The 56,632-nt window shown below is 63.8% G+C and carries 52 protein-coding genes, 2 tRNA genes and 6 pseudogenes (2 of these 60 cut by a window edge); 24 read left to right on the top strand and 36 right to left on the bottom strand.

What is annotated here, in order from left to right; all coding sequences use genetic code 11:
* A protein-coding gene (locus tag H5J25_RS08435; RefSeq protein ID WP_202095632.1) for a coniferyl aldehyde dehydrogenase crosses the window boundary here: on the bottom strand, positions 1 to 929 show its 5' portion. The gene continues 487 nt to the left of window position 1, outside the view; 929 of the gene's 1,416 nt are visible here — the first part of the coding sequence; the start codon lies at positions 927 to 929; its stop codon lies off the left edge, out of view.
* A 213-nt stretch (positions 930 to 1,142) separates the two neighbouring features.
* Here H5J25_RS08435 and H5J25_RS08430 point away from each other — a divergent pair, with 213 nt between their 5' ends.
* Positions 1,143 to 1,952, top strand: coding sequence for a DUF3800 domain-containing protein (locus H5J25_RS08430; protein ID WP_202095631.1), 810 nt, complete (start codon positions 1,143 to 1,145; stop codon positions 1,950 to 1,952).
* Between the two features lie 309 nt (positions 1,953 to 2,261).
* Here the strand turns inward: H5J25_RS08430 and H5J25_RS08425 are convergent, their stop codons facing one another.
* Positions 2,262 to 2,687, bottom strand: coding sequence for a hypothetical protein (locus H5J25_RS08425; RefSeq protein ID WP_225883450.1), 426 nt, complete (start codon positions 2,685 to 2,687; stop codon positions 2,262 to 2,264).
* Positions 2,684 to 3,466, bottom strand: a complete 783-nt coding sequence (locus H5J25_RS08420; protein WP_225883449.1) for a prepilin peptidase — start codon at positions 3,464 to 3,466, stop codon at positions 2,684 to 2,686. The genes H5J25_RS08425 and H5J25_RS08420 overlap by 4 nt, the downstream gene beginning before the upstream one ends.
* Before the next feature lie 134 nt (positions 3,467 to 3,600).
* Between H5J25_RS08420 and H5J25_RS08415 the strand changes: the two genes are divergently transcribed.
* A complete protein-coding gene (locus H5J25_RS08415; RefSeq protein WP_202095629.1) occupies positions 3,601 to 4,794 on the top strand; it encodes an acetyl-CoA C-acyltransferase in 1,194 nt (397 codons plus the stop codon).
* 80 nt (positions 4,795 to 4,874) lie between these two features.
* Here H5J25_RS08415 and H5J25_RS08410 read toward each other — a convergent pair.
* Positions 4,875 to 5,204: pseudogene (locus H5J25_RS08410) on the bottom strand (SH3 domain-containing protein); the annotation flags it as partial.
* A 267-nt stretch (positions 5,205 to 5,471) separates the two neighbouring features.
* Between H5J25_RS08410 and H5J25_RS08405 the strand changes: the two are divergent.
* Positions 5,472 to 6,497: a 2-hydroxyacid dehydrogenase gene (locus H5J25_RS08405; RefSeq protein WP_202095627.1), complete on the top strand. Its 1,026-nt coding sequence runs from the start codon at positions 5,472 to 5,474 to the stop codon at positions 6,495 to 6,497.
* 36 nt (positions 6,498 to 6,533) lie between these two features.
* On the opposite strand, the gene H5J25_RS08400 is transcribed toward H5J25_RS08405, so the two are convergent.
* The 5 genes and pseudogenes from H5J25_RS08400 to H5J25_RS08390 form a co-directional block, all read right to left on the bottom strand.
* Positions 6,534 to 7,298, bottom strand: a complete 765-nt coding sequence (locus H5J25_RS08400; protein WP_202095625.1) for a hypothetical protein — start codon at positions 7,296 to 7,298, stop codon at positions 6,534 to 6,536.
* A 193-nt stretch (positions 7,299 to 7,491) separates the two neighbouring features.
* Positions 7,492 to 7,599: pseudogene (locus H5J25_RS21615) on the bottom strand (PEPxxWA-CTERM sorting domain-containing protein); the annotation flags it as partial.
* Positions 7,600 to 7,677: 78 nt separating this feature from the next.
* Positions 7,678 to 8,685 (bottom strand): annotated as a pseudogene (locus H5J25_RS08395) (NF038122 family metalloprotease); the annotation flags it as partial.
* A 412-nt stretch (positions 8,686 to 9,097) separates the two neighbouring features.
* Positions 9,098 to 9,205, bottom strand: a pseudogene (locus H5J25_RS21610) (PEPxxWA-CTERM sorting domain-containing protein); the annotation flags it as partial.
* Positions 9,206 to 9,286: 81 nt separating this feature from the next.
* Positions 9,287 to 10,276, bottom strand: a pseudogene (locus H5J25_RS08390) (NF038122 family metalloprotease); the annotation flags it as partial.
* A 420-nt stretch (positions 10,277 to 10,696) separates the two neighbouring features.
* On the opposite strand from H5J25_RS08390, the gene acnA reads away from it, so the two are divergent.
* The gene (gene acnA, locus H5J25_RS08385) at positions 10,697 to 13,381 is read left to right on the top strand and encodes an aconitate hydratase AcnA (RefSeq protein WP_202095623.1); all 2,685 of its coding nucleotides are present in this window, start codon (positions 10,697 to 10,699) and stop codon (positions 13,379 to 13,381) included.
* 35 nt (positions 13,382 to 13,416) lie between these two features.
* Complete coding sequence (locus H5J25_RS08380; RefSeq protein WP_202095621.1) at positions 13,417 to 13,791, top strand: DUF2147 domain-containing protein; 375 nt, start codon at positions 13,417 to 13,419, stop codon at positions 13,789 to 13,791.
* Between the two features lie 347 nt (positions 13,792 to 14,138).
* Here H5J25_RS08380 and H5J25_RS08375 read toward each other — a convergent pair whose 3' ends face one another.
* Both H5J25_RS08375 and H5J25_RS08370 read right to left on the bottom strand, forming a co-directional pair.
* On the bottom strand, positions 14,139 to 15,545 hold the full coding sequence (locus tag H5J25_RS08375) for an amino acid permease (protein ID WP_202095619.1): 1,407 nt from the start codon (positions 15,543 to 15,545) through the stop codon (positions 14,139 to 14,141).
* Between the two features lie 67 nt (positions 15,546 to 15,612).
* Positions 15,613 to 15,921: a hypothetical protein gene (locus H5J25_RS08370; RefSeq protein WP_202095617.1), complete on the bottom strand. Its 309-nt coding sequence runs from the start codon at positions 15,919 to 15,921 to the stop codon at positions 15,613 to 15,615.
* A 4-nt stretch (positions 15,922 to 15,925) separates the two neighbouring features.
* Between H5J25_RS08370 and H5J25_RS08365 the strand changes: the two genes are divergently transcribed.
* From H5J25_RS08365 to H5J25_RS08355, 3 genes are all read left to right on the top strand, one after another.
* On the top strand, positions 15,926 to 16,351 hold the full coding sequence (locus H5J25_RS08365; RefSeq protein ID WP_202095615.1) for a hypothetical protein: 426 nt from the start codon (positions 15,926 to 15,928) through the stop codon (positions 16,349 to 16,351).
* Positions 16,352 to 16,620: 269 nt separating this feature from the next.
* Positions 16,621 to 17,556 (top strand): endonuclease/exonuclease/phosphatase family protein, encoded by a 936-nt coding sequence (locus H5J25_RS08360; RefSeq protein ID WP_225883446.1) that lies wholly within the window; start codon positions 16,621 to 16,623, stop codon positions 17,554 to 17,556.
* A gap of 31 nt (positions 17,557 to 17,587) precedes the next feature.
* Positions 17,588 to 19,030 (top strand): glycosyltransferase family 39 protein, encoded by a 1,443-nt coding sequence (locus H5J25_RS08355; protein WP_202095608.1) that lies wholly within the window; start codon positions 17,588 to 17,590, stop codon positions 19,028 to 19,030.
* Here the strand turns inward: H5J25_RS08355 and H5J25_RS08350 are convergent.
* From H5J25_RS08350 to H5J25_RS08325, 6 genes are all read right to left on the bottom strand, one after another.
* The gene (locus H5J25_RS08350) at positions 19,020 to 21,347 is read right to left on the bottom strand and encodes a TonB-dependent receptor domain-containing protein (RefSeq protein WP_202095607.1); all 2,328 of its coding nucleotides are present in this window, start codon (positions 21,345 to 21,347) and stop codon (positions 19,020 to 19,022) included. The genes H5J25_RS08355 and H5J25_RS08350 overlap by 11 nt on opposite strands.
* Before the next feature lie 34 nt (positions 21,348 to 21,381).
* The gene (locus tag H5J25_RS08345; RefSeq protein ID WP_225883445.1) at positions 21,382 to 22,377 is read right to left on the bottom strand and encodes a FecR family protein; all 996 of its coding nucleotides are present in this window, start codon (positions 22,375 to 22,377) and stop codon (positions 21,382 to 21,384) included.
* Positions 22,367 to 22,930, bottom strand: a complete 564-nt coding sequence (locus tag H5J25_RS08340; protein WP_202095605.1) for an RNA polymerase sigma factor — start codon at positions 22,928 to 22,930, stop codon at positions 22,367 to 22,369. The genes H5J25_RS08345 and H5J25_RS08340 overlap by 11 nt, the downstream gene beginning before the upstream one ends.
* A gap of 32 nt (positions 22,931 to 22,962) precedes the next feature.
* Positions 22,963 to 23,766 (bottom strand): ChbG/HpnK family deacetylase, encoded by an 804-nt coding sequence (locus H5J25_RS08335; RefSeq protein WP_202095604.1) that lies wholly within the window; start codon positions 23,764 to 23,766, stop codon positions 22,963 to 22,965.
* On the bottom strand, positions 23,738 to 24,628 hold the full coding sequence (locus H5J25_RS08330) for a glycosyltransferase family 2 protein (protein ID WP_225883444.1): 891 nt from the start codon (positions 24,626 to 24,628) through the stop codon (positions 23,738 to 23,740). The genes H5J25_RS08335 and H5J25_RS08330 overlap by 29 nt, the downstream gene beginning before the upstream one ends.
* A 175-nt stretch (positions 24,629 to 24,803) precedes the next feature.
* A complete protein-coding gene (locus H5J25_RS08325; protein ID WP_202095602.1) occupies positions 24,804 to 25,757 on the bottom strand; it encodes a hypothetical protein in 954 nt (317 codons plus the stop codon).
* A 171-nt stretch (positions 25,758 to 25,928) separates the two neighbouring features.
* On the opposite strand from H5J25_RS08325, the gene H5J25_RS08320 reads away from it, so the two are divergent.
* Positions 25,929 to 27,416 carry a hypothetical protein gene (locus tag H5J25_RS08320; RefSeq protein ID WP_202095600.1) on the top strand — a complete coding sequence of 496 codons (1,488 nt, stop codon included), beginning with the start codon at positions 25,929 to 25,931 and terminating at the stop codon, positions 27,414 to 27,416.
* Between the two features lie 152 nt (positions 27,417 to 27,568).
* Here H5J25_RS08320 and H5J25_RS08315 read toward each other — a convergent pair.
* Positions 27,569 to 27,643: transfer RNA gene (locus tag H5J25_RS08315), tRNA-Gln, on the bottom strand.
* 122 nt (positions 27,644 to 27,765) lie between these two features.
* Positions 27,766 to 28,870 (bottom strand): annotated as a pseudogene (locus H5J25_RS08310) (branched-chain amino acid aminotransferase).
* Positions 28,871 to 28,958: 88 nt separating this feature from the next.
* Here H5J25_RS08310 and H5J25_RS08305 point away from each other — a divergent pair.
* Complete coding sequence (locus H5J25_RS08305) at positions 28,959 to 29,447, top strand: MarR family transcriptional regulator (RefSeq protein ID WP_202095598.1); 489 nt, start codon at positions 28,959 to 28,961, stop codon at positions 29,445 to 29,447.
* Between the two features lie 60 nt (positions 29,448 to 29,507).
* On the opposite strand, the gene proC is transcribed toward H5J25_RS08305, so the two are convergent.
* The 4 genes from proC to H5J25_RS08285 all read right to left on the bottom strand — a co-directional run bounded on the left by proC (position 29,508) and on the right by H5J25_RS08285 (position 32,066).
* Positions 29,508 to 30,308, bottom strand: coding sequence for a pyrroline-5-carboxylate reductase (gene proC, locus H5J25_RS08300; protein WP_202095596.1), 801 nt, complete (start codon positions 30,306 to 30,308; stop codon positions 29,508 to 29,510).
* Positions 30,305 to 30,802 carry a type III secretion system chaperone family protein gene (locus H5J25_RS08295; RefSeq protein ID WP_202096178.1) on the bottom strand — a complete coding sequence of 166 codons (498 nt, stop codon included), beginning with the start codon at positions 30,800 to 30,802 and terminating at the stop codon, positions 30,305 to 30,307. Before H5J25_RS08295 ends, proC begins: the two co-directional genes overlap by 4 nt.
* Before the next feature lie 84 nt (positions 30,803 to 30,886).
* Positions 30,887 to 31,162, bottom strand: coding sequence for an accessory factor UbiK family protein (locus H5J25_RS08290; RefSeq protein WP_202096176.1), 276 nt, complete (start codon positions 31,160 to 31,162; stop codon positions 30,887 to 30,889).
* Positions 31,163 to 31,328: 166 nt separating this feature from the next.
* On the bottom strand, positions 31,329 to 32,066 hold the full coding sequence (locus tag H5J25_RS08285; RefSeq protein WP_202095595.1) for a TlyA family RNA methyltransferase: 738 nt from the start codon (positions 32,064 to 32,066) through the stop codon (positions 31,329 to 31,331).
* A gap of 209 nt (positions 32,067 to 32,275) precedes the next feature.
* Between H5J25_RS08285 and H5J25_RS08280 the strand changes: the two genes are divergently transcribed.
* Entirely contained in the window at positions 32,276 to 32,947 is a 672-nt protein-coding gene (locus H5J25_RS08280) for an RBBP9/YdeN family alpha/beta hydrolase (protein WP_202095594.1), read from the top strand.
* Positions 32,948 to 33,102: 155 nt separating this feature from the next.
* On the opposite strand, the gene dxs is transcribed toward H5J25_RS08280, so the two are convergent.
* From dxs to H5J25_RS08265, 3 genes are all read right to left on the bottom strand, one after another.
* Positions 33,103 to 35,028: a 1-deoxy-D-xylulose-5-phosphate synthase gene (dxs, locus tag H5J25_RS08275; RefSeq protein ID WP_202095593.1), complete on the bottom strand. Its 1,926-nt coding sequence runs from the start codon at positions 35,026 to 35,028 to the stop codon at positions 33,103 to 33,105.
* A 412-nt stretch (positions 35,029 to 35,440) separates the two neighbouring features.
* The gene (locus H5J25_RS08270) at positions 35,441 to 35,911 is read right to left on the bottom strand and encodes a Fur family transcriptional regulator (RefSeq protein WP_202095592.1); all 471 of its coding nucleotides are present in this window, start codon (positions 35,909 to 35,911) and stop codon (positions 35,441 to 35,443) included.
* 58 nt (positions 35,912 to 35,969) lie between these two features.
* Positions 35,970 to 36,362 carry a MerC domain-containing protein gene (locus tag H5J25_RS08265; protein ID WP_202095591.1) on the bottom strand — a complete coding sequence of 131 codons (393 nt, stop codon included), beginning with the start codon at positions 36,360 to 36,362 and terminating at the stop codon, positions 35,970 to 35,972.
* A 136-nt stretch (positions 36,363 to 36,498) separates the two neighbouring features.
* Between H5J25_RS08265 and H5J25_RS08260 the strand changes: the two genes are divergently transcribed.
* From H5J25_RS08260 to H5J25_RS08245, 4 genes are all read left to right on the top strand, one after another.
* Positions 36,499 to 37,578, top strand: a complete 1,080-nt coding sequence (locus tag H5J25_RS08260) for a COX15/CtaA family protein (RefSeq protein ID WP_202096174.1) — start codon at positions 36,499 to 36,501, stop codon at positions 37,576 to 37,578.
* Positions 37,579 to 37,700: 122 nt separating this feature from the next.
* Positions 37,701 to 38,180: a 50S ribosomal protein L13 gene (gene rplM / locus H5J25_RS08255; protein ID WP_202095589.1), complete on the top strand. Its 480-nt coding sequence runs from the start codon at positions 37,701 to 37,703 to the stop codon at positions 38,178 to 38,180.
* A complete protein-coding gene (gene rpsI, locus H5J25_RS08250; protein ID WP_202095587.1) occupies positions 38,180 to 38,737 on the top strand; it encodes a 30S ribosomal protein S9 in 558 nt (185 codons plus the stop codon). Before rplM ends, rpsI begins: the two co-directional genes overlap by 1 nt.
* 143 nt (positions 38,738 to 38,880) lie before the next feature.
* Positions 38,881 to 39,339 (top strand): hypothetical protein, encoded by a 459-nt coding sequence (locus H5J25_RS08245; protein WP_202095586.1) that lies wholly within the window; start codon positions 38,881 to 38,883, stop codon positions 39,337 to 39,339.
* Between the two features lie 227 nt (positions 39,340 to 39,566).
* Here the strand turns inward: H5J25_RS08245 and H5J25_RS08240 are convergent, their stop codons facing one another.
* The 4 genes from H5J25_RS08240 to H5J25_RS08225 all read right to left on the bottom strand — a co-directional run bounded on the left by H5J25_RS08240 (position 39,567) and on the right by H5J25_RS08225 (position 44,144).
* Positions 39,567 to 40,334: a metallophosphoesterase family protein gene (locus H5J25_RS08240; protein ID WP_202095585.1), complete on the bottom strand. Its 768-nt coding sequence runs from the start codon at positions 40,332 to 40,334 to the stop codon at positions 39,567 to 39,569.
* 91 nt (positions 40,335 to 40,425) lie between these two features.
* Complete coding sequence (locus tag H5J25_RS08235; protein ID WP_202095584.1) at positions 40,426 to 40,974, bottom strand: DUF922 domain-containing protein; 549 nt, start codon at positions 40,972 to 40,974, stop codon at positions 40,426 to 40,428.
* Positions 40,971 to 41,654, bottom strand: coding sequence for a Fe2+-dependent dioxygenase (locus tag H5J25_RS08230; protein ID WP_202095583.1), 684 nt, complete (start codon positions 41,652 to 41,654; stop codon positions 40,971 to 40,973). The genes H5J25_RS08235 and H5J25_RS08230 overlap by 4 nt, the downstream gene beginning before the upstream one ends.
* Positions 41,655 to 41,726: 72 nt before the next feature.
* Entirely contained in the window at positions 41,727 to 44,144 is a 2,418-nt protein-coding gene (locus H5J25_RS08225) for a TonB-dependent receptor (RefSeq protein ID WP_202095582.1), read from the bottom strand.
* A 205-nt stretch (positions 44,145 to 44,349) separates the two neighbouring features.
* On the opposite strand from H5J25_RS08225, the gene H5J25_RS08220 reads away from it, so the two are divergent.
* From H5J25_RS08220 to H5J25_RS08200, 5 genes are all read left to right on the top strand, one after another.
* Positions 44,350 to 44,817 (top strand): MarR family winged helix-turn-helix transcriptional regulator, encoded by a 468-nt coding sequence (locus H5J25_RS08220; protein ID WP_318781358.1) that lies wholly within the window; start codon positions 44,350 to 44,352, stop codon positions 44,815 to 44,817.
* Entirely contained in the window at positions 44,810 to 45,910 is a 1,101-nt protein-coding gene (locus tag H5J25_RS08215; RefSeq protein WP_202095581.1) for an HlyD family secretion protein, read from the top strand. Before H5J25_RS08220 ends, H5J25_RS08215 begins: the two co-directional genes overlap by 8 nt.
* Positions 45,897 to 47,519, top strand: a complete 1,623-nt coding sequence (locus H5J25_RS08210) for a DHA2 family efflux MFS transporter permease subunit (RefSeq protein WP_202095580.1) — start codon at positions 45,897 to 45,899, stop codon at positions 47,517 to 47,519. The genes H5J25_RS08215 and H5J25_RS08210 overlap by 14 nt, the downstream gene beginning before the upstream one ends.
* Before the next feature lie 52 nt (positions 47,520 to 47,571).
* On the top strand, positions 47,572 to 47,832 hold the full coding sequence (locus tag H5J25_RS08205; RefSeq protein ID WP_202095578.1) for a hypothetical protein: 261 nt from the start codon (positions 47,572 to 47,574) through the stop codon (positions 47,830 to 47,832).
* Between the two features lie 52 nt (positions 47,833 to 47,884).
* Positions 47,885 to 47,958 (top strand) — tRNA-Gly (locus H5J25_RS08200).
* A 56-nt stretch (positions 47,959 to 48,014) separates the two neighbouring features.
* Here the strand turns inward: H5J25_RS08200 and H5J25_RS08195 are convergent.
* The 5 genes from H5J25_RS08195 to H5J25_RS08175 form a co-directional block, all read right to left on the bottom strand.
* A complete protein-coding gene (locus tag H5J25_RS08195; protein ID WP_225883443.1) occupies positions 48,015 to 49,343 on the bottom strand; it encodes an NtaA/DmoA family FMN-dependent monooxygenase in 1,329 nt (442 codons plus the stop codon).
* A gap of 90 nt (positions 49,344 to 49,433) precedes the next feature.
* Positions 49,434 to 50,180 carry an NADPH-dependent F420 reductase gene (locus H5J25_RS08190; protein ID WP_202095572.1) on the bottom strand — a complete coding sequence of 249 codons (747 nt, stop codon included), beginning with the start codon at positions 50,178 to 50,180 and terminating at the stop codon, positions 49,434 to 49,436.
* A 74-nt stretch (positions 50,181 to 50,254) separates the two neighbouring features.
* On the bottom strand, positions 50,255 to 50,734 hold the full coding sequence (locus tag H5J25_RS08185) for a MarR family winged helix-turn-helix transcriptional regulator (protein WP_225883442.1): 480 nt from the start codon (positions 50,732 to 50,734) through the stop codon (positions 50,255 to 50,257).
* A gap of 102 nt (positions 50,735 to 50,836) precedes the next feature.
* The gene (locus H5J25_RS08180; RefSeq protein WP_225883441.1) at positions 50,837 to 51,181 is read right to left on the bottom strand and encodes a hypothetical protein; all 345 of its coding nucleotides are present in this window, start codon (positions 51,179 to 51,181) and stop codon (positions 50,837 to 50,839) included.
* A gap of 17 nt (positions 51,182 to 51,198) precedes the next feature.
* Positions 51,199 to 51,975: a competence/damage-inducible protein A gene (locus tag H5J25_RS08175; protein ID WP_202095571.1), complete on the bottom strand. Its 777-nt coding sequence runs from the start codon at positions 51,973 to 51,975 to the stop codon at positions 51,199 to 51,201.
* Positions 51,976 to 52,039: 64 nt separating this feature from the next.
* Between H5J25_RS08175 and map the strand changes: the two genes are divergently transcribed.
* The 4 genes from map (at position 52,040) to H5J25_RS08155 (ending at position 55,944) form a co-directional block, all read left to right on the top strand.
* Positions 52,040 to 52,864 carry a type I methionyl aminopeptidase gene (gene map, locus H5J25_RS08170; RefSeq protein ID WP_202095569.1) on the top strand — a complete coding sequence of 275 codons (825 nt, stop codon included), beginning with the start codon at positions 52,040 to 52,042 and terminating at the stop codon, positions 52,862 to 52,864.
* 202 nt (positions 52,865 to 53,066) lie between these two features.
* A complete protein-coding gene (locus H5J25_RS08165) occupies positions 53,067 to 53,405 on the top strand; it encodes a P-II family nitrogen regulator (RefSeq protein ID WP_055780924.1) in 339 nt (112 codons plus the stop codon).
* Positions 53,406 to 53,538: 133 nt separating this feature from the next.
* The gene (glnA, locus tag H5J25_RS08160; RefSeq protein ID WP_202095568.1) at positions 53,539 to 54,951 is read left to right on the top strand and encodes a type I glutamate--ammonia ligase; all 1,413 of its coding nucleotides are present in this window, start codon (positions 53,539 to 53,541) and stop codon (positions 54,949 to 54,951) included.
* 27 nt (positions 54,952 to 54,978) lie between these two features.
* Positions 54,979 to 55,944: a hypothetical protein gene (locus H5J25_RS08155; RefSeq protein ID WP_202095567.1), complete on the top strand. Its 966-nt coding sequence runs from the start codon at positions 54,979 to 54,981 to the stop codon at positions 55,942 to 55,944.
* 50 nt (positions 55,945 to 55,994) lie between these two features.
* On the opposite strand, the gene H5J25_RS08150 is transcribed toward H5J25_RS08155, so the two are convergent.
* Positions 55,995 to 56,632 carry the 3' portion of a quinone oxidoreductase family protein gene (locus tag H5J25_RS08150; protein WP_202095566.1) on the bottom strand. The gene runs 337 nt beyond the window's last position, so the window shows 638 of its 975 coding nt (coding positions 338-975); its start codon lies off the right edge, out of view; it ends in the stop codon at positions 55,995 to 55,997.

The following is a 56,632-nucleotide window of genomic DNA, read 5'->3' as shown; positions in this document are numbered from 1 at the left end:
ACCGTCGCCCCCTTGGCGCGCGCGTCGTCGATCAGGTCGGTCAGCCGCTGGAAATGCCGGTCGTTGACCACCGACGTGTAATCCGGGTTGGACAATAACGTCGGATACATCGCCGACGCCGCCGCGCGCAGCCCGTCTACCACCGCCGCTTCCTGCGATTCCTCGACCAGCACATAATCCGGCGCGAGGCAGATCTGCCCGGCGTTCAGCATCTTGCCCAAGGCGACCCGCTCCGTCGCCTGCGCGATGTCCGCGCCCTTGCCGACGATCACCGGGGATTTACCACCAAGCTCCAGCGTCACCGGCACCAGATTGTCCGCCGCCGCATGCAGGATATGCTTGCCGACGGAGGTCGCCCCGGTGAAGATCAGATGATCGAACGGCAGCGACGCGAACGCCTTGCCGACCTTCGGCCCACCGGACACGAACGCCAGTTCCTCCGGCGCGAAATATTTGGCGACGACCTGCTCGAACAAAGCGGCGACGGAGGGCGTGAACTCGCTGGTCTTCACCATCGCCCGGTTGCCCGCCGCGAACACCCCGGCCAACGGTGCCATCACCAGTTGCACCGGGAAATTCCACGGCGCGATCACCCCGATGACGCCCTTCGGCTGATACTCGACCCAAGCCCGCGCCCCCAGCAGCCCCAGCGGAAACTGCACCGGTCGCTTGTCGCGCTTCGCCCATCCATCGACCGCCTTGATCGCATGCCTGATCGGCGCGACCGACGCCGCAATGTCGGTCAGCATCGACTGCTCCCGGCTGCGATGCCCGAAATCCTCAGACAAGGCGTCGCAGAACGCCGCCGCATTCTCCGAAACCATCGCCGCCGCCCGCTTCAACCGGTCCTTCCGAACCGCGATCGACACCGGCAACTCCGCCATGAACGCCTCACGCTGGGCCGCCAGAATAGCGTGCAGATCGGTCATGCTCGTCTCTCCCGAAAATGCGGACTCATCCGCTTGCCGGCGACGATACGCGTTTCGCCGGAAATACAGCAGGGGGATTGTGGGTGGTCGTTCGCCGCGTCGATCAAAACAAGCGATGTCATTAGACTTTACGGACAGCATAATTCCTGACAGACAAAACCCCTTTATAGATTACCGCACCTTTTTGGCAACAAGATCAACGGAACCACGCCTGTGTATTATATCTACACCGACGAAGCAGGCACCTCCCGTCCAGAGCCAGTGTGTGTTGTCGCGGCAGTTTTGATTCAGGCCGATCGACATTGGCAGAAAGCTGCCTCTATGCTTGAAGAGGTGCTGGATTTGATGGTTCCTGAAAAGCTCAGACCGGGATTTATATTTCATGCAAAGACCGTTTTAAATGGCTACCGGGAATTTGACGCAGTTTGGCCGAAGGATGAGCGGGTAGGCTTGATCGGAATGGTCGCCTCAATCCCTCAAGCGCTGAAAACTGCGATTGTTATAGGCAAAGTAAGGCGAGACTCCCCGGTACCTCAACAATTCTCAAGTAAGCCTGAAGATTATCACCACTTGCTTGCATTTCACTTGTGCATGGCAAGAGCAAACAAATATATTAAAGATCACGGACAAATTGACGAGATCGCCACTATTGTTGCTGAAGACATACCGAAGAAAAAGAACTTACTGCGTGAAATTATCAAAGTCTCATTAAACGAGATTGATATTAACGAGCACAATGTTATAGTAACAAAAAAAGATAGAATTGCTGGTAGAATATTACAAACGAACGCTACAGTTATCGATCGGGTTATAGATACTATCCATTTTTGTGAAAAGAATCAAGCTCCACTGTTACAGATTGCTGATGCTTGCGCTTATTCTTTTCGCCGTTACCTCGCCCAACAATCGGATGGAGATCTTTTAGTACATAGTATACTTAAATCAGATTTGATATGGAGCGAGTGGCAGGGCCCAGCCTCCTCTTGGGTGTTTAGTTTCGACCCGAAGCATTACGCGCCATGACCAGGAAATTTTGTTCACAGCAAAGAAGATACGTTATCAGAATTGGTAAGAATTCGTTTTTCATTATCGACTAAATTTCTGCCTCGGCTATAACTCGGACGCTTTGCTCGTCCTGATCTTTGCTGGGCCATGAGCCGGCATAGCTCAGGCCTTGCAATAAGCTTACGGCATCGCGGACCCTAGAATTGGTCCGAGCCGAGGACGTAAGGCGTGATGGTCGCCCAGGTTAAAGATGGGTTGTCAATGCAACCGGCCATAAACGGTAAGCCGCCTTTGGAAGTTGGGACGAAGCCTTGACCCACTCCGCCCTCAAACCGCGCATCCGACGATCCCCGCCACCGCCACCACGACGCTGTCCTGCCCCGCCCGGTCGACACGCAACGTCGCATCGCGCACCGCCGCGCCGTCCTTGATGTCGCCGCGCTTCTCGATCTTCATGTCCAGCACCGCGGTGACGTTCGCGCCCGCATATTCTGTGACGCCGGCGAACCCGTAGCTCCCGCCCCCGGTATCCGCCTGCCCCGATTGCCCGGTGCGCGCCACGTCGATCACCGCGCCGCCGATCGACAGCCGCAACTGCGCCGGATCGGCACTCGCCATCGCGACGAATTCCGGCTTGTCGCCCTTGGCGAACAGATAGGCGGCGCACCCGCGCACGGGCATCGCCTGCGGCTTCAGCACGTCGATCGGCAGGCCATCGGCCATCATTGCGAGCAGGAGGGTGATCGTCATCATGCCGGAAATCCTAGCAGGAACAGCCAGGCCGGGTAAGCCGCGATCGCCAGCAGCGCGCCGAACGGCACCCGGTCCGCAAGCGTCGCCGTGCGCCCCATGACCATGCCGACCGCGACCAGCGCCAGCCCCGTCATCGCCGCCAGCAGCAGCACCGCCGGCAGCATCGCCCAGCCCAGCCACAACCCGATCGCGCCCAGCAGTTTCGGATCGCCGCCACCCAGTCCTTCCCGGCCGCGCAGCAGTTTATACCCCGCCCCGATCGCCCATAACGCGCCGAACCCCGCGGCCCCGCCGATCAACCGGTCGCGCAGCATCGGCTCGATCCCCGCCAGCCCGCTCGCAAGACCCGCCAGCGCCAGCGTGCCCGTCAACCGGTCGGGCAACCAGAATTCCGTTACATCCAAAGCCGCCAGCGCGAGCAGCAGCCAGCCGAACACCGCCCCCGCCAGCCCCACCGGCCCCGGCACCGCGATCCCGGCAAGGCATCCGATCCCCGCCGCGGCCAGCTCGATCTGCCAGTGCCGCGCATCGATCCGCGCGCCGCACGTCCTGCACCGCCCCCGCGCAAGCGCCGCGCTCAGCAGCGGCACCAGATCGCGCGGGGTCAGCGCCACGTCGCACGCATCGCAATGCGACCGCCCCGTCATCACCGATCGACCCTGCGGCCAGCGGATCACCAACGTCGCGATGAAACTTCCCAGGATCGCGCCGAGCAAGGCCAGCCCGACCGGCCAGAACAGCATGTCCCAGAACTGCATATCTGAAAGCGGGTCGTCCATCCGCCCCGCCTAGCCGCCCCCCGCGCGGTGTGAAAGCGCACACTCAAACACCGCCCCGGCATCGCCGCATATTTGTAATGCGCCGCCACCACGCCTAAATCCTGCGCAACACATTCTGAACAGGAACGCCTTTCATGACCGAAGCCGCCGATCCCGTCGTCATCCTGTCCTATGCCCGCACCCCGATGGGCAGCTTCCAGGGTGCTTTGGCGGGCGCGACCGCGGTCGATCTGGGCGCGGCGGCGGTCAAGGCGGCGGTCGAGCGCGCCGGGGTCGAGGGCGCGAGCGTGGACCGCATCTATATGGGCTGCGTCCTCCCGGCCGGTCTGGGGCAGGCGCCCGCCCGTCAGGCGGCGCTGAAGGCGGGCCTGCCGATCTCGGTCGAGGCGACCACCGTCAACAAGATGTGCGGTTCGGGCATGCAGGCGACGATCATGGGCGCGGACGCACTCGCCGCCGGGTCGGTCGACCTGCTCGTCGCGGGCGGCATGGAAAGCATGACCAACGCGCCATATCTGCTCGCCAAGCATCGCGGCGGCGCGCGCATGGGGCATGACCGGATCATGGATTCGATGTTCCTAGACGGGCTGGAGGACGCCTACGAACCCGGCCGCGCGATGGGCACCTTCGCCGAGGAAACCGCCGGCGAATACCAGTTCACCCGCGCCGCGCAGGACGATTACGCCATCGCCTCGCTCACCCGCGCGCAGGCCGCGCAGGCGTCCGGCGCCTTCGATCGCGAGATCACGCCCGTAGAGATTACCGGCCGCAAGGGCACCGACACGGTCGTCCAGGACGAACAGCCGCCCAAGGGCAATGCCGACAAGATCCCGACGCTGAAGCCCGCCTTCGCCAAGGACGGCACGATCACCGCCGCCAACGCCTCGTCCATCTCGGACGGCGCCGCCGCGCTCGTGATGACCCGCCAGTCGGTCGCCGACGCGCAGGGGCTGAAGCCCGTCGCGCGCATCGTCGCCCACGCCGCGCACGCGCACGAACCGTCGAAGTTCACCACCGCCCCGGTCAGCGCGATCAACAAGCTGTTCGCCAAGACCGGCTGGTCGGTCGCGGACGTCGACCTGTTCGAGATCAACGAAGCCTTCGCCGTCGTCTCGATGATCGCGATGCGCGACCTCGGCATCCCGCACGACAAGGTCAACGTGAATGGCGGCGCCACCGCGCTCGGCCATCCGATCGGCGCGAGCGGAGCCCGCATCCTCGCCACGCTTATCGCCGCGCTCCAGAACCGTGGCGGGAAGAAGGGCGTCGCCGCACTCTGCATCGGCGGCGGCGAAGCCACGGCGGTGGCTGTCGAACTGATCGACTGAGGCACGACGCGCGGGGGGCGGAGAAAACGCCCCCCGCGTGCCTCTAAAACTGCTCCGTCGCGTCGATCCCCCCATAGGCGCGATATCTCGACGAAGCCGCCGCGCCCCTTCACGTCCAGATGGCACCAGCCGCGTGCGCATTTCGACAGCCGCCCGACCACGCCCGGCGCCGCGCGCCATACGACTTTTGACCCCGGCTCCGGCGATTGCTGCAGCTCCGCCACCTGCCCCACGACGATCGCGGTCCGCGTATCGCTGATCAGTGGCCCGGCGATCCAGCCCTGCACGCCAGCCGGATCCTCTACCTTCAACCAGCCGCCGCGCTCATACACCGCCACCACCTTCACCGGCAGGTCGGCGCGCTGGTACATCCAGCTTGCGGGATAGTTGCGCGCCGGCCCGCTCCGCATCCGCGCCTTCCCGGCGGAAATCGATGCATAATACGGCACTTTCTTTGCCGCCGCCGCCGCCAGCGCACCCGTGGAAACCACCGCCAATGCGACGACTCCCACTCCGGCCCCCATTCTGGCGCCCAATCTGGCGCCCAATCTGGCGAGCGCGATACCCGCAGCCCTACGCATACAAACCCCTTCGAAAACCGGCATCCTCCCTAACGCCTTCGGGCCACGATCATCAACTGGATTGACGCCGCAAGACACGTCCGCCAAGCCGGAACCATGCCCGATACGACACAGCCGAGCAGCCCCGACGCCCCCCGGTCCAAAGCGGCACCGAAGGTGTTCGTCACGCGCGAACTGACCGATGCGGTGATGGACCGGATGGAGATGCTGTTCGACACGACGAACAATCGCACCGACGCGGTGCTCCCGCCGGACGAGATGCGCGCCGCCGTGCAGGATTGCGACGTGCTGGTCCCCACCGTCACCGACGATATCGACGCCGCGTTGATCGAGGCCGCCGGCCCACGCCTGAAACTGATCGCCAATTACGGCGCCGGCGTGAACCATATCGACCTGAAGGCCGCCCGCGCGCGCGGCATCATCGTCACCAACACCCCCGGCGTCCTCACCGAAGACACGGCCGACATGACGATGGCGCTGATCCTGTCCGTCCCGCGTCGCCTGGCGGAGGGCGAGAAGCTCGTCCGCTCGGGCCAGTGGACCGGCTGGAGCCCCGGCGGCATGCTCGGCCACCGCATCGGCGGCAAGGCGCTCGGCATCATCGGCATGGGGCGGATCGGCCAGGCCGTCGCCCTGCGCGCCCGCGCCTTCGGCCTGTCGGTCCATTACCACAACCGCCACCGCCTGCCCGCGGTGCTGGAGGGGCAGCTCGCAGCGACCTGGCATGCCGATCTGGACGAGATGCTCGCCGCGATCGACATCCTGACGATCCACACCCCGCTCAATGCCGACAGCCGCGGCCTGATCGACGCGCGCCGCATCGGCCTGCTCCGCCCGCACGTCTATCTCATCAACGCGGCGCGCGGCGGCATCGTCGACGAAGACGCGATGACCGCGGCGCTGGAAGAGGGCAAGCTTGCCGGCGCCGGGCTGGACGTGTGGAAGCACGAACCGCGGATCGACCCCCGCCTGCTCGCGCTCCCCAACGTCGTCATGCTGCCGCACATGGGATCGGCCACGTTCGAAGGCCGCATGGCGACCGGCGACCGCGTGATCCAGAACATCCGCATGTGGGCGGACGGCCATCGCCCGCAGGATCAGGTGCTGGAAGGCTGGGCCTGACCGCGGCGCCCCCCCAACCCAATTCCGCCCGCCGCCTCACTCCTCGTCCCAAAACTTCTTCGCTTCCTCCACCGTCATCTCGGGCGAATAGCCGCCGCCCTCCAGCCACACCTTGCCGCACTGCTCCACCTTGCTGCGGCGATGCGTCGCAAGATCGTCCAGCCGCTTCATCAGCGCCGCATCGACCTCCGCCTGGCTCATTCCATGTCCCTTTTCCAGGAACGTGCCGCCGGCATGCCTCGCGGCCTTTTCGGCAAAGGCGTTCAACGTCTCGATACTCGCGGTGGCAAGATCCGGCATCGTCATGCCGGCCGCCTCGGCGCGCGTCCGCGCCTGCATCAGCATCCGCAACGACGCATCGGAATAGCGCCGCTTCACGCCCACCTGCACCCCGCCCTGAAAGATCGGCTCGTCCCATCCTTCCACGCCGCGTTCGAACGCCGCCTGTTCCAGGATCGGCGCGACCATCGCCACCGCCTTGTCCCACGCCTCGGCAAATTCCGCCGACCGGTTGCGCAACCGCTGCGCCGACGTCCGCGACAGCCCGACGCGCTTGCACGCATCGGTCACCGATCCCAGTTCCGACAGATAGCGCAGGAACGCCCGCTGCCGGATCGGCGTCCACCCGTCGCTGCGCGGCCGCAACGACACGACGACGTCCGGCACGGCGTCCACCACAATCTCCTCGGACGCCTTCGCAACCGGCTTCCGCCCCGCGCCCGCCCGCGCAGCGCCTGCCTTCCCGTCCACCGCCCGCGGCGCCTTCACCCCGCGCCCACGCTTTGCCCCCCGACTTGCCACCTTCGTCCATCACGCCCTCCTCCGCATCGAGTCGAGCGCACCAGATATTGCAGATGACCACCTGTAGGACAGAGCATTTTAGGAACAAACCCGTGCCAGCCGGGCGACCGCCCCCGCCTCGCAGCTTGCGCCAACAAAAAAGCCGCCGGTCCTTCGACCGGCGGCTCATGCGCTTCACCGAAGCGGATCGCGATCAGGCGATGGCGACCTTGCTGCTGCGACGGCGATAGCGCGAGGATGCGCCGACCATGCCGAAACCCAGGATCATCATGCCCCATGTTGCCGGCTCCGGCACGGCGCTGAAGGTACGATATATACTCGCCGTCGAGAGCCGGTAGTTCGAGTTTGCGAGAACGTTCATATTGACGTCCCATCCGATGGCATCGATCGCCGCCAGATCGAGCGCAGTGATATCCTGCATCTGACCACGGGCCGACGTCGGATCGAGAACGCCGAGCTGTGGCCCACGGCCCGCCGTATCTTTCCAGTGCGACGCCTGACGGCCATCACCGTTATACGCGCCCGTGGCGAAGCGCGAGTCGCCAAACAGCTGCGATACGCCGCCATCAAGCGAAAAATACGGCGTATTCTGTGTCGACCAGTCGAGATTACCGGCCGAACCGTAGCGGAACAGATCGAGTTGGCTCATGTTGATGCTGTTTTCCACATCGTTCAGCCACCACCATTCGGTCTGCCCCGGCGAGGTGCGAAGATCGACGTCATCGACGCCGCTGACAAAGCCCAGCGCGTGGCCGATTTCATGTATCGCCACGCCGATAAAGTCGAATGAGCGCGGTGGGATGCCATCGGTGGAGTTGAAATCGAAAGGATAACCGCTGTTGAAGACGATGGTGCCATCGGAGCCAAAATTGATCTCGTTACCGTCGAAATGTGTGGTTATACCGAGCGCCTTGGCCGATGCCGTGGTGATCTTCAGCGAGGAATTGTTGCGGCTGCCGTCATTGTCCAGTCGCGTCGAGAGATCGGTATAGCCGTTCCACCCGTTAGCGCCGTTGGCGAAGTTGTTGGCAACCGCCTCGATCGCGCCGTTGCTTCCCAGCGGACGAAGGCTGCCGACGGCCTGCGTGTCGAGCGTACTCGTCCGGTCTGCGGTCAAAGCCGCATAGCCTTGGTTCATCGAGATATAGGCGTAGCTGCTTGAGGCTTCGGCCAAAGCTCCGGAATCGAGCTCGTAAAAGCCTACGTTCAAATTGACGGTGACGTCGTCCGTCAAAAGCGAAGACCAGTAACGCGCAGCGGTTTCATAACCCGCGCGCGCCCGGGTTCCGGCGCCGACACCGCCAATGTCGTTCAGCACGAATGTAACAGCCTGAGCCTGACTCGCAGCGACGGCACAGATCGCGATAGCCGAATTTACAAGAAACATAGGAAACTTCATGAATATCCCCCTTGATTACCCTGAAGAAACTGCACCATCTCAATTCGCCGACATCCAAACGAACGTTACCGAATTATTAACAATTTGCTGCATGTGCTAACATGAGTCAACACTTGTCGCTCGGAATAAAATACCGGTCATTTTAGATTTAGACTTTGGCGTTATTCAGGTTGTTTAAGTTATGCCCCGGCATATCGGTTATGTGTCACAAAACGCGGCCAAATGATTTGTCTAGATTGATTTTTTATTACTGGCGGTTGCGTAGCAGGCATACTGGTGTCGCCATTGGCCCAGCCGGAACCGCACCGCGCGCCCTCGCCGTCGATAGTGCAGCCCGCAAAACAAAAAGCCGCCGGTCTTTCGACCGGCGGCTCATGCCCTCCACCAAAGCGGATCGTGTTTAGACGACAGCGACCTCGCCGCTGCGGCGGCGATAGCGCGAGGATGCGCCGACCATACCGAAGCCCAGGATCATCATGCCCCAGGTTGCGGGCTCGGGCACCGCGGTCGCGAACGCGCGATAGGCATCCGCCGTCGTGTATTTATAGCCCGAATTGGCCAGCACGTCGAAGTTCACGTTCCAGCCGATCGCGTCATAGGCGGCCAGGTCGGTTGCGGTGACTTCCTGCAACTGGCCGCGGCCGGACGTCGGATCGAGTATACCGATCTGTGGCGCGCCGGATGCGGCATCCTTCCAGTGCGATGCCTGGCGGCGATCGCCATTCAGCACGCCGGTCGAAAAGCGCGAGTCACCGAAAACCTGCGAAACGCCGCCGTCGAGAGAGAAATACGGCGTGTTCTGGGTCGACCAGTCGAGATTGCCGGCCGAGCTGTACCGGAACAGGTCGAGCGGGCTCATCACGATCGAATTTTCGAGAGATGTCAGGCTGCCCGCCGCCGTCTGGCCTGGCGACGTACGACGATCGACCGAATCCACGCCACTGACGAAACCCAGCGCATGGCCGATCTCGTGTATGGCGACGCCGATGAAATCGAACGAATTAGATCCGATGCCGTCGGTCGGGTTGAAATCGAAATCGAAAAGATTGCTGAACGTGATCGATGCATCGGCCAAGGCATAGTCGATCGTCGCGCCGTTGAACGCCCTGGTCACGCCCAGCGCCTTCGCCGACGCCGTGTTGATCGCAAGCGTCGAATTGTTGGCGCTGCGGTCGTTATCCAGCCGCGTCGATACATCGGTGTAGCCGTTCAAGCCCGTGGTGCCATTGGCGAAATTGTTGGCGATCGCCTCGACAGCCCCGAAACCGGCCAGGTTGCTGGTGCCGAGCGGGCGAAGATTGGCGACCGCCTGTGCGTCCAGCGCGCTCGTACGGTCGGCAATCAGCGCCCCATACCCCTGCGCCATCGTTATTCCCGCGCGCGTGCTGCCTGCCGAGCCCAGGACATTGGCATCGAGCGCCGAGAAGCCGATATTCAGGTTGACCGTTACGTTGTCCGTAAAAACCGAGGACCAATAGGCGGCGGCGATCTCGAACCCTCGGCGTGCCTGCGTGCCGGCCGCCGTTCCGCCCGCATCGTTCAGAACGAAGGTAAGGGCGTGCGACTGGCTCGCGGTCATGACGCAAAATGCGGCTGCCGAACCGAGCAAAAACTTCGATAACTTCATAACGACCCCTCAATTGAAACGGGGCCAATCGCCCCATTCCACCCGCCGCGATTTTTATCATCGTTAACGAATGGGTTACCAACGTGCTGGCGCGATTAATATGTGTCAAGCGATCATGCCGGGGGCTTTCGAACACTTTGGCGGCGGTTTTTTCCATTCCATGCCGCTCGTCTTAAGGCCCGACCAATCCAGCCGATCGAACCCGAAGTGTTTGTCTGGCCCAGTGCCCTTCCCCCTCGCCGCCACGCTTGCTAAGGCGCACCCGACTCTAGCCATTTGGCCCGGCCGGAGGCGCGCCCGTGCGCGGGGTTTCGACCCCCGCCTCCCCGCCGCTTCTTCGTCCGGGCACCCTCAGGGAAGGACCCGCCGCTCATGACCGCCATCGGCCAGGATACACTCGGAACCCGCGCCACGCTCGACGTGAACGGCAAATCGTACGACTATTATTCCCTGGCCACCGCGGCACAGAAACTCGGCGATATCAGCCGCCTGCCTTTCTCGATGAAGGTGCTGCTCGAAAACCTGCTGCGCTTCGAAGACGGCAAGACCGTCACCACCGAAGACGTGCAGGCGATCGTCGACTGGCAGCAGGACTGCAAGTCGAACCGCGAGATCCAGTACCGCCCGGCGCGCGTGCTGATGCAGGATTTCACCGGCGTGCCCTGCGTCGTCGATCTCGCTGCGATGCGCGATGCGATCACGAAGCTCGGCGGCGACGCGGCGAAGATCAATCCGCTCGTCCCCGTCCACCTCGTCATCGATCACTCGGTGATGGTGGACGAATTCGGCACGCCGCAGGCGTTCACCGATAACGTCGATCTCGAATATTCGCGCAATTTCGAGCGCTACGAATTCCTGAAATGGGGCAGCAAGGCGCTCGACAACTTCCAGGTCGTGCCCCCCGGCACCGGCATCTGCCATCAGGTGAACCTCGAATATATCGGCCAGGGCGTCTGGTCGTCGGCGAGCTGGGGCGAACACGGCAACGGCAACATGGTCGCCTATCCCGACACGCTCGTCGGCACCGACAGCCACACCACGATGGTCAACGGCATGGGCGTGCTCGGCTGGGGCGTCGGCGGGATCGAGGCCGAGGCCGCGATGCTCGGCCAGCCCGTTTCGATGCTCATCCCCGAAGTCGTCGGTTTCAAGCTGACCGGCCAGATGGCCGAGGGCATCACCGCGACCGATCTCGTCCTCACCGTCACGCAGATGCTGCGCGCCAAGGGCGTCGTCGGCCGCTTCGTCGAATTCTACGGCCCGGGCCTCGACACGATGACGCTCGCCGATCGTGCGACGATCGCCAACATGGCGCCGGAATATGGCGCGACCTGCGGCTTCTTCCCGATCGATGCCAAGACGATCGACTATCTCCGCCTCACCGCGCGGTCGGACGAGAATGTCGATTTGGTCGAGGCGTACTGCAAGGCGCAGGGCCTGTGGCATGACGCGGAAAGCGTCGATCCGGTCTTCACCGACACGCTCGAACTCGACATGGGCACCGTCGTCCCGTCGCTCGCCGGCCCGAAGCGGCCGCAGGACAAGGTCTCGCTCTCCAAGGTCGACGAAGTGTTCAACGGCGACCTGTTCAAGGTCTATAAAAAGGACCGCCCGGTCCGCGCCGTTGTCGAGGGCAAGGATCATGGCATCGGCGACGGCGACGTCGTGATCGCCGCGATCACCAGCTGCACCAACACGTCGAACCCGTCGGTGCTGGTCGCCGCCGGTCTCGTCGCCCGCAAGGCCAACGCGCTCGGCCTGAAGTCCAAGCCGTGGGTCAAGACCTCGCTCGCACCGGGGTCGCAGGTCGTCACCGATTATCTCGACAAGGCCGGCCTCACGTCGGACCTGAACGCGATGGGCTTCAACCTGGTCGGCTATGGCTGCACCACCTGCATCGGCAATTCCGGCCCGCTCGCCGAACCGATCAGCGCGGCGATCAACGGCAACGACATCGTCGCCGCCTCGGTCCTGTCGGGCAACCGCAACTTCGAAGGCCGCGTCTCGCCGGACGTGCGCGCCAACTTCCTCGCCTCGCCGCCGCTCGTCGTCGCCTATGCGATCAAGGGCAGCGTGACGACCGACATGGTCGAAACCCCGCTCGGTCAGGGCACCGATGGCCAGGACGTCTATCTGAAGGACATCTGGCCCTCGAATGCCGAGATTGCGGAGGTCATGAACGCGAACATCGACGACAGCATGTTCCGCTCGCGGTACGGAAACGTCTATGCCGGCGACGCAAAGTGGCAGGAAATCCAGGTCGAGGGGTCGGACACCTATACGTGGCGCGCAGGCTCCACCTATGTCGCTAACCCCCCGTATTTCGACGGAATGACGATGACGCCCGCCCCCGTGCAGGACATTATCGACGCGCGTCCGCTGGCCATTCTGGGCGATTCCATCACCACCGACCACATCTCGCCCGCGGGCTCGATCAAGGCGGACTCGCCGGCCGGATCTTTCCTGCAGGAACATCAGGTTAGCCGCGCCGACTTCAACTCCTACGGCGCCCGCCGCGGCAACCACGACGTGATGATGCGCGGCACCTTCGCCAACATCCGCATCAAAAACGAAATGGTCCCCGGCGTAGAAGGCGGCATGTCCAAGTATAACGGCGAAATTATGCCGATCTACGACGCCGCGATGCGCTTCAAGGCGGACGGCGTTCCGCTCGTCGTCGTCGCGGGCAAAGAATATGGCACGGGCTCCTCGCGCGACTGGGCGGCAAAGGGAACCAACCTGCTCGGCGTCCGCGCGGTTATCACCGAAAGCTTCGAACGCATTCACCGCTCGAACCTCGTCGGCATGGGCGTCCTTCCGCTCCAGTTCGCCGAGGGCGTCACGCGCCAGACGCTCGGCCTCGACGGTTCGGAAAGCTTCACGATCCACGACGTCGCCGCGATCCGCCCGCGTCAGGACGTCACGGTGACGCTCACGCGCGCCGACGGTTCGACCGAGACGTTCGAAACCAAGTGCCGCATCGATACCGTCAACGAACTGGAATACTTCCTCAACGGCGGCATCCTGCAATACGTCCTGCGCAAGCTCGCCGCTTGAGGATCGCCGCAACGCTGATCGCCGGGGCTGCCATCATGGCAACCCCGGCGACCGCCGCCGCGCCGTCCGTCTCGGGCAACTGGCTGACGGAAGGCGGCAAGGCGATCGTTCAGGTCGCGCCCTGCGGCGCTGCCTTGTGCGGTCGCATCGTTCGGATCGTGAAGCCGGATCCGGGCAAACCGCTCAATGACGCGAACAATCCGGACAAGGCGCTCCGTAGCCGTCCGATCCTCGGCATCGCGATCCTGTCCGGCTTCACACCCGGCAGCGACCGTTGGAAGGGACAGATCTACGATCCGCAATCCGGTCGCACCTATCGCTCCGAACTCTCTCGCGAAGGCAATATGCTGAAGGTGAAGGGCTGTTTCGGTCCATTCTGCCGCACGCAGGAATGGTCGAAGGCCAACTAGCTCTGCTGGTATAAAGTAGATCCACTCGCACCGTTCGTCCCGAACGTGTCGCGGGACACGGTGCAAGCTGTATGTGCATCGGCATTCTCGGCATGGACGGGCGGGGCGTACAGGCCCTTCGCTCCGTCTGTTAGCCACTTCGGCCTCTACCAACCTCGTCATTCCCGCGAACGCGGGAATTAATACTCAAAGACGTATTATCATCGCAGATGCAAGCCATCGCAGATGCCGCCTATGCAGCAACCACGTTGGCTGGCGCCGATGTGTGAATCCGGACGCGCCGCCGCTCGATCCGCCCAACCGCTACCCGCGCCTCTAAGGCCCAGGGTCAGCGCGCAGAAGCCGGGCTATTCCCCCGCCACCGCCCGCGACCGTGCGTACAGGAAATATACCGCCAGCCCCGCCAGGTTCCAGCAGGCGAACCATATCTGCGTCTTCGCGGGCAGGCTGAACAACAGATAGCAGCACCCGGCAATGCCCACCGGACCGACCACCCACGGCAATGGCGTGCGGAACGTACGCGGGGCCTCCGGCGCGCGATGACGCAGCACCAACATGCACACGCACACCGCGATGAACGCCGCCAGCGTCCCGGCATTGGCCAAGGCGGCGATCTCCTTCAACGGCAATATGCCCGCGATAATCGCGACGATCGTGGCTGTCACCAGCGTGATCCGCACCGGCGTACCCCGCGCCGAAACCTTCGCCAGACTTTCCGGCAACATGCCATCGCGCGCCATGACGAAGAATATGCGGCTCTGTCCGTACAAAAAGGCAAGCAGCACGGTCGGCAAGGCGATCACCGCCGATCCCGCCAAGAACGTCGCCGCTCCACCCTGTCCGATTTCGCGCAGGATCAAGGCCAGCGGCTCGGCGCTGTCGGCGAACTTGGTATAGGATAAGGCGCCGACCGCAGCGACGGCGACGAGCATGTAGATCGCCACGCACGCCACCATCGATCCGACGATCCCGATCGCAAGATCGCGGCCTGGATTCTTCGTTTCTTCCGCAGCGGTCGAAATCGCATCGAAGCCATAGAAGGCGAAAAAGATGATCGCCGCGGCCGCCATGATCCCGCGCTCGGCGCCATCCGCGGCCAACGCCTTGGGAAAACCGAACGGCATGAACGGATGCAGATTGGCGCCATCGAAATGCGGCAACGAGACAGCGACGAATACCGCCAGCGCGATCATCTTCACGATCACCAGCAACGCGTTCAGCGTCGCGCTTTCCTTCGTTCCGATCATCAGCAACCCGGCCACGACGGCGATGATGAATATCGCCGGCAAATTCACGATGCCTTGGAGTTCCGGTCCCTTCGTCAGTTCAAGCGGAAAGCCGAAACTGGCATGCAGCAGCGGCGCGGCATATCCGGACCACCCGACCGCGACCGTCGATACGACCAGCGAATATTCGAGGATCAAACTCCACCCGATGATCCACGCGATCACTTCGCCAAGGACCGCGTAGCTATAGGTATAGGCGCTGCCGCTGGCCGGCATCATCGTCGCCATCTCGGCATAGGCCAGGGCAGCGCACGCACAGATTCCGCCTGCAATGGCAAACGACAGGATGACTCCCGGACCCGCCAGCCCTGCCCCGACGCCGATCAACGTCAGGATCCCCGTCCCCACGATCGCGCCCACGCCCAGTGCGACCAGATGCGGCCACGACAAGGTCCGCGCGAGGCGATATCGCTCCGGCTGGTCCTCACCCCGGACGATCGTCTTCAGTCGAAACAGGCTGTTCGCCACCCGCGCTCTCCCTTTGGTCAGCGACTAACCTAGAGAAGAACTGCGCGAGGGCAAACAGGCGGATCGATCATAGCGCGATGCGAAACGCCACCTCTGCGCGGCGATCACTTAAAGACCCTGCGCCGGCTCCGAAATCCGCCTGATAGACCGGGCGGCTGACCGACGCCGCAGACACGGTCCATGTCAGCCGGCCGCGCTCGTCCGTCGCCGTTGCATTCGTCATCGCCAGGCGAACCGCCTTGCCGAACGGCACGGCGGCTACGACCTGCTCCGTCATCCGGGAGAGCCCGTCCTGCCGACCGCGCGCCGTATTGTCGGTATAATCAAGGACGATCGCACCGATCCCGCTGCGTTCCATCCCGAAGCCCGCGGCCATCATAGTGCTGTTCAGCGATCGGCGAGTGCCGGGCAACAGGTCCAGCCGCCGCTTCACGCGCATCGTGGTCGAAAACGCACTGAGCGTCAGCCCATCCGCAACATCCAACGTCGCATTCAGCCCCGCGGAGAAAACGGATACGCGTTCCGACGCGCGCAACACCGACGAGATCCTTGACGCCGGCGCTACGAAACCGCGACCCACTGAACGTCAGCGCGAGATCGCCGATCGCAACCTGCTTTCCGCGTGTTCGCATATCCGACAGCGTATACCGGTCGCGCAACGACAGCAGGCGCGTAGTGCTTACGGGCGTTTCCAGCCGCGGCGCTTTCTGCCCGATCATCGTGATGGTCAACGGCGGCAGCCGGTGATCCGGCTCGTGCGCATCCGCCGCCCCCCGCAGCACAAGCGCAAGTATTCGCAAGACTAAATGCGATCGGTCCCCAAAAGCACATGAATTCCCCCTGTCCCCATATCCAAGAGACGACAGTGGCGCGGGTGATCCTCATACTTCCCGGAAGAAAAAGAATCCCGGCTTGGATCGGTGCGGGAATCCAACAGCGGCGACGTCTCAACAGCGGGGCATCGGCTAAGTCGAGGCGGGCGGGGCATTATATGAAAACTGTGTGGACAACTGCGTGCGCCGCAGCGGTGTTGATGACGACGGTCGGCGCAACCGGCGTTCCTCCCACATCGAATATGGCGTCGTTGCCGGCGATCGGTCACGCTCTGTCCGTCCTCACTTACAATGTCGAAGGATTGCCTTGGCCGATCGCCAGCGGACGTCCGGACAACCTCGCGGCGATCGCCGATCGGCTGAAATATCTGCGTGCACGCGGCCAGGCACCCAAGGTGGTTGTGCTGCAAGAGGCTTTCACTAAGGACGCGCGCTCGATCGGGCAGAAAGCCGGCTATCGCTACATCGTCGATGGTCCGTCCTCCGACCACGCCGCACCGGCCGGCATGAATACGGTCGATCCGACATTCGCCGCCGCCGCACGGTGGTGGAGCGGCGAGACGGAAGGCAAGATGCTCGGCAGCGGTTTGCAGCTCCTGTCGGATTATCCGATCGTTGAGGTTCGTCGCATGGTCTTCCCTGCAGGCGATTGCGCGGGTTACGATTGTCTTGCCAACAAGGGTGCGATGCTGGTGCGCGTCGCGGTTCCCGGCCTCACCACGCCGGTCGATATCGTCACGACCCATCTGAACAGCCGCGCCGCGTCCGGGGTTGCGAAGTCGCGCGCCGATCAGGCCTATGCGCGGCAGGTCGATCTGCTGACCGGCTTCGTCGAACACGCCCGCGATCCGCGCAACCCGCTGATCGTCGCGGGTGATTTCAACATGGGCAAGACGCCGGTGCGACGGGCGGCTCTGTTCGGGCAGATCGAACAACGCTGGAGCGTCGCCGGATCGGTCCGCAACGCGCTCGGCCAAGCCGTTCAGGATCGCCTGCCGATGCCGCAGGACGCGGTCGCGACTGCTCGGCGCGCAAAGGACTGGCAGTTCTTCGCGCCCGGGCATGCCGCCGCGCTGGAACTCACCGGTATCTCCGTTCCGTTCGGTCGCGAGCCGAATGGTGATATGCTGTCCGACCATGTCGGCTACATCGCCTATTTCCGCCAATCCGCGCAGTAGTCGCAGACACGCGCTGGCGGACTGTGCGCGTATGACCGTGATCGCCCCCTGGCTGACACATAGCCGGCTCTTGCCCCTGACGGTCTTCGCACTGCTCGTCCGCGCCGTCACGTTTGGCAATCCGATCGTCAACGTCGACGAGGAATTCTATTATACGGTCGGCCATTTCATGGCCCGCGGCACCATTCCCTATGTCGATATCTGGGACCGCAAGCCATTCGGGCTGTTCTTGCTATATCTCCCGGCCGGACTGTTCGATCCACCCACCGGAATTTACGTCTATCAAGGCATCGCGCTCGTCGCGACCGTCTCCACCGCATCGATCATCAAACGCGTTGCGGATCACGAGGGATGGCAGCGCGGCGGCACGTTTGCCGCCTTGCTTTACATCGCCAGTCTCAATCTGGCCGATGGTCAGGGTGGACAGGCGCCCGTCTTCTACAATCTCCTGACCGCCGCCGCTGCGCTGCTGATCGTCTCAGCTACGGACCTCCCCCCGGATCGCCGACGCCGGTTCGGCATTGGCGCCATGGCGCTGATAGGTCTCGCGCTCCAAATCAAATATTCGGTTGTCTTCGAAGGAATCGGCTTCGGCCTATGGCTCCTGTGGCAAGAGCGCCACCAACGGCCTCGGCTACGTACGACAATAGCCTATGCCGCTTTCTTATGCGCCGCGGCGCTGTTGCCGACTGCCGTGGTCGGTGCGGCATACTGGCTTGCCGGTCACGATCACGCGTTCGTCTACGCCAATTTCCTGTCGATCATCGCCCGCCGTCCGGATCCGATCGGCGAAAGCCTCGGCAATCTCGCGGTCGCCGCCGCCCTGCTCGCGCCGCTGCTTCTGCTCGCCATGATCGGCGCCCGCCGGCAAAGCCGCCCGCCGCGTTTCGTCCTCTACTGGCTGGCCGCATCCGTCTTCGGGTTCCTGATCTTCGGATCATGGTTCAATCATTACACCCTGCCCGTCATGCTGCCCGCCGCCATCGCTGCCGCCGCTTTCATCGCGGATCGTCGCTTCGGCCGCACAATCGCCGCCATACTGATCGTGCTCATCGTCGCGGCCGGACAATACATCCTCCAGGCCGAACGCCAAACGCGCGGCACGCCCGCACAGTTCGCCACACTTGCCAGCGCGATCGGGCGTGGGCCCGGCGCGCTCTATGTCTATCAGGGTTCGGCGATACTATACCCGGTCACCGGCCGCCCCGCCCTCACCCGGTATCTCTTCCCGACGCATCTGATGCTGCTGCGGGAGCAGGGCGCGGTCGGCATCGATCAGGGCGCCGAGATCGACCGCATATTCGACCGTCGCCCCGAAATCGTCGTCCTGCAATCGCCCGAGGATGGCGAAGATCCTGCCAAGCGCGCACTCGCCATGCGCCGCCTCCGGACCGATGGTTATCGCCGGTACGCCCGTCTCCCGCTCGGCAACAAGCTCTTCGATCTCTTCCGCCGGCCAACCGCTAAAACGTAAGGCCCACGCCAAACCGCGCGTTCAACGGTCGCAACGGAGTCGTCTGGTCACGCACGGCGAACGTCAGCGGATTGCCACTCGCGAACCGGTTGCCCCGCCCGTCCGCTGCATTGTCGATCGTCAGCGTCGTCGTGACGCCCCGCCGCACCCACGCGGCGTTCAGCCCGAAAGTCGCATAGTCGCCCTGCTCGATATCGAGCAGGTCACCCGTGCCGAGCACCGAGCGTCCGACATAGGTTGCGATCACCCCGACACTCAGGACGCTCTCGTTCCCCGCCCGCCATTCGTATCCGACGCTGCCGGTTCCCGCGAAGGCAGGCGTGTCGGGCAGCCGACGATTGGCCGACACCGATTGATCCGCCAACGGCCCGGTCACGCGGTTGTGCGTGTAGAGGAATGCCAGCTTGCCGTTTAACCCGCGGACCGGCACCCAGTCGGCGATCCCCTCGACGGCCTGGATACGCGCGTCAACGATATTGTCCGTGTATGGCAGCCCCCGCCGGTTGACGAGATCGGCCTGGATATTTTTCCAACGCGCATAGGACAGCGCCGCCTGCAAGGACAATCCGGTCGGCCCCTGCCGCAACCGCCTCAGCCCCAGTTCCCCCACCAGAATCCGGTCGAGCCGGAAATCCCGCACCCGTCCGATGCCGCTCGCCACCGCCAGCCCGCCGGTCCGATACCCCGTCTGGACCCGCCCGAACACCGCCAGGCCGGGCCGCAGCCGCCATGAAAATGCCAGCGTCGGATCGATACGGCGCGTCGACCGCCCGCGCACGAAATCGTCCGTTCGCGGCCGGAACGACGGCTCACCATCCGTCCGCGCCAGCGTGCCGCGTATGCCCAGCGTCGCGGATACGTTAGGGACGACCGTCACGGTGCCCTCGGCAAATAGCGAAGCGCTTCGAGTGACGTTGGTCACGCCGATGATCTCCATCGGCATTCCGAGCACTCCCGCCGACCGGTTCTGAGACTCCCGGTTGCTCAGCAACGTGAACCCCGCAACCCAACTCGTTCCGTTGGCGAGCGATCGCGACATTCGCATTTCGTGCGTCAGCAAGAGCTTGGCGCCTTCGGTCTGGTACGTGACGATCGGCGTCTGCGGTCCCTCCCCACCACCGGCCGGGCGCAACGTGGCATCGAACAGATCGTTCGAATGCGTATTCGCCACGCCGGTCGCCGAAAGCAATTGCAGGCCGCTATCCCAGTCCTTCGTCAACACCAGCCGGCCGAGCGCGACATCGCTATGAAAGGGCTGCGCAATGTAGGATCGACGCGCCAGCGGCCCGGTCAAACGATCGGCATATTGTGCATCGCGCACGTCGATCCACTGTCCCAGCCCGCTGAGATCGACTTGCCAGCCGCCGCCCGGATCGACCCGCAATGCCAGCCGGGCTCCATCGGTCGAAGACCGGTTGACGTTGTCCACACCGCGCCCGGGGTCGTCGATATAGCCGCCGTCCCGGACGCTATAGGCGGTCGCGCGCACCCCGATCACGCCGGCATCCAGCGGCACGTTGACCGTCCCGCCCACATCATAGCCCGGTGCCCCGCCCCGCGTGACGGTCACGCCGCCCTCGACGGACCCTCCGGCCTGGTCCAGGTCGACCGCATTCGGCGTCAGACGGATCACGCCGCCGATCGATCCGGTTCCGTACAGTGTCCCTTGCGGCCCCTCCAGCACTTCGACGTTCGCCATGTCGTACAGGCGGATGGCGGGATCCGCGCCGGAATAGCCAAGCTGGACGTCGCCGAAATAGATGCTCGCCGTCGATTGCGCGGCCCCGGCGAAGCTGCTGTCGGCGATTCCCCGGATGAATATCTTGTTTCGTCCGGGGCCGAGTTCGGTGCTTTGAAGCACCGGCGTCATCCGCGCGACATTGGCCAGGTCGCGGGGCGCCGCAGACAGTTGCAGTGTCCCGGCATCTATCGTCGTCAGGCTGCCGGGATAGCGTAGCAATGAGATGCGCTGCTTGCTCGCGGTCACGATGATGACGGGGGCGGGGCCGGCCGCGGAAGGTGCGGTTGCGAGTTTGGCGACGGGGCGTCGCGCCCGCACGACGATGGCATCCCGCGCGATACGGAAACTGCGCGCGTCGATCGCTATTGCATGATAGCCGGTCCCCCGAAGCAGCCGGTCCAGCGCGGCTTGCGGCGACAGTTTCCCCGACACCCGCGGCACGTGCACGATATCGAGCCCCGGTTCGGTACTGATGATGTCCGCCCCGGTCTGGCGGCCGAGCATCTTCAACGCTGCTTGAAGACTGGTCTGCGGGATCGACACCGTATGCCGCCCATCGTCGGCGCACACTGGCATGCTCGCGGTGAACGCGATCAGGACTCCAAGACAGTTAGCGCGCCGCAGCGCTCCGGCGAGAGAGAATCCAGGTTTCACCGTTGCGACGCCATTCCACCCCGATCAGGTCGGCCAAATGCGGAATGTCGCGCGCCGCCCTGCCCGTCGTTTCGATCATGCCGGTAAAGGGTTGAGCCGACAAGTCTCCGGTGAGCGTGACGTTTGTCCCATAAAGGCGATTCAGCGCCTCGAAAACCTGGCTGAGCGGCTCGCCGGAAAAGGCCAGCCGCCCCTTGCGCCAGCCGCCGACCATATCCGCATCGACGGTTCCCATCGTGACCTTTCGGTCGTCTTCGCGCGCGATCAGTGCGTTACCGGGCTTCAGCACGATCCGCTCGCCGTCTGGCTGGAACACGACCGATCCCTCGGCGACCTGAACGTCAAGCCGCGGGCCGGACCGGACGACATTGAATACCGTGCCGACATCCTGCACCGACAATCTACCGGATCGAACCGTAAACTGGGTGCCGGCATCGTGATGCACGGTGAAAGTCGCTTCGCCTACATCGAGCGCCGCGACGCGAAGATTATTCCGGTCGAGCGTCAGGCGAGATCCACCGCTCAGGTCGATGCGCGTGCCATCCGCCAACGCGATCTGTTGCCGCTGGCCCGGCGCCGTGCTGATTTCATAGGGCGCCGCGCGTGGCGACATCAGCGAGGGAACGATCATCAGCGCGATTCCCGCGGCCACCGCCGCGCCGCCGGCACCCCACACCCAGCGCCGAAAAGCCGGATGGTCGTCATTGGCCGCCCGGCGGTCCGGCCGGGCCGGCAGGGCATCGGTCCGGGAAATCGCGCGATCCGAAATGGCGACGCGATCATAAGCGGCGGCGTGGATCGGGTCCGCCTCGAGCCACGCGACGAACATGATCCAGTCGTCGTCGGACATATCGGCCTGACGCAGATGCCAGGTGATTGCGCGATCGATAACGTTAGCGGGAATTGCCCCCTTCGCGCCCGTGGCGTTGCTGTTTGTAGCATCACTGCTCACGGCTCGGCTTCCCTTCACAACCAAGACGTCGCGGACAAGCATCATCCGCACTAAATATCTCGCAAGCATGATAAATTTGCCGGTAGGCACGTTGCAATAGCTTCTCGACCCCGCTGACGCTTATTCCCAATGTTTCGGCGATCGCGCGTTGCGGCTGCTCTTCGAACCGGAACATTCGCAGCGCCGTTCGCATACGCTCCGGCATATCGGCCATCGCATTCTCAACTGCATCCAGCTTTTCGCGCGCCATCATCGCCCGTTCGGCGTCGGGTATCTCTTCTGCCATTGGCTGAACATCGTGCCACGCCGTATCCCGCGCGCTCCGGCGTGTCGTTGCGATCCGCCGGTCGGTCGCAAGGTTGGCCGCTACGCGGTACAGGAACCCAGCGGGCTGACCGATCGAGCAGACCGCCAGCTGGTCGATACGCAACCACATATCCTGCAACGTATCCTCGGCGTCGTCGGTATTGCCCAGGCGCGCGACCAGCATTCGCAGCAACATCGGTCGTGTTTCGAGGAATATCGCCTTCAGGTCGTTGCCGTCGTCCGTCATCCAAATCCCGTTCGCCAGAGTCCGGTTGCTGATCAGGCCGGATAGCTCAGCCCACGCTCCGCTGCGATGTCGGCGATCGGCAATGTGGCCAAAGCGGTCGCTTCTTGCAACCGTGCCGCCGCGATCGCGTCGCCCGCGCGCGATCCCGATCCGGGATGACACATGACGAGATGCATCTCCCCTGGCGACTCCAGAAACTTCGGGAAGATCTCCGAATAGTCCCCGGCAAAGCCGTAATGCCCGGCAAATCCACGGTTACATGCCAGGCCGTATTCCGCCGCAGCCGCGCGAAGCCCGCTTGAATGATACGCACTGCCCAGCGCCTTGCCGCGGAACGGGCGTACCAGCATCGCGCCGATCCGTTCCTCGCACGTCCGCAGCCAGGCGCCAGGCGCGCGGCGGGCGGTTTCGGCCAGCACGATATCACGAACGCCCGGCAGCGCATGGCTATGCTGATGACCATCCACGAAGTCCGGCGCTCGTCCCCGGGCCTCCTCGAACCGGTCGAATTGCGCGCGGATTTCCTGCGCGATCTCGTCCAGCGGCAGATTCCCCGCCGCCGCAGCCCGGGCCAGCGGATTGATCGCGGGCATTTCCCCGCTTGGTGCCAGTTTCGGCATTGCGGTCAGCGGCGCCTCGCCCGTCAACACCAGATGCAGGCCGATCTGCATCGTGTCCGGCAGCCCATCCAGCATCGCGCTGTCCGCCCGCCAGTTCGGCATGACCGACATGCAACTCGTCGCGTTCAGTCGGCCCCGTATCGCCAGATCAGCGATGACGCCGCTCACGCCGGACGAGAAAGCGAAATCATCCGCACACAGGATAAGTCGCCGCACGCACCGTCCCCCCATCGCAAACAACGTCCGACTGCGGCTGGAACGCGCGTTCCCGGATACGCTCGCTCCCCAGCCGCCGGGCCCGCAGTCGCGACGCAAGGAACGCGTAGAAGAACCAGTCCCCCGCCCAGCCGATCGTCGCGCTGTAGGTCAGCCGTTCCGCAAGCGTCCACCGGATCGAGGCACGGTCCCGCTCACGCGTTGAAGGGGCGCACCACAGATCCGCGCTGTACCGCATCGCCCCGTATTTCGTGACGCGGTGTATGATCTCGTGATCCTCCAGCACGTAATTCCAGCGGTCGACGTCGAACCCCCCCGCGGCGTTCAGCACGTCGGTCCGGAACGCCTGTCCCGCCCCGCCCGTATGGCATTGCCGCGGCATGATACGCGCCGTTGCACACATCTTGGCTCCCGTCCGCCGCCGCACGCGCGCCTCCGCCTTTTCACAGGCGAAATAGGCTCCCGCGACGACGCAATCCTTCTGTATCAGCAGGTGTTCCGCTGCGGCGAGATACCCGGCCGGATAATATGTGTCCGCATCGCACGTCGCCACATACTGGCTACGTACCCGCCGCAGCCCCGCGGCCAGCGCGGCCACCTTTCCAGGTATCCGTTCGGTCACCAGCAGGTGGTTCACGTTGAGCCGCGCGCACGTCGCGCGCGCGATCGCCGCGCTGTCGTCGGTCGATCCGTTGTCGATCAGCACGATCCGCACCGATACGCTTTGTGACGCAAGGCTCTCGATCGTCCGCGCCAACAGGTCCCGTTCGTTGAAGAACGGCACCAGCACGCTCCACCGCGGATGCTCGTCCAACGCCGTGCGACGCTGCGGGCGGCTGTCGGGAACGGGCAACATATGCATGATCCATCTACCGGTCGAACACCGCAGGGCGGATCACATCGGGCCGGTCGCTGGAAAGGATCGGGCGCCGCCTGTGCCGCCCGGTCGCCGCCAGATGCCACCCCCCGGGTCACCTCCTGCATTCCTGCTAAGACGACGCGCATGCGTAAAACCCGCAGCAAAAACTTGATTTATTTTATAGTCCCACCGTAACGACCTCGTCGCGGACCCGCATGCTCCGCGCTGCGGCTCCTGCCAGCCCGAAGATGCCCAATACGCTGCCGACCGCGACATGCATGGCGACCATCATCGTCGCCATCATCGTCATCAGCGCGGGAACGTCCGCCTGCCGCCCAAGCAGGATCACCACCATTCCTGCGAAGACCAGTTCCTTGTTCGAGACCAAGGGCAACCGCGATACCAACAGCTTGAGCGCGGAGAAGATCAGCCACCACAAGACGGCGATATCCGGCAGCGCGAGATGCCACAGCAAGGCGGTCAGCCCGATCGTCAGCACCGCGCGCGCCGCATGTATCCCCGCAATCGCACGCAGTTCCGCCGGCGGCAGGCTGAACAGCCTTCCCCGCAAAGCCAGCGCGACGACCGGCGGCGCGAGGATCACGCATAGCGACACCGCCGCCGCCCATATCGGTATCCCGATATGCAGCGCACCCATGAACGGCGCCGCCGCCAACGCGACCAGGATCGTGGCACCGTTTCCGACTGCTGCCGACAGGATCGAAACGTCCTTCACTGCGCCGAACGCCGCTCGCCCCGCATGTCCCTCGCGCCGGGCCCAGGCGAACAGATACGCCTCGCCGACATACCCCATCAGCAATTCGTTCCCGATCGTCTTGCGCGCCAGCACGGCGATGCCCGATACCGGGACGTTCCAGATCCGCCGATAGATCGCCCAGTCGCACAGTATCGGCGTGGCATAGGCGATGACGAAGACGATCCAGAAGGAGAGGCTGTGCGGCACGAGCGCGCGTACGGCGTGCCAGTCGAGTGCCCGCAATTCGACCAGCGCGCCCGCCAGCACCGCCAGCGACAGGATCGGCGCGGCGAACCGCACCAACCCTCGCTTCAACGCGTTGGTCGCGGGGTGCGCCATCAAGCCGCGCACCAGTGTCACACCGTGTTCGAACATCCGTTACTGATCCCCACCCTTAACGCAGACGACGCCGCGATGGCCGATCCGCACGCCGGGCCGTCCGCAGCGCGCAAATAGTCTTGTCGATTTCGGGGCCCGCGCGACCTATGACGCACATGCCCGGCCAATTCGCATCCGTGCACATCGCGAAGGGATCCGCCGCCGGGCATGCCGAAACTCGCCATCCCCCGCACGCCGCTCGCGATCGCCGCTTCGCTCGTGATCGCTGCCTTGCTCATCCGGATGCGCGATTTCGGCAATCCGGTGATTCATGTCGACGAACAATTTTACCTGCTCGTCGGCGACCGGATGCTTCATGGTGCCTTGCCCTATGTCGATATCTGGGACCGCAAACCGGTCGGCCTGTTCCTCATCTTCGCCGCTATCCGCTTTCTTCCAGGCGACGGGATCCTGGCTTACCAAATCGTTGCTTCCCTGTTCGCTGCCGCTACCGCATGGCTCGTCCATCGCGGCGCTGCACGTCTAGGGGCGCGGTCCGGTGGCGCCTTCGCAGCGGCATTGGCATATCTGCTCTGGCTGTCCCTGCTCAGTGGTCGCGGCGGACAGTCACCGGTTTTTTACAACCTTTTCGTCACGGCCGCCGCGATCCTGACGCTGCGCCTGCCAACCCTGTCCCGCCCGCGTGCGATCGCTCTCAATGGCGCCGCAGCCTGTCTGCTCGCCGGTCTGGCCATCCAGACGAAATATACTCCGGCGGTAGAGGGCGCCTTTTTCGGCCTGGCCCATCTCCTGTATCTTCGCCGTGCCGGCGCCAGCGTGGTGACCTGCGCACTGTCTGCCACGCTCTGGATCCTGCTCGCCATTGCCCCGACCGCTTTAGTCGCTTTCGATTATTGGAGACGCGGACCCGTCGTGTTCGACGCGTTCTGGTTTTCCAACTTCGCCTCGATCACGCTGCGAAAGGGCTATTCCGCCGCGAAGATCGCCGGACGTCTGGCGGGAAACATCGGGATTCTCCTTCCCCTTCTGGCGTGCACGATCCTGACGGCGCGCGCCCATCCGCGCAGTCCACAGAAGACGCTGATGCTTGGCTGGCTCGCCGCCGCGCTCGTCGCATTCGCCGCGATCGGCGCATTCTTCGATCATTACGCCCTCCCCCTGCTTGCCCCGCTCACCATCCTCTCGGCACCCGCACTGACCCGCCACCGCATGGCGATCCCCGCCATCTTCTCGATCGGCCTGTCGGTGTTCGTGGCCAAGGTTCTGATCTGGCCGACCGATGCGGCGGGCGCACGCGCCGTGGCACGTGTAGTGAAAGCGAATAGCGGGCAGGAATGCCCCTATGTTTTCGCCGGGGACTCGATCACATACCTCCTCGCGGACACCTGCCTACCCACGCCATACGTCTTCCCGTCGACGCTCGCCTATGAACCTGAACGCGGCGCCAGCGGCGTGGACGAGGTCATGGAAGTTCGACGTATCCTGGCCAATCGTCCTCCCGTCATTGTCACGATCGACCCGCCGATGGCCGAATGGAACCGCCAGACCTTTCCACTGGTGCAGTCGGCGCTATCGCGAAGCTATTATCCGATCTTCCGTACGGCGCGCGATCGCGGCCATGTGATCGTCTATCTGAGGAACGATCGCGTTCGCCGAAGCATAAGTGCTGGCGCCGAATTGACACTGTCTCGGTAGACGCTCGGATCGCGCTGCCGGTATGACGATTCAGGTCGAAGTCCGTTGACGACCCAGGCTCAGTTTCATCGCCGAAATGCCGGAGTGCGACCAACCCCGCCGCCTGTGCGAAGGGAAAAGCCTGCCTGGCGGACTCAGAGGTGCCGCAAGGCTGGCTGGGGCGGCAGGGTTCGAACCTGCGAATGGCGGCATCAAAAGCCGCTGCCTTACCACTTGGCGACGCCCCAACAGCGAGGCGGCCTTATAGCGGCGCGCTTCGCTTAGAAAAGCCCTGAAAGTCGAAACTCCGAATACCGGTTCCGCGCCCATCAAACTAGCGAGCAGCGCAACCGAAACCAGCTTGTCGCGATCACACCATATCGAGGTGATGCAGCCACCCGTTCGTATCCGGCGCCGTTCCCCGCTGGATCGCCACCAGCGCTTCGCGCATGCGCATCGTCAACTGGCCCGGGCCACCACCACCAATCTCGAACTTGCCCTCGGGCGACGCGACACTGCCGATCGGGGTCACAACCGCCGCGGTTCCGCAGGCAAATGCCTCGACCAGCATTCCGCTCGCCGCATCCGCACGCCACTGTTCGATCGAATAGAGTTCCTCACGCACGGCGATGCCTTGCGCACGCGCCAGTTTCAGGATCGAGATCGCGGGTGATGCCGGGAAGGATCGTGCCCGTCAGCGGTGGCGTCGACAGGCTACCGTCGGCGAACACGAAGAACACATTCATGCCGCCCAGTTCCTCGACATAACGGCGCTCCGCTGCATCCAGGAAAACGACCTGATCGCATCCGTTGCGGATCGCCTCTGCCTGCGCAACCAAGCTGGTCGCATAGTTGCCGCCGCACTTGGCAGCCCCCGTCCCACCTGGCGCCGCACGCGTATAATCCTGGCTCACCCAGATCGAAACGGTCGGCGCGCCGCCCTTGAAATAGGCGCCGACCGACGAAGCCAACACCATATACAGATATTCGGATGATGGCTTCACGCCCAGGAAGACCTCGCTCGCGATCATGAACGGTCGCAGGTACAGCGAGCCCCCATCGCTCTCCGGAATCCAGTCGCGATCGACTTTCACCAGACGCTCTATCGATTCGAGGAAAAGTGCCTCTGGCAGTTCGGGCATTGCAAGGCGCCGTGCCGAGTCCTGGAAACGCCGCGCATTCGCCTCCGGGCGGAACAAGGCGGTTCCCCCGTCCGCAAGCCGGTACGCTTTCATTCCCTCGAAGATTTCCTGTGCATAATGCAGCACCGACGAAGCCGGATCCATAGACAGCGGCGCGCGCGCGGTGATCTTCGCATCGTGCCAGCCCTTTTCGTCGCTGTACCGGATCACCGCCATGTGGTCGGTGAACACCCGCCCGAATCCCGGATCGATCAGTCGCGTTGCCCGTTCACTGGCTGGAACAGGCATCGCATTGGGTTCGTAAGAGAAAGTCGGATTTGCGTCGGCAGCCATCGCGTCCTCGTTGTTCATTCCGCGATGCAGATTTTGCACGTCCAAGGCGGGTTGCAGACGCGTAAGACGGATGGCAAACCGGGTCAACATGGCCTCCCCGACTCCCTCCGCCTCACCCCTTTTCCTGCGCGAAACCGAACTGCGCCGCGGGATGGAACTGCTGTACTTCGGTAACAGCCATCTGACGCGCTCGATCGATCGTGGCCTGGCTGCACAAGGTCTTGGCCGGGCGCATCACCGCGCCTTGTATTTCATCGCGCGCCAGCCCGACATGACGGTAAGCGAACTGCTGGGTCTATTGTCGATCACCAAGCAATCGCTCGGTCGTGTGCTGACCGAATTGACCGACCGCGGTCTTATCGAGGTCCGGCCCGGAGAACGTGATCGTCGCCAGCGCCTGTTACGGCTGTCACAGGAAGGCTCCGAGCTGGAAGCAAGATTGTTCGATGCGCTGCGCGAACGCCTGTCGGCCGCCTATGCCAGTGCCGGTCAAGCCGCAGTTGGCGGCTTCTGGGCGGTGCTCGAAGGTCTCATACCCGAAGATGAACGTCCCCGGGTCGAAAGCCTCCGGGAATAGCGCGACACCGAGCCGCTACACGCTATCGTTCGGTATGCGGTACCGTGCACCGCTCCCGGCTCAGCGTGCCGCCGCAGCCATTTCCGCATTGCGCCGTTCCGCAGCCGAGAGCGTCGCCGCGACCAGCCGCTTCAACGCATCGTCAGCGTCGAGCACGTTCAAACCTTCGCGTGTCGATCCGCCTTTGCTGGCTACCCTGTCGGCCAACTCTGCCGGCTCCTCGTTGGCCGCCGCGGCCATCAATCCGGCCCCCTCCACGGTTGCGACGGCTAGCCGCTGCGCTTGATCCGCCGGGAGGCCGAGCGCCGCTCCACCTTCCGCCAATGCCTCGATAAAACGGTACAGGAAACCCGGCCCGCTCCCCGCCAGAGCCGTAACCGCATTGAACAGGCCCGCATCCGATACCCATTCGACCAGACCCAGTGGCGTCATCAGCGCAGCAACGTCGGAACGGACTGCATCAGCAGCGCTATCCGAATGCAGTCCGACGACGCCTTTACCGATAGCGACGGGCATGTTCGGCATCGCCCGCACGATCGCGCCTGCATCGAACCGGCTGGCAAGCGTCGACTCTTCAACTCCGGCCAAGATCGAGACCAACAACGGCACTCCCGAGATTCGAAGCGCATGATGCCGAGCGATTTCATCGAGTTGCTGCGGTTTCATGCCGAGCATTATCATGTCGGGCAGCGGGCCGTCGGGCAGGTTCCGCGCCTGCCGTACGCCTTCTGGCAGTACGCGATCCGAACGGTTGATCACATCCACCTGGTTCGCGGTGATGTGTCCGGTATCGATCCAGCGCCGCAGCATCGCGCCGCCCATATTGCCGCAGCCGATCAGCCACAGGCGTTTCAGGCTCATGCCTCGCCCTGTGTATCGGTCATCGCTGCGGCAAGCGCTTCATTGGGCGTCTTTCCGCCCCACATGACGAACTGGAATACCGGATAGAACCGCTCGCACTCGTCGATCGCGGATTCGACCATCAACTCGGCCGAAGCGAGCGATAGCGTACCGCCCTCTCCCTCGATCATCGCGGCATGCCGGTACAGCAATATGCCGCTCGACGACCACAGTTCGAAATGGCCGACCCACAATTGCTCGTTGATCAGTCCGATCGCCTCATAGACCGCCGAGCGCCGCTCATCCGTCACGCGAATATCTGGGAAAGCGAGGAACTGAAGTACACTATCTTCTTCGCGCCAAAGTGCACGAAGCTCATAAGTAGTCCAGCTCCCCTTCACCTGAGCGATCACCTCATCGTCGAGGCGCTCGTTTTCCCAACCATGCGCAGAAAAATAGCTTTCCAGCATATCAATCGGCGCCGCGTCGTCCCCATGATCTTCAACATCAAGCATCACTGTCTGACCTGCCCCCGCGACCACAGACGGACAAGGCGAACATCAAAGCGATCTTGCAGAAAGCTGTGGAGAACGATGGCCTCAGGCTCCCGACGGGGTCGCAGCCGGTGTGGCTGCAGCCTTCGCTTCCAAAGCATCCAGTCGCGCGCGTAGCGAATCCGCCTCGTCGCGAGCCGCCGCTGCCATCGCTTTTACGGCATCGAATTCATCACGCGACACGAAATCCAGACCGCCGATCCATTCCTTTGCCTTCGATCGCGCGCCTGCTTCCGCTTCGCGTCCAACGCCGGCCAACGTGCCTGCGGCTCCATTCACTAATTTGACGAAATCATCGAACATCTTGTTATCGGCTTGCATATTATGTCTCTCTTTGCGGCTTCGTTCATTCATTTGGGTTGCGCGATCAGATGCTGCAAGAGTTTTGGCGCTTCGACGGTCACCGGCCGGTACTAAACTGAAACCGCTGCCACGCTCGACTCTGCCAGACTTCGTGTCAGCAAAAATTTTGCTGACCGGTCGGATCTCACTCGGGCTTGGTTGCAGCGATTAGGAATTCGATGTTCCCTTCCGGCCCCTTTATCGGGCTTTCGACGACGCCTTCGACCATCCAATCCTTATTTTTCAGCCACTCCGAAACTTCGTCGCAGACGCGTGAATGAACCGCCGCGTCCCGTACCACCCCGCCCCTTCCGACTTCTTCTCGGCCCGCTTCGAACTGTGGTTTGATCAACGCGACCATCCTGCCGCCGGGGCGCACGAATGAAATCGGGGTTTCGAGCACTTTTGCCAACCCGATAAAGCTAGCATCGCAAACGATCAGGTCGACGGGATCGGGAATGTGCGAAGCTGTAAGGATACGAGCGCTGGTTTGTTCGTGCACGACTACACGGTCGTCTTGCCTCAGCTTCCACGCAAGCTGGTTCGTGCCGCTATCCACGGCATAGACCCGGCTGGCACCGCGACTGAGCAGGACGTCCGTAAAGCCGCCAGTCGAGGAGCCGACGTCGATCGCGACGACATCCGTTACATCCCAGTCGAAATAATCGAGCGCGTGGGCGAGCTTGATTCCGCCGCGCGATACCCAAGGATGATCGCGGCCGCGAACGTCGAGCGCGATGTCGTCGGCGATCGACTGGCCGGGTTTTTCGATCTTGCGAGTGCCGGCAAATACCAGGCCGGCCATGATGAGAGCCTGTGCACGGGTGCGGCTTTCGACAAGGCCGCGATCCACGAGCAATTGATCGACACGGGTCTTGGGCATCGGGGGTCCTTTGAGTCGGGTTGCAGTAGCGGGTTGTACGGATGTTGCCAAAGGTGCCGCGTGGAGGCGTTTGTGGGCGCACCTTCCGACTGGCGCGGGGGCGTTCGGTTGGGCGCATTCGCTATTGCCTATTAAATTAGTGGGAATAGCTTCCGGGTATGGAAAGCGCGGATTTCCGGGGCTTTTCGAAGCGCAGAGGAGACGAGACGATGGGAAGTTTTTCACCGTTCGACCCGGCCCAACCGACGATCCTGACCGTACCCGGACTGGGCGGATCGGGACCTTCACACTGGCAAACCCTATGGGAAAGCGCACGTCCGGACACCGTTCGCGTCGAATTGGGCATGTGGAACACGCCACATCGCAACGCCTGGGTGACGAAACTGGACCAGGCGATCCGCCAGGCACAGGCGCCCGTAATCCTCGCCGCGCACAGCCTGGGCTGCCTCGCGGTCGCATGGTGGGCGGAACTCACGCGCCAGCCTTATGGCTGGCCGGTCGCGGGCGCACTGCTGGTTGCGCCGGCGGACGTCGATCGCGAACAGGCGCAGAACGAGTTGCGGGCGTTCGGCCCGACGCCGACATCGCCGCTGCCCTTCCCCTCGATCGTGGTCGCCAGCACGGACGACCCCTGGATCGATATCGACCGCGCACACAGCCTTGCGGTGGGATGGGGCAGCCACTTCATCGATGCGGGCGCGCAAGGGCATCTGAACGCGGCCAGCGGTATCGGCTGGTGGAGCGAAGGGCAGGAATTGCTGGAACGCGTCATCGCCGCGGCGAGCAACGGAAAGGGCCGCGCACGGCACCCGACCGATGCGCGATCGATACTGGCGGTCAACGCGACCGACGCCGCACACGAACACTATCTGGGCGGGTAAGACCCAGGACGGGCGCGGCCAGCTCCCAAGCCCGCGCCCGTCAATTTCTGCCACGTGGCCTGCGACCGGCGGGGTGGTTTTGGGCATGTCCTTCGACAGGCTCAGGACGAACGGGGTTGGGCGGCGGTGCTCTCCCGCGAGCCGCCCGCCCCCTTTTACGCCCGCGCGCCCTCCACGACGCCGGTGGCGTTATGGCGGAGCGCGGTGAGGACGGTATCGACGATGGCATCGGCATCGAGCCGGGCGGCGGCATATTGCAGCTCGGGCTTGTCCTGATCCTGGAACAGGTCGGGCAGGCGCATCGTGCGCAGCTTCAGCCCGCCATCGATCAGCCCCTCGTCCGAGGCCAGCGTCAACACGTGCGCGCCAAGGCCGCCGACCGAGCCTTCCTCGATCGTCACGGCGACCTCGTGGGTCGTCAGCAGGCGGCGGATCATCGCTTCGTCCAGCGGTTTCGCGAAGCGCAGGTCGGCGACCGTCGTGCTGAGCCCCTTGGCATCCAGCGCATCGGCGGCCTTCAGCGCCTCGGCGAGGCGCGTGCCGAGCGACAGGATCGCGACCTTCTTGCCCTCGCGCACGATTCGGCCCTTGCCGATCTCGAGCAGTTCGGGCGTCTCGGGCAGCGCGACGCCCGTACCGTTGCCGCGCGGATAGCGCACCGCGATCGGCCCGCTGTCATGCTGCACGCAGGTGTGCGTCATGTGCACCAGTTCCGCCTCGTCCGCCGCCGCCATGACGACGAAGTTCGGGAGCGTGGCAAGATAGGTCACGTCGAACGACCCGGCATGCGTCGCGCCGTCCGCGCCGACGAGCCCTGCGCGGTCGATCGCGAAGCGCACGGGCAGGTTCTGGATCGCGACGTCGTGGACGACCTGATCGTAAGCACGTTGCAGGAAGGTCGAGTAGATCGCGCAGAACGGCCGCATGCCCTGCGCCGCAAGGCCCGCCGCGAACGTCACCGCATGCTGTTCGGCGATGCCGACATCGAAGAAGCGATCGGGATAGGCCTTAGCAAACGCATCCAGCCCTGTGCCCGAGGGCATGGCGGCGGTGATCGCGACGATGCGATCGTCGCTCGCGGCCTCGCTGGTGAGCGCTGCGCCGAACACGTTCTGATATTGCGGCGGTCCGGGCGGTGCTTTCGCCTGTGCCCCCGTGATCACGTCGAACTTCTGCACGCCGTGATACTTGTCCGCCGCGGCTTCCGCCGGGCCGTAGCCCTTGCCCTTCTTGGTCACGACATGGACCAGGATCGGGCCGTCCGCTGCATCGCGAACATTCTCCAGCACCGGGATCAGATGATCGAGATTGTGGCCGTCGATCGGGCCGACATAATAGAAGCCCAGTTCCTCGAACAAGGTGCCGCCGGTTGCCATGCCGCGGGCATATTCCTCCGCCTTTTCAGCGGCATTGTGGACCAGCCTGGGCAGCTTGCGCGTGACCTTCTTGGCGAAGTTGCGCAGGCCCAGATACTCGCTGGAGGACACCATCCGCGCGAGATAGGCCGACAGCCCGCCGACCGGCGGCGCGATCGACATGTCGTTGTCGTTCAGGATCACGACCAGCCGGTTGCCCGCCGCGCGCGCATTGTTCATCGCCTCATAGGCCATGCCCGCCGACATCGCGCCGTCGCCGATCACCGCGATCCCCTTGCCGGGCCGGTCGCTCAATTTATTGGCGACGGCAAAACCCAGCGCCGCCGAGATCGAGGTCGAGGAATGCGCCGCGCCGAACGGATCATACTCGCTCTCGCTGCGCTTGGTGAAGCCGGACAGGCCCCCGCCGGTGCGCAACGTACGGATCCGGTCGCGCCGGCCGGTCAGGATCTTGTGCGGATAGCATTGGTGCCCGACGTCCCACACCAGTTTGTCGCGCGGCGTATCGAAGACGTAGTGGATCGCCACCGTCAGTTCGACCACGCCCAGACCCGAGCCCAGATGACCCCCCGTCACGCCGACCGCCGAAATCGTTTCCGATCGAAGCTCGTCCGCCAGTTGCCGCAATTGCGCAGGCGCGAGGCGCCGCAAATCGGTGGGGGTATCGACGGTGTCGAGCAGCGGCGTGGTAAGAACGTCAGACATTCCCCGGCTTAGACCAGCCAAAAACGCCTGTCGATTGCCCTGCATCAAGTGGGCTGGGTGGCGGTGATATCCGGACGGGATCTGCAAGGCTTCTGCATGCGGGCAGTCGGCCGCAGGACGCTACGGCAAGGCTTTAGAAGGGTTGGCGTCCGGCGGCTCGAGCCTTCGTATCCGCCAGTACGATCGTCATTCCCGCGCAGGCGGGAATCTATAATCGACGGCGCCCGTGCCTGTCTCATTGAAGTCAGCCAGTATGGATTCCCGCCTTCGCGGGAATGACGAGGGGGTGGAGGGCAGCGTGTTTAGACGATCATACGGTTGGAAGAGCATCTCGGTTACAACCTAGAACCGGTGCCGGCCGATTGAACATTCTGAAGAAACGTCCGGCGATATCCACCGTTCGTGCCGGCCGTCAGTTCGCCGCGTCGCAATCCGCGCAGGTTCCGCGCACCTCGATGACCGGGCGGATGGGCGAAAAGCCGGTGGCTTCGGCGGCGGATCGCACGCCGTTGGTGATCACGTCGTCGTCCAGATGGACGGTGTTGCCGCACGAGTCGCAGACCAGGAAGATGCAGTCGTGCAGGCAATCGGGATGCGCGTTGGCGACATAGGCGTTGGCGCTTTCGACCTTGCGCGCGAGGTTGGAGGCCACGAACAGGTCGAGGATGCGGTACACGCTGTTGGCGGCGACGCGGCGGCCTTCCGATTTCGAGACGGCTTCGGCGATGTCGTAGGCGGATGCGGGCTTTTCGAACCCGGCCAGCGCCTTGAAGATCTGCGCGCGCATCGCGGTCCATTGCTCGCCGGATTTCTCCAGCGTGGCCTGGGCCGCCTTGTTCAGATCGGTGCCTTGCGGCTCGTGGTGATGATGATGCGAGGCCATATGATCAAGGTAAGCCCTCGGGGGCGGCGGGGCAAGTTGCGCGCCGCTGGCCCCGACTTCAGTTCACCGCGCGGCGATTGAGATCGTGGCCGAGTGCGAGCAGGCCGACGCCGACCAGGGTCCAGACCGTCTCTCCGCTGGAACCGTCATGCGGCAGGTTCATCGCACCGGCCATGATGCCCAGTCCGAGCGCGCCGACCGAGGCGGGCATCATATAGCCATGCTGGACGATGCCGCGCCCGAGCGCGAGGATGCCCAGCCCGATCGCGATCGTCAGGCCGATTTCGTGGAAAAGCGGATTGAGCAACAAGCCGCCCGCAGTCGACAGCAGCGCGAGCAACACCGCGCTGGTCAGGCAGTGCACCATGCACAGACCCGACAGGCCGATCGCCCAGCGATCGGCATGCGACTCGATCCAGTCGAGCGTATTGGTCTGCATCCGGGACGCCATCGTTCGAGCGATATGGCATGGGGCCTGCCGAGTTACAATATATCATTTGGCGCTTTTTCCCGTGTGCAGGGGCAGGTTACGATCATGGACGCGACCGCGTGGCTCCAGTAAGTGGCTGGGCATGCTTCAGGCTTCCATGCAAAACCAGTCGTCCGCCCCTGCCCCCGCCCGGTCCGTCGCGCTCCAGCCAGCGACCGCGCGTCCGGCGGCGATCGCGACCTGGCTGTTCGTCGTCGCGGCGATGATCGTCATGATCGTGATGGTCGGCGGGATCACGCGGCTGACCGAATCCGGGCTGTCGATCACCGAGTGGAAACCGGTCAGCGGCGTGTTGCCGCCGCTCAACCAGGCGCAGTGGCAGGCGGAATTCGACAATTACAAGCGCATCCCGGAATATGCGCAGATCAACAGCGGCATGACGCTGGACGGGTTCAAGGCGATCTTCTTCTGGGAATATGTGCACCGGTTGCTGGCGCGGCTGATCGGGTCGGTATTCGCCTTGCCGCTGATCTGGTTCGCAGTGCGACGGCAGATTCCGCGCGGCTATGGGGCGCGGCTGACGGCGATCCTGGCGCTTGGTGGACTGCAGGGCGTGATCGGCTGGTGGATGGTCTCGTCCGGGCTGAGCGTCCGCACCGATGTCAGCCATATCCGGCTGGCGGTGCATCTGATCACGGCGCTGGTGACGCTGGCGGGGACGGTGTGGACGGCGCTCGACCTACGTGCGCTGGCGCGCGATCCGGGCGCGCGGCCGGCAGGTCTGCGGCCGATCGCGGTGCTGGCCTTGGGGTTGCTGTTCGTCCAGATCCTGCTGGGTGCGTTCACGGCGGGGCTGGATGCGGGCTACGCCTTTTCCAGCTGGCCGCTGATGGGCGATGCGATGTTTCCGGCCGGGGGATGGCATGCGGGGTGGTCGGCGACGCGCAATGCGATCGACAATCCGATCGTCGTGCAGTTCCTGCACCGCTGGGTCGCGTTCGCCGCGGCGGCGGGGCTGGTCTGGCTCGCGCTCCGGGCGAATGCGGCCGGGGGCAAGGGTGCGGGGCATGCGATCATGACGCTGGTGGCGTTACAGATTTTGCTGGGCATCGCGACGTTGATGACGGGCGTGGCGATCCATGTCGCGGTGGCGCATCAGGTAAACGCCGCGTTGCTGCTGATCGCGACGACCTGGGCAGCGCATGTCGTCGGGCGCAAAAGCCTCGTGGTATCCTGATACCCGTCAGCAAAGCCGCACAAAGCTTGACTTTGCGGAGGGTGCGGATCATTAGGACGGCAATCGCGCCGCTCAGGAATGGGCGGCGCGCTTTCGTTTAACTCTGGAAGGTCACAAGCCCCATGAAGGCGCTGATGAAGACCACCAAGTCGGTCAAGCCGTACGAGGTGGAGAAGAAATGGCATATTATCGATGCCGATGGTCTGGTCGTCGGCCGCATGGCGTCGATCGTCGCGAACATCCTGCGCGGCAAGCACAAGCCGAGCTTCACCCCGCACGTCGATTGCGGTGACAATGTCATCATCATCAACGCGGACAAGGTGCGGTTCACGGGCAACAAGCTCAAGGACAAGATCTACTACAAGCACACCGGTTATGCCGGCGGCATCAAGGGGATCACCGCGGGCAAGGTGCTCGAGGGCCGCTTCCCGGAGCGCGTGATCGAGAAGGCTATCGAGCGGATGATCCCGCGTGGCCCGCTCGGCCGTGAGCAGATGCGCAACCTGCGCGTGTTCGCCGGCTCCGAGCATCCGCACGCCGCACAGGACCCGCAGGTCCTCGACATCGGCAGCATGAACCGCAAGAACAAGGTGGGCGCATAATGTCCGACAACCGCCAGTCGCTTTCCGACCTCGCCGGCCTGACCGGCCAGGCCCCCGCCCAGCAGAATAACGGCGAGAGCACGCCGGTGCTCGCAGGTGACGAATACGCACCCTCGGCTCCCGTGATCGAGCGTGAACCGATGCCGCTGCGCGAGCAGATCATCGACAAGCAGGGCCGCGCCTATGCAACGGGCCGCCGCAAGGACGCCGTCGCTCGCGTGTGGCTGAAGCCCGGCACCGGCAAGATCACGATCAACGGCCGCGACCAGGACGTGTATTTCGCACGCCCGACGCTGCGTCTCGTCATCAACCAGGTGTTCGGCGTGACCGAGCGCGAAGGTGCGTACGACGTCGTCTGCACCGTCAAGGGCGGTGGACTGTCGGGCCAGGCCGGCGCCGTGAAGCATGGCATCAGCCAGGCGATCACGAAGTACGAGCCGGTCCTGCGCGCACCCGTCAAGGCAGCAGGGTTCCTGACCCGCGACAGCCGCACGGTCGAGCGTAAGAAGTACGGCAAGGCGAAGGCGCGCAAGAGCTTCCAGTTCTCGAAGCGCTAAGCTTTACGTTCAACTCTACGCGAAGGGGCGGTCCGGCGACGGGCCGCCCTTTTTCGTTCGCGGGGGTATCGGCGGCATGATATCCGCGGACCGTCGGGACTTTGATCCACGGCGGGGCATTGCGGGGGCAGCCGGTGACGATCATGAGACGCGCTTCGATGATCTGCGCCGTGGCGACGATGCTGGGCGCGTGCGCCACGCGGGATGCACGGACGACGCCGGCCTATCTGTCGCCCGTCCAGGCCGTGTTCAACGCTGCGGCGCGCCCGCAGGGGGTGACTGGCGTGTTCGAGATGGTGGTGCGGGCGAGCGGGCGGCAGGACAGGATGTTGTACCTGAATTCCGAGCTCGACTATCGCGACCATCGAAACCTGACGATCGCGATGTCACCGGCGATCGAGCGGGAACTGCAGAACAGGATCGGCGGGCCGATCGAACCAAAACTGCGGAACGTGGTGATCGCGGTTCGCGGCACGGCGAGAAAGACACGGATCGATTTCACGCGAGATGGCCGACCGACCGGCAAATATTATTTCCAGACGCATGTCTGGCTACGATCTGCGCGTGACCTGACCGTCTCCGGGGAGCGGCCCGCTCGTTAGGACCGACCGGCATCTCTGTTCCAGAGCAGGGTGACATAAGGTCGTTCTACTTTCGCCGTTCGAGCTGAGCATGTCGAAGGGGCGGGCAGCCGGGGACGGGTGCTTCGACAGGCTCGGCACGAACGGTAGAGGGGGATCCATCTCGCCAGCATTCCCGGGTGACGGGACATTTTTCGGGCACCTTTATCCAGCGACCGCAGCGGTCGATCCGCCGCAGCGCCCCGGGCTCAGGCGGGTGCCTCTTCCTGTGGAAGAACCGTATCCGCCTTTTCACCGAAATTGCGGAGTACGACGTCGAAGCTGCCGTCTTCGATGCGGATTTCGTTGAACGAGGGCGGCATGGCGCGGGTGCGTTCGGAGAGTGTACCCGCACCGATCATGCGGAGTTTGTGGCCGGACACCTCATGCACGACATCGAACGGATCGTGGACGTGGCCGGTCAAGACGGCCGACGCCCCTGCCCTGGCCAAGGCCTCGAACGCCTGCTGGCCGCGCCGCGTATCCGAAGTCGCCTGCGTATCGGCTTCGATCAGGGGATGATGGCAGGCGATGAAGATCTGACGGTCCGCGGGGACGGCTTCGATCAGGCGCAGCGTCTTGCGGAGCTGATGACCCGACACATAGCCTTTCGACCAGTTGCGGAACTGGAACCGCACCGTCGTGACCAACGGCACGATCGCCACGCCCGGTAGATCGAGCGGCTTTTCGATCAGGCGTTCGATCTTGTGATAGCGATGATACGGCCGAAGAAACCGGCGGAAGAGATTGTACAGCGGAAGATCGTGATTGCCGACCTCCACCGTCACGGGCACGCCGAGACGCTTCAACCAGGCGAGCCCGGCGTCGAATTCGGCGGAGCGTGCGCGCATCGTAAGATCGCCGGTCATGACGACCGCATCGGGGCGTTCGGTATGGACGAGGGATTCGAACCAGGCGACGGCGGCGTGATTCTCGCGCCCGAAATGGACGTCGCTGACGTGAAACAAGCGTATCATGAGCCGTCGAACGCGCAGCGCGAAGGAAAGTCCCGGCGCGACCGACACTTATAGGTTCGAAAAGGCTCACCGCGTTGGGAGCGTCACCGGATCAGAACGTCGCGCCCTCGTCGATGCCGTGATGCGTTCGCCGGTCATAATCCTGATCGCGCAGGCCGATCCGCCTGACCGCCGCCAGCGCCGCTGCGTCCGCGGTGGCGCAGGTCGCGCCGGCGATCGCCGCCTGTATTTCGGCGCGTCCCGAATATCCGTTGCGCACGTGCCAGGCCTCGTGCCGTTCGAGCGCGGCGATATAGTCGTCCCAATGCGCCAATACTTGCGCGGGGACCGCCGTCCGGTCGGAGAGGCGCGGCATGCGCACCGACGCTTCGAACGACAATGTCGCGCCCGCCAGATCGCACCCCCCGGCACCGACTTTCCACGACCAGCGCCAGGACCAGTTGCTCAACGCGTCGACGCCTTGCCGATCGTTCGGGTCGATAAGACGCAGCCTTTCGATACTCGATCGGATCGCCACCACTGTGCCACCGGGCACATCGTAATAGGCGAAGGCGATGCCCGGGATATCGGCGAATGGTGAGACGGGCTGCGCGGCGACCGGCGCGGCAAACGCCGATACTGCAAGAATTGCCGCCTTCACGCCTCCGCCCAGCGCCTTAGCAAATTGTGATACACGCCGGTCAACTGGACGACGGCCGCATCCCCCTGCCCCTGCGTCGCCGCCACGGATTGCACCGCGCTGTCGAGATCGAACAGGATGCGGCGTGCGCCATCGTCGCGGATCATCGACTGGATCCAGAAGAAGCTGGCGGTGCGCGTGCCCTGCGTCACGGGTTCGACCCGGTGCAGGCTGGACGCGGGATAGAGCAGCATGTGGCCGGCGGGCAGCTTGACCGACTGCACGCCGAACTGATCCTCGATCACCAGTTCGCCGCCTTCATACGCCTGGGGCGGTTCGAGGAACAAAGTGGCGGACAGATCGCTGCGGATGCGGAAGTCGGTGCCGCGACGAATGCGGATCGCATTGTCGATATGCATGCCGAACGCCTGCCCGCCGGCATAGCGGTTGAACAATGGCGGGAACACCTTGAGCGGCAATGCCGCGGCGACGAACAGAGGCGACCGGCCGAGCGCATCGAGGACGATATCGCCCGCACGTTTGGCGGCGTCCGAATCCTCGGGCAATTGTTCGTTGCGCTTGGCGAGCGCGGATTGCGCGCCCGAGGTGACGTTGCCGTCCACCCAATCCGCAGCATCGACCAGCGCGCGAATGCTGGCGACGGCGTCCGCGTCCAGCACGTCTGGGATGGCGATCAACATGAGACGGTGGCGGCAGGCGTCATGACGCTGCCCTCATATCCCAAGCCGATCCCCATCCCCAACGCTTTCCGTTCAGAAGCTGTAGTACAGGCTGAACACCGCGGATCGAGCCTCGCCGGGGGTTGCCCAGCCATTGTTGCGGATGCTGGTGAAATACTTCGCGTTGGTGAAGTTCTGCACGTTGACCTGCGCCGTCAGGCCGGTGGTGACCGGATAGGACAGGAATGCGCGGTGCGTGGTGTAGGATTGCGAGGCAAAGATCGGCGTCAGCGTCGTCGTCGGCACCAGCGGGGTCGCCAACGCCGAATTGTTCAGCTTGAAGCTGCCCTGATAGGTCAGGCCGTAGCCGAGTTGCAGCCCGAACGGCAGCGTATAGGTGGTGAACAGGCTGCCCGAATGCTTCGGGGTGTTGATCAGCTGCTCGCCAGCCTGCGGATCGACGATCGCCGCGGAGTTGCCGCAGGGGTTGGTCACCGGAGTGCCGGGCCGCGGGCCGGGATTGGCGAGACAGAAGTCGGATACGCTCTGTTCGACCTTGCTCTTCAGATAGGTGTAGTTGGCGAAGATGCTCCAGGCGCGGGTGATGTTGCCGCTGGCGCCCAGTGCTATGCCGTCGACGCGGGCGCGGCCGTCCGTGACCGGCAATGTGGCGACGATAGGATCGTTGGTCGCGACGCGGTAGTTGGTCCGTTCGTTGCGGAACACCGCGGCCGTCAGTTGAAGCTTGCGATCGAACAGGTCGGCCTTTGCCCCGATCTCGTAATTGACCGCGCGTTCGGGCTTGACGTCGCACGGATCGAGCGCGCCGGACGGGGCGGTGACGAGCGTGCCGCAGCCCAGGCGAACGGTCGCCGATGTCGGCGTGCGCGAGTTGCCGTACGAGGCGTAGAGGCTGACGGTTTCGACCGGCTTGAAGTTGAGACCGAAGCGATAGGAGAAGAGTTTCTCGTTGCTCGTCTGGTCCAGGCCGCGCGTATAGGCGCCCAGGGTGGTGCCGACGGTGGTCGAGAAGGTGTCTGCACGGAAGCGGCCTTTGGCCTGTTCGTAGCGCAAACCGACGCTGAGTTCGAGTTGCGGCACGACCTTCAGCGTATCGAAGAAATAGGCCGCGACGTTGCTGCTATTCCCTTGCGATCGGCCCGACCGGATGAAGTTCACCGGGCCGGTATAGACGGTGTTCGGATCGGTGAGGCTGATCGCCGGCTGTGCGACGGTCGATCCGTCAGCGTTGCGCAGGTTGGCGCCGTTGACCAGCTCGTAATCCTCATGCGTCAGCGAGACGCCGAGCACCGCCGTATGCTCCATGCCGAACGTGTCGAACACGCCGCGCAGATCGGTCTGGTTGTAGAGCAGCTGGTTGACCTGATTGCGCACGGTGCCGCGCGGGCCGCTGGGGTAATAGGTGTTTGGCGTGTTCTGGGTGGTCGGACATGCCAGCGCGGTGGTCGCCGTCGCGGTGGCGGGAAGCGGCTGGAACCCGTTGGCCAGGCAGAACACGCCCTGCGGCGCGCTGGTGACCGAGTTCTGGCCGACGCGCTGCCAGCGGGTCAGGTTGCGGATCGATACATTCCCGCTGAACTGGTGGCTGAACCGTGCGGTCGCCTGATCGAGCGTGATATCCTGACGGTCGAGGTTGGAAATGCCGAAATAATCTGAGCGATCGACGCCCGGCAACAGGCCGGTGCTGACGGCGTTGCGGAAATACGGGACGCCGTAGATCGGGACGTTGTCGTCCTTCTGGTGGACGTAGGACAAGGTCAGGTTGGTCGGCGATCCGGCGCCGATCAGGACCGATGGCGCGATGCCCCAGCGCTTGTTGTATTCGACGTCGCGGCCGGGAACGTCGTTGCGGTGATAGACGCCGTTCAGCCGCACCGCGATCAGATCGTTGACGCGGACATTGCTGTCCACGGTCGCGCGGTAATAATCGTCAGTGCCGATGCCGGCCTGCGCGACGGTGAGGTTTTCCGACTGCGGCGTCTTCGTCACCAGGTTGATCGTGCCGCCGACGGAGCCGCTGCCGCTAAACACGCTGTTCGACCCGTTATAGACCTCGACCTGTTGCAGGTTGAACGTTTCGGACCGGCTATACTGCGCGCTGTCGCGCACGCCGTCGATCGTGATGTCGTTGTTCGCGGAATAGCCGCGCAGGTTGATGCTGTCGCCATAGCCGCCGCCGCCTTCGCCCGCGCCGAAGGTGATGCCGGGGATAGTGGTCAGCACGTCGCGCAGCGTGAGCAGGTTCTGCTTGCGGATCGTCTGGTCGCCGATGACGGTGATCGTCTGCGGCGTATCGAGCAGCGAGCGCGTCGCCTTCGGGCTCTCGACCTTCTTTTCCTGGCGACCGTTGACGAGGATCTGGTCGGCGTTGGTATCGTCCGTCGGTGCAGCGGCAGGATCGGCAGCGGCGACGGGTTCCGGAGCGTTTGCCGTTGCCGGCGACGTCAGGAACGCGCCCACGCAGGACATGGCGAGGAAAGCCGGCTTCATGGCCGATGCGCGACGGTTGGTAGTCAAGGTAGGTCCCCCTTTTCGGTGTCGGGAGCCGGCTATTGCGAGTCACTCTCATTGTCAACGCTATTGAGAGTAATTCGCATATTTGTCGCAGAATGTATCGGGACAGTCGTCTGGCCCGCCAACCTCGACAGCCCATCACCGCTTGCGAAGCTGAGCATGCTTACTATATGCTTCGCTGATGGAAAATATCGGGTTCCTGATCAGCGATGTATCGCGGCTGATGCGCCGGCGGTTCGATGAGCGCGCGCGGCAGATCGGCGTGACGCGCGCGCAGTGGCGTGTGCTGACGACGTTGCGGCGGCACGAGGGCAGCAATCAGGGCACGCTCGCCGACCTGCTGGAGGTGGAGCCGATCACCCTTTGCCGGATGATCGATCGGCTGGAGGAGGCCGGGCATGTCGAGCGCCGCCGCGACCCGGCGGACCGGCGCGTCTGGAGGATCTACCTGACCGACACGTCGCGACCGTTGCTGGGCAAGTTGCAGGTCATTGCGGGCGGGCTGTTCGACGATGCGCTGGACGGTCTGGACGCGGACCAACGCGAGCGGTTTTCCGCGACGCTCGAAACCATTCGCGCGAACCTGAATTCCACCGAAGACGACATTCCTGCACCGAACTCAAGGCAGAGCAGAGCTGACAATGGCTGACGCAGACCCCCGGAAGCCGATCGCCCCGACCGCTGCCGCGACGGTGGCGACGGCCCCCGCCCCCGCCCCCACTCCGCCGGAAACGGTGGCGAAGCGCAGCTGGTTGCGGCCGGCGCTGATGATCAGCCTGCCTTTGCTGGTGATCGCGTTCGCCGGGTATCTGTGGGCGACGTCGGGGCGTTTCGTATCGACCGACAATGCCTATGTGCAACAGGACAAGGTGTCCGTTTCGGCGGATGTCGCAGGCCGTATCGTCGAGGTGGCGGTGCGCGAGAACCAGCGCGTGAAGGCGGGCGACCTGCTGTTCCGGATCGATCCCGATCCGTACCGCATCGCCGTCGAACAGGCGGAGGCGGCGGTTTCGGACGCTCAGGTGCAGGTGGCGACGCTGCAGTCCAGCTATCGCGGCACCAATGCGGATATCCAGGCGGCGCAGGACCAGATCCTCGCGGCACAACAGGATTACGACCGGCAGGCCGCCCTGATGAAGCAGGGCTTCACGACGCGGGCGCGGCTGCAACAGTCCGAGCATGCCTTGCAGCAGGCAAAGGCGGCGCTGGGCAATGCGCGGGCGAGCGCGGACGAGGCGCGGTCGAAGCTGTTGCCCGGATCGAACGGTATCGCGCCCGCCATCGCGGCGGCGCAGGTGCAGCGCGCGAAGGCGACGCTCGATCTGAAACGGACCGCGGTCTATGCACCCTATGCCGGGACGATCAGCCAGTCGGATCGGTTGCAGGTCGGCCAGATGATGGTCAGCGGCCTGCCCGCCGTGTCGATCGTCAAGAGCAACGCGGCGTGGGTCGAGGCGAACTTCAAGGAAACCGACCTGAACAAGATGCGCGTCGGGCAGCCCGCGGAAGTGACGTTCGACGCGTATAAGGGCCTGAAGTTGAAGGGCCACGTCCAGTCGATCGGTGCGGGGACGGGATCGGAATTCTCCGTGCTGCCGGCGCAGAACGCGACGGGCAACTGGGTGAAGGTGACGCAGCGCGTGCCGGTGCGGATCGCGATCGACGAGGCATCGCCGCGCGCGCTGATCGCCGGGCTGAGCGCGGACGTATCGGTCGACGTGCGCGATCATGGCGACCGCTAACCCACCGGCGGGCGGCGTCGATCCGCTCGCCGAGGTGCCCGCAACCGCGGCGGCGGTACCGGACGAGGATCGCGCGGCGCTGTATACCAGCAACCGCCCGCTGCTGACGTTCGGTGTCATGGCGGCGACGATCATGCAGATCCTGGATTCGACGATCGCCAACGTCGCGCTGCCGCACATGCAGGCGTCGCTGAGCGCGACCGCTGACACGGTGACCTGGGTGCTGACCAGCTATATCGTCGCGTCGGCAGTGGCGATCCCGATGACCGGATGGCTGTCCGACCGCGTCGGGAGCCGCAACCTGTTCCTGTATTCGATCGTCGGCTTCGTCATCGCATCGATGCTGTGCGGCCTTGCCACCAACCTGCCGGAAATGGTGCTGTTCCGCGTGCTGCAGGGGATTGCGGCGGCGTTCATGAATCCGCTGAGCCAGACGGTGATGATGGACATCAACCCCAAGTCCAAACAGGCCGGCGCGATGTCGATCTGGGGGATGGGCGTGATGGTCGGGCCGATCCTGGGGCCGGTGATCGGCGGGTGGCTGACCGACAATTATGACTGGCGCTGGTGCTTCTACGTCAACGTGCCGGTGGGTGTGGTGACGTTCGCGATCCTGTGGTTCCTGCTGCCGTCGCGCGACAAGAGGTTGCGGCGGTTCGACCTGTTCGGCTTCGCGACATTGGCGCTGGCGATCAGCGTCTTCCAGCTGATGCTCGACCGCGGCCAGACCAACGACTGGTTCGGATCGTGGGAGGTGCGGATCGAGGGGATGATCGCATTGTGTGCGGCGTGGATGTTCGGCGTCCATCTGGTCACCGCGAAGGAACCGATGTTCGAACGCAGTCTGTTCGCCAATCGCAACCTGTTGACCGGTATCGGCTTCATGGTCGTGATCGGCGTGCTGATGACCGCGTCGCTCGCATTGCTGCCGCCGATGCTGCAAAGCCTGTTCGGCTATCCCGTGCTGGAGACGGGCATATTGCTGATGCCGCGCGGGATCGGGATCGTCGTCAGCATGGCGGTCGCCGGGCGGCTGATGAAGGCAAACGTCGATCCGCGACTGCTGGTCGGCGGCGGGTTGATCATCGCGGCTTATTCGCTGTGGGACATGACGGGCTGGACGATCGAGATGGGATCGACGCCGTTCATCGTCACCGGCCTGATCCAAGGCGTCGGGTTGGGCCTGATCTTCATCCCGCTGAACATCATGGCGTTCGGCACCCTGCCCCCGCACCAGCGGACCGAGGGCGCGAGCCTGATGAACCTGTCGCGCAATATCGGCGGATCGGTCGGCATTTCGGCCGTCACCGTCCTGTTGGCGCGCAACATCCAGACGAGCCATATGGAGATCGGCAGCCATGTCACGGCCGGCGGACTGAACGGCGCGGACCCGATCGTCGGCAGCATTTTGGGCGGCAGTACCGATGCGGCGCTGGCGATGGCGGACGCAATGGTCAACCAGCAGGCGGCGATGATCGCCTATCTGGACGACTTCAAGCTGATGATGATCCTGACCTGCATGGCGATCCCGCTGGTCCTGCTGTTGAAGCGTCCCAAGCCCGCGCCGCCGGGGGTGAAGGAAGAGGCACCCGCGGTTCACTTCGACTGACGACACGACGCCGCCCCTTGCGCGCGGCGGACGATGGCGGCACGCAGGCGGGATGGACCTCGACACGCTGCTGCACCATTATTTCGAGACGACCGAACTCGACACGCTGGACGAGGCCGCATTCGAGCGCGGCGTCGAGCGGTTGGGCACCGCATTCGGGACGGAAAAGGAACCCGGTCGCCGGTTCGCCTTATGGTCGCTGCTGCACGCGTTGGGCGAGGCACCCGATCCGTCGGTCGCGTTCAAGGACCCGCAGGAACGCCACGCGGCCGAGACCTATGCGCGGGTGAGCGGCCGGGACAGCGACGATTGATCCCGGAAAGCCCGTTGACAATATCGGGCAAACGGCGGAAATGCGCCGCATCGCGGGTGTAGCTCAATGGTAGAGCTTTTGCTTCCCAAGCAAGTGACGAGGGTTCGATTCCCTTCACCCGCTCCATAACCTTTTTAATAGTCCGCGGCCTATCGCCGTTCAGGCCATTCGCAGGCCGAACGTCATTTCATGGCGTTCAGGCGCGGATCGAGGCCGTATTGACGCGGAACGCCGAGATGGTCTCGCAAAGTGCTTCCCTCGTAATCCAGGTGAAACAGCCCCCGCTCCTGAAGGATTGGCACCACACCGTCGACGAACGCGTCGATCCCGTCGTCATACACATCTGGCGACAGCCAGAAGCCGTCGGCGGCGCCGGCCTCAAACCATTCCTGCATGTGATCGGCAGCCTCGACAGCGGGCCCGGCGATGACCGGATGGTAGTCGATAGCTCCGTGCGCGAGCACGTCGCGGAGCGTCCACCCTTGACGCGCAATCTCCAGAGCGTGCGCCGAGCGAGGGTCGCGCATCGACGGCCGGGCCACCGCCAGTTGTTCCGGTGAAAGCGGCCGATCCAACTGACCCGGATCCAGATGCAGGCCAAGCATCTGCCCCAGATAGCCGATCTGGTTCTGATACGTACGACCGTTGAGCGCGATCCTGCGGTCCAGCGCCTGCCGCCTGTTATCTGCGATCGTCGTGATGATGCCGGGGAAGAACTTGATCTCATCGGGATCACGTCCCGAGCGTACCGCCGCGTCGCGCAGCGCCGTCCGCTGCGCCCGAGCGTCCGCGATCGTGTAGGTCGCCCCGATGACACCACTCGCGTAACGACCGGCGACCTCCAATCCCTTATCCCCTCCACCCGCCTGGAAAATGACAGGTTGCCCCTGTTCCGATGGTGGCAGCGGAAGCGGCCCACTGGATCCGACGTGGCGGCCGCGCAGGTTGATCGGGCGCACCTTGGAAGCGTCGGCGAACCGTCCGGAGGCGGCATCGGCAATCCACGCCCCCTCCTCCCAACTACCCCACAGCGCCTGCACCACCTGAACGAATTCGTGCAGCCGTTCGTAGCGTTCGCCGCGGGGCGGGACGTGGCGGCCATAGCTTGCGGCGGAAGCGTCGTCGCCGGTCGGCACCGCGTTCCATCCCACGCGACCGTGGCTCATAATGTCCAACGCCTTGAACTGGCGAGCGAGATTGTATGGTTCGTTGAACGTCGTCGACCCCGTCGCCACCATCCCGATCCTTTCGGTTTCCCGGGCCACTGCCGCCAACGTCAACAGCGGGTCGATGGTGATCATCGGCGCATCCGTTTCCAGATCACCGAACAGCGCAGGGAAATCGGGCACGAACAGAAACTGGAACTTGCCTCTTTCCGCCGCCCGGGCATGTCGGACCTGCGCGTCGAAGCTGGTATAGGAGCGGGCGTCCACCCCCGGCATGCGCCAGGCACCAGCCTGCGACCCATAGCCGTTCCCGAAGTGCATTCCGATCATCATCTGTCTGGACATTTCCGGTCATTCCGATCTGGCGCGCACATGGGTGTCCGCACGAAAAAGCATCTGGATCGGTAGCCTTTCACCCCGGCTACACGGCCCCGTTTACATGTAGAGGATGCGGTTCAGGCGCGGCAGAAACTCCGGATCCGGCTCCACAGCCGCGCCCTCCATCCGTTCCGTCAATACTGCGATCGCCAAGTCGCGGCGCCTGGGCAGCCTTGCCCTCTCTGCGGACGCCAGCGCTCCGGCGATTTCGTCACGGGTGAGATTGGTGCAATATGCCGGCGCACCAGGCTGCTGGCGCCAGGAGCCGGCCAGATCACCCGCATCGACGGCATCGAGGCCGGTATCCTCGACCAGCGCCATCGCGACTTGCCGGTCCCCGTCTCTGTCGGCAGCCACCGGAAGCGCAATCCGCCCAGGCGCTCCCGCGGGTACAGCCTTGTGTGCGAGTGCGTCGGTTCCGATCGCATTCCAGGCTTTTGCAATCGGCCGTCCGATCTGCTCCGCCACCCACAGACTCTCGACCTGCCCCGCCTCGACGGCTTCGATCCGTCCGTCGCGCTCAGGATAGTAATTCGACGTGTCGATCACCACGACATTGTCGGGCAGAGCGGACAGCAAAGGGGCGACATCCGGTATCTTGCCGAAGGGTATCGACAGGATCACGACGTCCATACCGACCACCGCCTCCGCCGACGTCGTTGCGCGCGCGCCGAACGATAGCAAGGCGGGATCGATGGTATCAGGCCCGCGTGAGTTGCCAACCTTCACGTCATGTCCGGCTTTACTGAAAGTTCGCACGAGCGTCGTGGCGATATTGCCGCTTCCAAGTATCCCGATTTTCATTCGTCTACTCCTTATGCTCATCTTCGTCGCCCGACGCCGCCAACCGCCTGGATCCGAACGACCCGAAAAGATGATTAGAGGCGGTCGGCCGCCGGATCTCCGGCAGACGGCCGGGCAAAATCGTCGAGCGCCCGCTGAAAGACAGCGGCGCTATCTTCATCGAGCTTGCAGGCAGCGCGAATTTGCCCGCCGACGGCTTTCACCGGGGCCCGCAGCTCTTCGCCCTCGGGGGTAAGATCGACCAGCACGCGACGCTCGTCAGTGCGATCGCGCACACGCGTCACCCGACCCGATGCCGCCAGCCGTTTGAGCAAGGGCGTGATCGTCCCGGTATCCATGCCGAGCTTCCGTCCCAATTCCCCGACGGTCCGCGGCGCACCGGCGAATAGTTCGAGCAGGACCAGATATTGGGGAAAGGTCAGCTGCAGCGGTTCCAAGAACGGCTTGTGCATCCGTACCATACGGTTGGCCGCGCCGTAGACGGCAAACGACAATTGATTGCCTACGCCGACCAAATCCGGCGCATGCGACGAGGAGGATTTCGTCATTTGCATAGCGCGCTAGATAATAGTGTACTGGGTAGGCGCAAGGTGCCTAACGGGCTTAGACCGCCTGAAAAGCCGTATCGCCTTGAAGAAAGTGCGCAGATTCTCCAGCTAGCGATAATTCTTCGGCACGCCGCTGACGTGGAAGATGCCGCCACGCTGGAGTTCGACGATATATTGCGCACCGCGATTGCATTCGACCGCCCAGTTGAGCTTGCCGTCGATCCGGCCGCGCGGGACGACGTTGACGATGTTCTGGCAATCGTAATTCGCATCGTTGATCGCGCGAAAGAACGTCGTGCGTTGCAGCGTGGGGGACAGAGCGGCGATCTTTGCCTCCATCGGATCCGGGCCGGCATCGGCGGCCTTCGTGGTCGCGTCGCTGCGGGGTGGCGGATTGCCGCAGCCGGTGAGCATGGCGCAGGCCAGAACCATTCCGACGATCGTCTTGTTCACAGTCGCTTCTCCCGAAATCAGATGCCGCCCGCCGTCACGTCGCGCCCGGTGGCGACCAGGGCGTCGGTCAGGTCAACGATGCAACGGTCGAGAAGTTCGGGATCGGTCGCGCGGACGACGAAATTCGCGCCGGTCCGGCCTTCACGAAAGAACGGATAGCTGCCGATCGCGACGCCTTCGTGCGTCTTCTCGGCGGTACGCAGGACCTCCGCAATCTCGCTTTCGGCGACCCAGCAGCCGATCGTTTTCGACAGGACAGGCAGCCCGCCTTCCAGCGTACCGGTCAGCGCATCCAGCATGCCGGCGGTGATGTGCGGCACACCGGCCATGATGAAGATGTTGTCAATATGGATGCCGGGCGCGCCCGACATGCGGTTTTCGATCAGGTCCGCCCCGTCCGGCACGCGCGCCATGCGTTTGCGCGTCTCGGTGAGGCCGCCGCGCGTCTCGTAATATCGTTCGAGCACCGCGACGGCCTGCGGATGATGCACGACCGCGACGCCGAGTGCCTCGGCGATCGCATCGACGGTGATGTCGTCATGCGTCGGGCCGATGCCGCCCGTGGTGAACAGGTAATCGTTGCGGGCGCGCAGAATGTTGACCGCCTCGACGATCGCGTCCGTCTTGTCTGCGACGACGCGCACCTCCGCCAGCCGGATGCCCTGCACGTTGAGCCAGGTGGCGATCTGCGCGACGTTCTTGTCCTGCGTGCGGCCGGACAGGATCTCGTCGCCAATGACGAGCAGCGCGGCGGTCCAGATGCGGGGCGGGTTGGCGGTCACGGATTGGTTCATGCGGGTGGCATAGACGCTCGCGCGCCATCTCGCAAAGCCCGGCGATTGTCGCTATATATGGCGCATGACCGAATACGTAACCATCACCGAAGACGCTCCGCAGGCCCGCACCGGGGCGATCAAGCTTCACGGACGCAGCGCGTTCGACGGGATGCACAAGGCCGGTCGGCTGGCCGCCGAGACGCTCGACATGATCGTGCCGCACGTCGTGCCCGGGGTGACGACGGGCGAACTGGACGATCTGATCCGCAATTTCATCGTGGATCGCGGCGGCGTGCCGGCGACATTGGGCTATCGCGGCTATACGCATGCCAGCTGCATCTCGATCAACCACGTCGTCTGCCACGGCATTCCGGGCATCAAGACGCTGAAAAGCGGCGATATCGTCAACATCGACGTGACCCCGATCGTCGATGACTGGCACGGCGATTCCAGCCGCATGTATCTGGTCGGCGACGTGCCGATCAAGGCGAAGCGGCTGGTCGAGGTGACGTATGAATGCCTGATGCTGGGCATCGAGCAGGCCAGGCCCGGCAATACGATGGGCGACGTCGCGCACGTGATCCAGGCGCATGCCGAGAAGCATCGGTATGGCGTGGTGCGCGATTTCTGCGGGCATGGCGTGGGCCAGTTGTTCCACGACGCACCGGAAGTGGTGCATGTCGGCCGTCCGGGCACAGGCCCGGAATTGCGGCCCGGCATGATCTTCACGATCGAACCGATGATCAATATCGGGCGTCCGGACGTGAAGCTGCTGGATGACGGCTGGACGGCGGTGACGCGCGACCGGTCGCTGTCCGCGCAGTTTGAGCATTCGATCGGTATCACCGAGGATGGGTGCGAGATCTTCACGACCAGCCCCGGCGGGTTCGACAAGCCGCCTTACTGAGTTTCCGCGGACGACATTCGCTCGAGGGTGGCGCATGCCCGAAAAGCGGGCACCCTCCCCGCTTTGCCCCCGCGTTAGGCATTCGTTAACCCGCCGGAATCGGCCGAACGACGCATTCCCGCCCCTCGCGCGACTGGCACGGTTGTTGTAAGAGGCGCGCACGGGCGGCGCGTCGTGTTCGCCCAAGGTAGGGGCGACACGCGTGAAAAAGATCGAGGCGATCATCAAGCCGTTCAAGCTGGACGAGGTGAAGGAGGCGCTGCACGAAGTCGGCGTCAGCGGCATCACCGTCACCGAGGCGAAGGGCTTTGGCCGCCAGAAGGGCCATACCGAACTGTATCGCGGCGCGGAATATGTCGTCGATTTCCTGCCCAAGGTGAAACTGGAAGTCGTCGTGGAGGATGCACTTGCCGAGCGCGTGGTGGAGGCGATCGCCGCCGCCGCGCAGACCGGGCGGATCGGCGACGGCAAGATCTTCGTCATCCCGGTGGAAACTGCGCTGCGCATCCGCACCGGCGAGCGCAACGACGACGCGATCTGACCGGGACCGCGCATTTAATTCTCCCCCTCGGTTTGACGCAGCGCAACATTTCGTGAGAGCGTGAACTTACCGGGGCAACTTCATTCCCGATTCCGTCGGGCTGACTATCGAACACGAAAGGGCATGGGGCTTTATGGCTAACACCGCAAAAGACGTTCTGAAGATGGTTAAGGATCAGGAGATCGAGTGGATCGACCTGCGTTTCACCGATCCCAAGGGCAAGTGGCAGCATCTGACGATGGTCGCGGGTGTCGTGGGCGAGGACGAACTGGACGACGGGTTCATGTTCGACGGATCGTCGATCGACGGCTGGAAGGCGATCAACGAGTCCGACATGATCCTGAAGCCCGATCTGGACGCGGTATGGACCGATCCGTTCTCGGCGACGCCGATGCTGATCCTGGTGTGCGACATCGTCGAGCCCTCGACCGGTGAACTGTACGCCCGCGATCCGCGGTCGACCGCGAAGCGTTCGGAAGCCTATCTGAAGACGACGGGCATCGGCGACACGATCTATATCGGCCCGGAAGCCGAATTCTTCATGTTCGACAACGTGCAGTTCGAAACGAGCTACGCCACGTCCTATTACAAGATCGATGATATCGAGCTGCCGACCAACACCGGCACGGCGTATGAGGGCGGAAACCTCGGCCATCGTCCGCGCGCGAAGGGCGGCTATTTCCCGGTCGGTCCGGTCGACAGCGCGGTCGATATCCGTGGCGAAATGGTGTCGACGATGCTCGAAATGGGCCTGCCGTGCGACAAGCATCACCACGAAGTCGCTGCCGGGCAGCACGAACTGGGCCTGACGTTCGGCACGCTGACGCTGACTGCCGATCGCATGCAGATCTACAAGTATGTCTGCCATCAGGTCGCTGCCGCTTATGGCAAGACCGTGACGTTCATGCCGAAGCCGATCAAGGAAGATAACGGTTCGGGCATGCACACCCACCTCTCGATCTGGGAAAAGGGCAACCCGCTGTTCGCCGGCAACGGCTATGCCGGCCTGTCGGATACCTGCCTGTATTTCATCGGCGGGATCATCAAGCATGCCAAGGCGCTGAACGCCTTCACCAACCCGTCGACCAACAGCTACAAGCGGCTGGTTCCGGGCTATGAAGCGCCGGTGCTGCTGGCCTATTCGGCGCGCAACCGCTCGGCATCGTGCCGCATTCCGTACGGAACGGGCGCGAAGGCGAAGCGCGTCGAGGTGCGTTTCCCCGATGCGATGGCGAACCCGTATCTCTGCTATGCTGCGCTGCTGATGGCTGGTCTGGACGGGATCCAGAACAAGACGCATCCGGGCGAGGCGATGGACAAGAATCTGTACGACCTGCCGCCGGAAGAACTGGCCGAAGTGCCGACCGTGTGCGCATCGCTGCGGGAAGCGCTGGACTGCCTGGCCGCAGACCACGCCTTCCTGTTGAAGGGCGACGTGTTCACCGCCGATCAGATCGAATCCTACATCGAACTGAAAATGGTCGACGTGGCACGTTGGGAAATGACCCCGAGCCCGGTCGAATACGACATGTACTACAGCTACTGAGTTCTTACCTTTACTTTGGAAAAGGGGGTGTCGGCGAAAGTCGGCGCCCCTTTTTTATGTCGATTACGGTGGCAATCCATTGCCTGCCGGGCAGTCGTCTTTCAGGTTCCCTCGATATCGAGCGTCGGGGGACATGACATGAGAGTGATCGTAACAGCGGTAATGATGACCGTGGCACTGACGGGATGCACGTCCACGAGTTTGAACACCGCACTTGGCACTCCCAAGAATCCCGTCTCGGTCTTTCAGGAGCCGTACCGGCCGAAGAAAGGTACGGAGGGGACGCAGGAGGCGATGATCCGCCCGCTATATGACGCGTTGATCAAGGCTACCTACAAACTGGAAGCATTTGAGGACACGACCGAAGGCAAGAGGAGTATGCGGGTCTATCTTGGTGTGGGATTTGCGTTGTCGGATGCCTATTGCGCAAATTTCTTTGCCAAAACCGACGAAGCATATCGCCGTCGCCAATTCGGCCGGACGCTGACGAACGACGTCGGAACGATCATGACGACCGTATTGGGTCTCGCCAAGGCCGGGGAAGCCGCGGTGACGGGCCTCGCCGCGACCGTCGGCCTCGCCGACTCAACCTGGCGGAATTACGATGACGCCTTCGTGGTTTCGCCCGATCTCAGCAACGTCCAGACGCTCGTCTTTGCAGCGCAGGACAATTTTCGCGCCCGCATTCTACAAAAAGACGAAAATCTGCCGCGAGATTACGGCACCGCCCAATCGACAGTCCTTCGCTACGCCAACCTGTGCTCGTTCCTGGGCATGGACAACCTGCTGGGTCAATCGGCGGCCAAGCAGAAGAACGAACTCAATGCAGACACGGCGAAATTCACCGCGACGGATACCGCGAAGACGGACAAAACGACCGCTGCTGCCGGTGCGGCGCCCGGGCCGGTCGTTGCTGCCGCTCCGACGGCCGCGGCGCCCTCGGCCCGGCCGGATATCGCGATCCTGCCACTCGCATCCAACCGTCCGCAATAATCCGGCGAACGTCACCCATCGTGTGATGGGCGCCCGACAATCGCCAGTGATCAGGGGATCAGCACCGTCGCGCCTTTGGTCTCCCCCGCTTCCAACGCGCGGTGGGCTTCGGCGGCGTCTTCGAGGGGGAAGGTCTGGCCGATTTCCGGGACGATCGCGCCCTTGGCGAGCATCTCAAACACGCGGTCTACGCCGGCCTGTCGTTCCTCCGGGGTGACGTAATAGTCGAAGAGGGTCGGGCGCGAGACGAACAGCGATCCGTGTCGTGCCAATATGCCGAGATTGACGCCGTCCACCGCGCCGCTGGCGTTGCCGTAGCTGACGATCAGCCCGCGCCGCGCGGTGCTGGCCAGCGAGACGTCCCACATCGCCTTGCCGACGCCGTCGAGCACGACGTCCGCGCCCTTGCCGCCGGTCAGCGCGCGGACTTCCTTCGCGACATCGACCTGTTTGTGGAGAAGGACGTGGTCCGCGCCGGCGGCGGTCGCCTGCGCGGCCTTTTCGGGCGAACCGACCGTGCCGATGACGGTTGCGCCGATATGCTTGAGCCAGCCGACCAGCAGATGCCCGACCCCGCCCGCCGCCGCGTGGACGAGAACGGTCTGGCCCGGCCGGACATTCGCGCAGCGTTCGACAAGAAATTCCGCAGTGCATCCCTTCAGGAACAAGGCCGCCGCAATCCTGTCGT

The sequence above is a fragment of the Sphingomonas aliaeris genome (assembly GCF_016743815.1).
In the GTDB taxonomy this organism is placed as follows: Bacteria; Pseudomonadota; Alphaproteobacteria; order Sphingomonadales; family Sphingomonadaceae; genus Sphingomonas; species Sphingomonas aliaeris.
The sequence above is the reverse complement of the archived record's forward strand: the minus strand, read 5'-3'. Positions and strand labels throughout refer to the sequence as shown.

Bases quoted from the DNA above. Each gene is read 5' to 3' on its own strand.
- H5J25_RS08210 (WP_202095580.1), top strand. From the start codon at position 45,897: ATGGCGACCGCTAACCCACCGGCGGGCGGCGTCGATCCGCTCGCCGAG.
- H5J25_RS08195 (WP_225883443.1), bottom strand. From the start codon at position 49,343: ATGTCCAGACAGATGATGATCGGAATGCACTTCGGGAACGGCTATGGG.
- H5J25_RS08355 (WP_202095608.1), top strand. From the start codon at position 17,588: ATGACCGTGATCGCCCCCTGGCTGACACATAGCCGGCTCTTGCCCCTG.
- H5J25_RS08230 (WP_202095583.1), bottom strand. From the start codon at position 41,654: ATGTTGATCGCCATCCCAGACGTGCTGGACGCGGACGCCGTCGCCAGC.
- proC (WP_202095596.1), bottom strand. From the start codon at position 30,308: ATGAGCCTGAAACGCCTGTGGCTGATCGGCTGCGGCAATATGGGCGGC.
- H5J25_RS08380 (WP_202095621.1), top strand. From the start codon at position 13,417: ATGGCAACCCCGGCGACCGCCGCCGCGCCGTCCGTCTCGGGCAACTGG.
- H5J25_RS08240 (WP_202095585.1), bottom strand. From the start codon at position 40,334: ATGATACGCTTGTTTCACGTCAGCGACGTCCATTTCGGGCGCGAGAAT.
- H5J25_RS08215 (WP_202095581.1), top strand. From the start codon at position 44,810: ATGGCTGACGCAGACCCCCGGAAGCCGATCGCCCCGACCGCTGCCGCG.
- H5J25_RS08340 (WP_202095605.1), bottom strand. From the start codon at position 22,930: ATGACGGACGACGGCAACGACCTGAAGGCGATATTCCTCGAAACACGA.
- H5J25_RS08405 (WP_202095627.1), top strand. From the start codon at position 5,472: ATGCCCGATACGACACAGCCGAGCAGCCCCGACGCCCCCCGGTCCAAA.
- H5J25_RS08280 (WP_202095594.1), top strand. From the start codon at position 32,276: ATGGGAAGTTTTTCACCGTTCGACCCGGCCCAACCGACGATCCTGACC.
- map (WP_202095569.1), top strand. From the start codon at position 52,040: ATGACCGAATACGTAACCATCACCGAAGACGCTCCGCAGGCCCGCACC.
- H5J25_RS08290 (WP_202096176.1), bottom strand. From the start codon at position 31,162: ATGCAAGCCGATAACAAGATGTTCGATGATTTCGTCAAATTAGTGAAT.
- H5J25_RS08225 (WP_202095582.1), bottom strand. From the start codon at position 44,144: ATGAAGCCGGCTTTCCTCGCCATGTCCTGCGTGGGCGCGTTCCTGACG.
- rpsI (WP_202095587.1), top strand. From the start codon at position 38,180: ATGTCCGACAACCGCCAGTCGCTTTCCGACCTCGCCGGCCTGACCGGC.
- H5J25_RS08260 (WP_202096174.1), top strand. From the start codon at position 36,499: ATGCAAAACCAGTCGTCCGCCCCTGCCCCCGCCCGGTCCGTCGCGCTC.
- H5J25_RS08370 (WP_202095617.1), bottom strand. From the start codon at position 15,921: ATGGCCGCGGGCTTCGGGATGGAACGCAGCGGGATCGGTGCGATCGTC.
- H5J25_RS08350 (WP_202095607.1), bottom strand. From the start codon at position 21,347: ATGCCAGTGTGCGCCGACGATGGGCGGCATACGGTGTCGATCCCGCAG.
- glnA (WP_202095568.1), top strand. From the start codon at position 53,539: ATGGCTAACACCGCAAAAGACGTTCTGAAGATGGTTAAGGATCAGGAG.
- H5J25_RS08245 (WP_202095586.1), top strand. From the start codon at position 38,881: ATGAGACGCGCTTCGATGATCTGCGCCGTGGCGACGATGCTGGGCGCG.
- H5J25_RS08185 (WP_225883442.1), bottom strand. From the start codon at position 50,734: ATGCAAATGACGAAATCCTCCTCGTCGCATGCGCCGGATTTGGTCGGC.
- H5J25_RS08175 (WP_202095571.1), bottom strand. From the start codon at position 51,975: ATGAACCAATCCGTGACCGCCAACCCGCCCCGCATCTGGACCGCCGCG.
- H5J25_RS08190 (WP_202095572.1), bottom strand. From the start codon at position 50,180: ATGAAAATCGGGATACTTGGAAGCGGCAATATCGCCACGACGCTCGTG.
- dxs (WP_202095593.1), bottom strand. From the start codon at position 35,028: ATGTCTGACGTTCTTACCACGCCGCTGCTCGACACCGTCGATACCCCC.
- H5J25_RS08205 (WP_202095578.1), top strand. From the start codon at position 47,572: ATGGACCTCGACACGCTGCTGCACCATTATTTCGAGACGACCGAACTC.
- H5J25_RS08360 (WP_225883446.1), top strand. From the start codon at position 16,621: ATGGCGTCGTTGCCGGCGATCGGTCACGCTCTGTCCGTCCTCACTTAC.
- H5J25_RS08220 (WP_318781358.1), top strand. From the start codon at position 44,350: ATGGAAAATATCGGGTTCCTGATCAGCGATGTATCGCGGCTGATGCGC.
- rplM (WP_202095589.1), top strand. From the start codon at position 37,701: ATGAAGGCGCTGATGAAGACCACCAAGTCGGTCAAGCCGTACGAGGTG.
- H5J25_RS08420 (WP_225883449.1), bottom strand. From the start codon at position 3,466: ATGGACGACCCGCTTTCAGATATGCAGTTCTGGGACATGCTGTTCTGG.
- H5J25_RS08320 (WP_202095600.1), top strand. From the start codon at position 25,929: ATGCCGAAACTCGCCATCCCCCGCACGCCGCTCGCGATCGCCGCTTCG.
- H5J25_RS08285 (WP_202095595.1), bottom strand. From the start codon at position 32,066: ATGCCCAAGACCCGTGTCGATCAATTGCTCGTGGATCGCGGCCTTGTC.
- H5J25_RS08305 (WP_202095598.1), top strand. From the start codon at position 28,959: ATGGCCTCCCCGACTCCCTCCGCCTCACCCCTTTTCCTGCGCGAAACC.
- H5J25_RS08270 (WP_202095592.1), bottom strand. From the start codon at position 35,911: ATGGCCTCGCATCATCATCACCACGAGCCGCAAGGCACCGATCTGAAC.
- H5J25_RS08425 (WP_225883450.1), bottom strand. From the start codon at position 2,687: ATGATGACGATCACCCTCCTGCTCGCAATGATGGCCGATGGCCTGCCG.
- acnA (WP_202095623.1), top strand. From the start codon at position 10,697: ATGACCGCCATCGGCCAGGATACACTCGGAACCCGCGCCACGCTCGAC.
- H5J25_RS08265 (WP_202095591.1), bottom strand. From the start codon at position 36,362: ATGGCGTCCCGGATGCAGACCAATACGCTCGACTGGATCGAGTCGCAT.
- H5J25_RS08295 (WP_202096178.1), bottom strand. From the start codon at position 30,802: ATGCTTGATGTTGAAGATCATGGGGACGACGCGGCGCCGATTGATATG.
- H5J25_RS08330 (WP_225883444.1), bottom strand. From the start codon at position 24,628: ATGCATATGTTGCCCGTTCCCGACAGCCGCCCGCAGCGTCGCACGGCG.
- H5J25_RS08415 (WP_202095629.1), top strand. From the start codon at position 3,601: ATGACCGAAGCCGCCGATCCCGTCGTCATCCTGTCCTATGCCCGCACC.
- H5J25_RS08325 (WP_202095602.1), bottom strand. From the start codon at position 25,757: ATGTTCGAACACGGTGTGACACTGGTGCGCGGCTTGATGGCGCACCCC.